A 56,373-nucleotide genomic window follows, 5' to 3' on the forward strand; every position below is an offset into this window, starting at 1 on the left:
CAGACCGAACGCCTCGCCGGCGTGGATGGTGAAGTGGAAGTTCTCCCGCTGGAGGTACTCGAAGGCGTCCAGGTGCCGGGTGGGCGGAAAGCCCGCCTCTGCGCCGGCGATGTCGAAGCCGACCACCCCGGCATCCCGGTGTCGCACGGCCAGCTCGGCGATCTCCTGGGAACGGGCGGCGTGCCGCATCGCGGTGAGCAGGGTGCCCACCCGGATGGTCAGGCCCGCCTCGACCGCCTGGGCGGTGCCCTCGGCGAACCCGGCCAGCACCGCCTCGACCACCTCGTCCAGGCTGAGGTCCCGTTCCAGGTGCTGCTCCGGGGCGAAACGCACCTCGGCGTAGACCACGCCGTCGGCGGCCAGGTCGAGGGCGCACTCGCGGGCCACCCGACGCAGCGCGGGAGCGGTCTGCATGACCGCCACGGTGTGCGCGAACGTCTCGAGGTAGCGCTCCAGGGAACCGGAGTCCGCCGCGTCCGCGAACCAGCGTCCGAGCGCCTCCGGGTCGGTGGTGGGCAGTTCGTGGCCCACCTCGGCGGCCAGGTCGACGATCGTCGCCGGCCTCAGCCCGCCGTCGAGGTGGTCGTGCAGCAGCGCCTTCGGGACCTTGACGATGTCCTCGTACCGGATAGTTGCGACCATGCTCAGACCCTAGTCAGCGGCCTGGGCGGACCGGTACGGGACCGGCCGGGCGTCACGGCCGCCAGCCGTACACCCGGTGCACGTCGAGGCGGATCACGAGCCGTCCGTCGGCGACCATGGCGGCGCGGTAGTCCGCCCAGTCCGGGTGGTCGCCGCGAATCCGGCGGTAGACCTCGACCAGTTCGTCGACCGTCTCGTCGGTGGTGGCCACGGCCGGCTCGCTGAGCGTCACGACCCCCTCCGCCACCGCGTACGCGCCGCCGTCCGGCGTGCTCACGTGGAAGCTGGCCCGGGGATCGCGGCGCAGGTTGCGCACCTTCGCCCGGTCCCCGGTGGTGGAGCAGCGGATCAACCCCGACTCGGCCAGGTAGTCGAGGTTGGACAGCTGGGGCCGCCCGTCCCGGCGCACTGTGACCAGCACTCCGCGCCCCCGCTGACCGAACAGCTCCCACAGTCGATCGCCCGCAGCGTCGGTCGTCGCACTCGGCCGCTGGAGGGAATTGGTTGACATGTCATCGAATCTAGAGCCAGATCGATGACATGTCAACGAAAGCGTTAGACTCGGCTGATGGACGCACCCCGGTGGCTGGACGAACGGGAGGACCGCGCCTGGCGCGGCTACCGCCGGATGCGGCGACTGCTCGACCTGGAGCTGGCCCGGGAGCTGACCCAGGACGCCGGCCTCTCCGAGCCGGACTACGACGTGCTGTCCGACCTCTCCGAGACACCCCAGGGGCGCCTGCGCCTCAGCGAGCTGGCGCACCGGATGCTGTGGTCACGTAGCCGGCTCTCCCACCACCTGAGCCGGATGCAGCAGCGTGGCCTGGTGACCCGCGAGGAGTGCGCCGACGATGCCCGCGGCTCGATCGTCGTGCTCACCCCGGCGGGCCGGCAGGCCATCGAGTCCGCCGCCCCCGGGCACGTGGCCGCCGTCCGCCGGCACCTGATCGACCTGCTCACCCCCGCGGAGGTCGACGCCCTCGGTGCGCTCACCCACCGGGTGGTCGACCACCTCGCCGACCCGGGCCTGCGGGCCACCCGGCCGCAGCCCACAGCGGAGGCCTGACGTGGACCCCCGCATCCTCGACCGGCTGCGCTGCCCGGTCTGCGGCGAGCCGCTGGCCGAGGCGACCGCCGGCACCACCGGTGCGCTGCGCTGCCCGCGCCGGCACAGCTTCGACATCGCCCGGCAGGGGTACGTCAACCTCCTCGCCGGGCGCGCCCCGCACGTCGGCGACAGCGCCGAGATGGTCGCCGCCCGGGCGGACTTCCTCGCCGCCGGGCACTACGACCTCATCTCGGCCGCCCTCTCCGCCGCCGCGGCGGAAGCCGCCAATCGGCTCCACGCGTCGCCGACACCCGACGTCGGGGCGTACCCCCTGGTGGTGGATGCCGGCGCCGGCACCGGCCGGTACCTCGGCGCGGTGCTGGCGGCGCTGCCGGACGCCGTGGGCCTGGCCCTGGACGTGTCCAAGCCGGCGCTGCGCCGCGCGGCCCGCGCGCATCCCCGGGCCGCCGCCGCGCTCGCCGACACCTGGCAGCGACTGCCGCTCGCCGACGCCTCGACCGCCGTGCTGCTGAACGTCTTCGCCCCTCGCAACGGCCCGGAGTTCCACCGGGTACTCGACCCGGCCGGCGCGTTGCTGGTGGTCACGCCCGACACCGACCACCTCGCCGAGCTGGTGGGCGTCCTCGACCTGCTGCGGGTGGACCCGGACAAGGCCGACCGGGTGGCCGCCAGCCTGGGCGGGCACTTCACGTCGGTCAGCTCGGCCGTGCACCGGACCGAGTTGGCATTGACCCGGCCGGAGGTCGCCACCCTGATCGGGATGGGCCCCAGCGCCTGGCACACCGACCCCGCGGCGCTCGCCACCCGGCTGGCCGCGCTGCCCGAACCGGTCCGGGTCACCGTGGCGGTCCGGCTCGACGTCCTGCGACCTCGCTGACCTCAGGTGGAGAGGTCGACCTCTTCCCAGCCGGGCGGCTCGTCGTGGTACGGCCCGCGCAGGATCACCGCCCACTCCAGCGCCCAACGCCGCTGCCCGATCGCGTTCGCGTCGACAAGCCCCGGTGCCCGCCGGCCGCCGCGCTCGGTCTCCAGGTACGCCCAGTCCAGGCAGTAGTGCAGGTCGAGCAGGGCGGCGGCGTCGGCCGGGTGTTGCGGCGCGGTGAGGATCCGGGAGCGCCAGTGCGGGAAGGTCTCCCCCTCGGCGATGTGCGGCAGCCGCTCGACCAGCCGCTCGTCGACGGCCAGCGTCGGGTCGAGCTGTTTGCTCAGCCCGAGCACCCAGGCCAGCGCGAAGAGCGCGTCGTGGTGCAGCACGAACGACCGGTGGTCGCCCTTGCCGCCCATCACGAACTGCCACTCGGGCGGGGTGACCATGTCGACCAGGTGCGAGCCGAGCAGCCAGCTCATCGCCGCCTGTGGGGGCATCCCGAAACAGCGGGCCAGGATCAGGTGCAGCACCGCGATCCGCGCCTCGATCTCCCCGGTCGGGCGCAGGTCGATCTGGTCACCCGGCTCCCAAACGAGGGGAAACTGGGCCGGCGGCAACGGCAGGCCGAGCCGGGACAGCTCGTCCAGGCTCGCCTCGCGCACCTCACGTGGGTCGGGGGCAGCAACGGTCACGGCGGATCTTCCTGTCTGCTCGCGCCGGCGCAAGGCCGGTTGTCCCCCCTTGGCCTGCGACAATAGCGCTCCCAGGTGACCGGCACCACGCCAGGGCGACGCCGAATCGATCAGCCGATGCGTTCGATGACCAACGACGTCGCCGCCGGGGCCGTCGGCGCGATCCGCACCGCGTTGGCGGCCTCGGTCAGCGCTGCCGGAATCCGCGCAGCGTCGTCGGCGCGCAGCTCGTAGAGCGGGTCACCGGCCCGCACCTCGTCACCCGGCCGCTTGTGCAACACCACACCGGCCGGCACGCTGACCGGGTCCTCCTTGCGCGCCCGACCCGCGCCGAGCCGCCACGCCGCAACCCCCATGGCGTACGCGTCGACGGCCGCGACGTACCCGTCCCGCTCGGCGCGGACCACCTCCACCTCGGCCGCCGTCGGCATCGGCGCGTCCGGGTCGCCGCCCTGCGCCCGGATCATCGCCCGCCAGGAGTCCATGGCCCGGCCGTCGCGCAGCGCCGCAGCCGGATCGGCGTCCGGCAGACCGGCGGCGTCGAGCATCTCCCGGGCCAGCGCGAGGGTCAGCTCCACCACGTCGGCCGGTCCACCACCGGCCAGCACCTCGACCGACTCGGTCACCTCGACCGCGTTGCCGATCGCCAGGCCGAGCGGTGTGGACATGTCGGTGAGCAGGGCGACCGTCCGCACCCCGTGCGCACCGCCCAGCTCGACCATGGTGCGCGCCAACTCACGGGCCTGGTCGACGGACTTCATGAAGGCGCCCGAGCCGACCTTGACGTCGAGGACCAGCGCCCCGGTGCCCTCGGCGATCTTCTTGCTCATGATCGAGCTGGCGATCAGCGGGATCGCCTCCACGGTGCCGGTCACGTCGCGCAACGCGTACAGCTTGCGGTCGGCGGGGGCGAGCCCGGCGCCGGCCGCGCAGATCACCGCACCGACCTCGTCCAGCTGGGCGATGAACTCGTCGTTGCTCACCGTGGCCCGCCAGCCCGGGATGGACTCCAACTTGTCCAGCGTGCCGCCGGTGTGCCCGAGACCCCGGCCGCTCAGCTGCGGCACGGCCGCGCCACACGCCGCCACCAGCGGGGTGAGCGGCAGAGTGATCTTGTCGCCGACGCCACCGGTGGAGTGCTTGTCGACCGTCGGCCGGCGTACCGCCGACAGGTCCAACCGCTCACCGCTGGCGATCATCGCGGCGGTCCACCGGGCGATCTCCGGCCCGGTCATGCCGTTGAGCAGGATCGCCATGGCCAGCGCGGACATCTGCTCGTCGGCGACGACCCCCCGGGTGTACGCGTCGACCACCCAGTCGATCTGGGCGTCCGACAGCACACCCCCGTCCCGCTTCACGCGAATAACGTCAACAGCAGCAAAACCACTCATCGAAAGATCTTTCTTAGTCGATTGGAGAAACCGTGCCAGACGGACGGCAGTGCCCAAGACGGGGCCGGGGCCGACCGTGCCCGGCGGAGGGATCAAGCTGACCGCCCGGAGCCGGGCACGGTCGGCCCCGGCCCCAAACAGCAACCACAATCAAGACCAGCGCACCGGAATCTCCGCCGGTGGCTCACCCTCACCGGCCCAGAAGATCGTGCCGGTGGCGTCCACCACGACCACCCGGGGCGTCCGGGCCAGGCCCCAGGTGATCGCCTCGGCCGGGTCGTCCCAGCTCGGCGCCTCCTCCAGCACCCCGGTCTCGGCGCCGGCGTCGTCGCCGGCGGACCGCTCCCAGTACGCCGTCCAGACCTGCTGACCGGCGGACATGTCCGGGTGCACGAAGACGGTGCCGCGCCCGCGCCAGGCGGCGAGCCGCTCCGGGACCACCGGCACCGGCGTCTCCCCGGTAACGGCCTCCAGGTCCTCCACGCCGAAGGCGTGCGGCAGCAGCTCGGCCATCCGCAGTGGCCGGGTCTTGCTCTCGATCAGGCACTCCGGCCCGCCGTGCTCCCAGAGCAGCTGCCGGCAGCGGCCACACGGCATCAACGGCTCACCGGTCGCGTCGACGCAGGAGAGCGCGACGAGCCGGCCGCCACCGGTGGCGTGCAGGCTGGACACGACTCCGCACTCGGCGCAGAGCGTCACCCCGTACGCGGCATTCTCCACGTTGCAGCCGACCACCACACGGCCGTCGTCGACCAGCGCGGCCGCGCCGACCGGGAACGTCGAGTACGGCGCGTACGCGTGCCGCATCGCCTCGATGGCGGCAGCGCGCAACCGTGCCCAGTCAATGTCGGTCATGCCGCCATTCTGCCCAAGCAGCCCAGGTCAGAAGCGGGCAGGGCCGGGTCCACGGGCGGGCGCAGCCGTGCCGGGCGTGAGCCCGACTCATCGGCCGCGCCACCGCAGCGCAGGCAGCGGTCAGTCGTCACCACAGTGGGAGGCAATGCCGAGGATGACGGCTCGGGGTGAAAGGGACGTTCGGCCCTGCATCTTCCGCTCAGGTCAGCCAACCCTGAAGCCGAGGATGGACACGTGCGACCGAGGGGACATGTGATGGCGAAGTTCGGCAGCTGGCCGTTGTCCGAGGACACTCTTCGTCGGATGTACGCGGGGGGCCGCGGTAACGCGGCGGCCCGCCGTTTCGCCCGGCTGTGGGCGGCCGTGTACGGCGCCGGCCTGCACCCGAGGCGGTGGGTGACGCTGGAGGTCGTGGGACGCCGAACCGGTCGGATCACCCGCTTCCCGCTGGGTATGGCCGACTGGCAGGGCGACTGGTATCTGGTCCCGATGCTGGGCGAGAACTGCAACTGGGTCCGAAACGTACGTGCTGCCGACGGCCTGGTGACCATTCGGCACAGGCGTACCCGGCTCTGCCGCCTGGTCGAGGTGCCGGTCGATGAGCGTGCACCGATTCTCAAGCGGTATCTGGCGACGGTCCCCGGAGCCCGGCCGCATCTCCCCGTCGACCGGCACGCGCCCCTGTCCGAGTTTGCGGCAATCGCGGCACATTACCCCGCGTTCCGTATCGAGACGGCACCCGTGAGATGACTGGCGCGGACCGCACTGTGCCCGACGGGAGTCCCGCCGGGCACAGCTCTGGTGTCAGCCCTTGATGTACGGCTTGCCGTCGGCGGCCGGTGCCCGGACCCGGCCGACCAGCCCGGCGACTGCCAGGATGGTCGCCAGGTACGGCAGCATGGCCAGGAACTGGCTGGGAATGACGCTGTTGATCGCCCCCAGGTAGGTGGCGAGCTGGTCGGCGAAACCGAAGAAGAGCGCGGCGAGCAGCGCGCCGGTCGGGTTCCACCGGCCGAAGATCAGCGCGGCAAGGGCGATGAAGCCCTTACCGCCGATCATGTTCTTCGTGAACGAGTAGAGCGCCAGCGTGTAGGACGCCCCGCCGATGCCGGCGACCACGCCGGCCAGCAGCACGTTGCGGTAGCGCACCCGCAGCACCTTGACGCCGAGCGTGTCTGCGGCGATCGGGTGCTCGCCGACCGAGCGGGTCCGCAGCCCCCACCGGGTACGGAACAGCCCGATGTGGATCACCAGGACCAGGAGCAGCCCGAGGTAGAGGAAGATGTTGCCGCGGAACAACGCCGGCCCGAGTACCGGGATGTCCTTCAGCAGCGGGATCTCCCAGTTGCTGAAGCGGGGCGCGCTGTTGTACTTCGCGGCGTCGGTCTGCATCAGCCGCTCGTAGAGGAAGCCGGTGACGCCGACGGCCAGCAGGTTCAGCACGATGCCCATGACGACCTGGTCGACCAGGTAGCGGATGGCGAAGACGGCCAGCAGCAGCGAGATGAACGCACCGCCGATGGCGGCGGCGACCAGGCCCACCCACACGCTGCCGGAGATGCTGCCGAACAGGGCCCCGCTGAACGCGCCCATCAGCAGCTGGCCCTCGATGGCCACGTTGACCACGCCGGACCGCTCACAGAGCACCCCGGCGAGCGCGCCGAAGATCAACGGCAGCGCCAGGATGAACGTGCCCCGGATGACGTTGACCAGCGGCATGAAGTTCTGCCCGGTCGGCGCGGCGGAGACCTGCCAGCAGAGGAACGACAGCACGAAGGCGACCAGCCCGACGCCGAGCACGGGAAGGAACCACCGCTTCGGCACCCCGGCGAGCAGCGCCGCGCCGGCGGCGATCGTGATGATCCCGAACAGGATCGCCCCGATCGTGCCGTTGATCTCCAGTGCGGCGCCGGCCGCGTCGTCGCTGAGCGTGAACCGGGCCTGCTGGTCGGTGGCGAGCGCGCCGAAGAGCACCGCGGACAGCAGGCCGAGCGCCAGCAGCGTGAGACCGACCTTCCGGCTGCGGGTCCAGAAGCCCTCGTCGACCGGGGCGACCGCGATGTCGGGGACAGCCATGGTGGACATGAGTTACCAGCCCTTCGCCAGGCTCGTCTGCAACCGGGCGGCGCGCGCGGCCCGGAGCTGGAAGATCGCCTTCACCAGGGCCGGTGCGGCGATGAAGATGACGATCAGCGCCTGGAGCACGGTCACCAACTCCAGCGAGATCCCGGAGTACGACTGCATCCGGTTACCACCGGCCTGCAGCGCACCGAACAACAGCGCGGCCAGCAGCACCCCCCAGGGCTTCACCCGCCCGAGCAGCGCCACCAGGATGCCGTCGAAGCCGATCTGCGCGACCACCAGCGGGGTCAACGCGCTGGCGGTGGAGCCGAGCACCATGTTCGAGCCGCCGAGGCCGGCCAGGATTCCGGCGAAGACCATGATCAGGATGTACGTCCGGGTGACGCTGATGCCAGCGGTCCGGGCGGCGTCCGGGTTGGCGCCGACCGCGCGCAGCTCGAAGCCGAGCGTCGAGCGGTTGAGCAGCCAGGCGACCGCCCAGGTGGCCAGCACTGCGAGCAGGATGCCGGCATGCACCCGCAGGTTGTCGCCGAGCAGTCGGGGCAGCTGGGCGGAGCTGTCCACACCCTTGCTGATCGCGTCGGTACGGTTCGGGTCCTGCACCCCGTTCTGCACGATCAACCAGGTCAGGAAGTACGTGGCGACGTAGTTGAGCATGATCGTGTTGATCACCTCGTGTGCTCCGGCACGGGCCTTGAGGATGCCGGGGATGAAACCCCAGATCGCTCCGCCCAGCGCGCCGGCCAGCACCGCCACCAGCAGGTGCAGGCCGGGCGGCAGCGGCAGCAGGAAGCCGGCCAGCGCCGCCATGATCACGCCGATGGTGGCCTGGCCCTGGGCGCCGATGTTGAACAGGCCGCCCCGGAACGCCAGCGCCACCGACAGACCGGTGAAGACCAGCGGCGCCGCGTAGGTCAGCGTCTCCGAGATCGGCGCGAGCACCGCCTGCCAGCCGTTGGCGCCGTTCAACCAGCCGGAGAACGCCTCGGGGTCGAAGATCGAGCCCTTGAACAGGTTCGCGTACGCCTCGCTGACGAGCGTCCAGCTGGAGTTGATCGCGTCGGATGGGCGGGAGGTGATGTACGAGTACGTGGAGAGCACGTCGGGATCAGAAATGATCATCAGCACCGCGCCGACCACGATCGCCAGCACCAACGACAGCAGGGTCACCGTGAAGGTGTTGGCCGCCCAGAGGTTGTCCAGGAACAACCGGCCCAGGCTCGGCTTCGGCTCCGGCTCCGGGCCCGGCTTCGCCACCGAGCGGTCCGGCTCGGTCGCCACCTCGGCCCGTTCGGTGTTGCCGAGCGCGTTCTGCGCGGCCTGCGCCTCGCTCGCCGGCTCCTTGTCCGGGGAGCCCGACTGCGGGTTGGGGTTGGTCATGCCTCGTCCTCGCTCGCGGAGCCTGCGTCGCTCGCCGGGCTCCCATCTGCCACGCCGGGACTGTCGGCGGCGGTCGTCGCTCCGGGCTTGTCGGCGGCGGGTGCTGCGATCGTGTCGTGGGCCGCGTCCGGGCTGATGCCGGCCATCAGCAGACCGATCTCCTCACGCGGGGTGTCCGGGCCGACGATGCCGATGATCCGGCCGCGGTACATCACCGCGATCCGGTCGGCCAACCCGATCACCTCGTCGAGTTCGCTGGAGACCACCAGAACGGCGGTGCCGATGTCTCGTTCGCGGATGACCTGGCTGTGGATGAACTCGATCGACCCGACGTCGACGCCACGGGTCGGCTGGGCGGCGATGAAGAGCTTCAGCGGCCGGGACAGCTCCCGGGCCACGATCACCTTCTGCTGATTGCCGCCGGAGAGGGTGCCCACCGCCGCGTCGGCCGATGAGGTACGAACGTCGAACTGCTCGATCCGCTCCTTCGCGGAGGCGGCGATCGCGTCCGGCTTCAGCGCGAGCCCGGCACCGAACGGCGGCCGGTCGTAGATGTCCAGCACCAGGTTCTCCGCGACGCTGAACTCCTTGATCAGGCCGTCCACGCTGCGGTCCTCGGGCACGTAACCGACGCCCGCCCGGAGCACCTTCTTGGGCTTCCAGCCGTTGATCCGGTCGCCGGCCAGGCTGATCGTGCCGGCGAGCGCCGGGCGCAGGCCCATGATCGCCTCGATCAGCTCGGTCTGACCGTTGCCCTGTACGCCCGCCACGCCGAGCACCTCGCCCGCGCGCACGGTCAGGTCGACTCCGTCGACCGCGCGGATCTGCCGATCGTCGTCGACGACCAGCCCGGCCACCTCCAGCACCGGCTCGCCCGGCGTGGCCGGGGTCTTGTCCACGGTGAGCCGGACGTTGCGCCCGACCATCAACGCGGCCAGCTCGTCCCGGCTGGCCTCCGGCGAGGCGGTGCCGACTGTCTTTCCGCGTCGGATCACGGTGATCCGGTCGGCGATGGCCTTGACCTCGCCGAGCTTGTGGGTGATGAAGACGATCGACTTGCCGGCCGCCTTGAGCGACCGCATGACCGTCAGCAACTCCTCGGTCTCCTGAGGGGTGAGCACCGCGGTCGGCTCGTCCAGGATGAGCAGGTCGACGTCACGGGTGAGCGCCTTGACGATCTCGACGCGTTGCTGGATGCCGACCGGCAGGTCCTCGATCACCGCGTCCGGGTCGACCCGCAGGTTGTAGCGCTCGGACACCTCGGTGACCTCGCGCCGGGCCCGCCGCCGGTCCAGGAAGCCGGCGATGCCGCCCCTGATCTGCTCGGCGCCGAGCATGATGTTTTCGGTGACGGTGAAGACCGGCACCAGCATGAAGTGCTGGTGCACCATGCCGATCCCGGCCCCGATCGCGTCGGACGGGCCCTTCAGCTTCAGCGGCTTGCCGTCGACCAGGATCTCGCCCTCGTCGGGCTGGTAGAGCCCGTAGAGCACGTTCATCAGGGTCGACTTGCCCGCACCGTTCTCGCCGAGGAGGGCGTGAATCTCTCCAGGCTCCACCGTCAGGTCGATGTGATCGTTGGCGACCAGATCACCGAACCGCTTGGTGATGCCGCGCAGTTCGAGTCTCAGCGCAACCTCCTGGAGTGCGAGCGATGGTGCAGCCTAGCTGCCGTCGTACCGGCCGGACCGGACCGGCCGCCGTGGTGCGCGATCGGCCGCTCCGACCCCGCGGGGTATCCGCAGAGCCAGAGCGGCCGATCGGGTCGTACCTGTCCCCGCCGACCCCCCGATGATCTCACCGGAGCGGCCGGCCGGTTGTCACTTGGTCGGCTGGGCCTTCGAGGTGACGGTGATGGTGCCAGCGGCGATGTCCGCCTTGATCTTGTCGACCTCGGCCTTCAGCTCGGCCGGAACCTTGCTGTCGAAGTCGTGGTACGGGGCGATCGAGACACCGGTGTTGGCCAGGGTGCCGACGAAGCCCGGCTTGGCCTCCAGCTTCTCGCCACCGGCGGCCTTGACCACGGCCTCCTTGACGGCCTCCGGGATGTTCTTGACCACGGTGGTCACGATCGCGGAGCAGTCCGGGGTGCTCTCGCAGCCGTCGACGTCCACCCAGATGGTGCTGTACTTGCCACCCGACGCCTTGGCGGCGGCGGTGGTGCCGAGGCCGGAGCCGCCGGCGACCGGCATGATGATGTCCGCGCCCTGGGCGACCAGCGCGTCGGAGACCTTCTTGCCCTCGTCCTGCTTGTCGAAGGCGTTGGAGAAGGAGCCCTTCTGGGTCTCCTTGTTCCAGCCCAGGGCCTGGACGTTCTTGCCCTTGGTGGTGTTGAAGTACTTCACACCGTCGACGAAACCGTCCATGAAGATGGTCACCGGCGGGATCGGCACGGCACCGTAGGTGCCGACCTTGCCGCTCTTGCTCATCCCGGCCGCCAGGTAGCCGGCCTGGAACGCGGCCTGGGCGGTGTCGAACTGCATCGGGTAGACGTTGGCGTCACCCGGGTTCGCGTCGACGATGCCGAACTGCTGGTTCGGGTTCGCCTTCGCGATCTTCGAGGTGGCGTCGCCCATCAGGCCACCGACCGCCAGGATGAAGTCGCACTTCTGGTTGACGAACTGCGTCAGGTTCGGCTCGTAGTCGGCCTCGGCCTTCGACGCGACGTACTTGATGTCGATGTTGTCGTTGGCGGCCTTGGCCTCCTGCAGGCCCTTCCAGGCCGAAGCGTTGAACGACTTGTCGTCGATGCCGCCGACGTCGGTCACCATGCAGGCGCTGAACTTCTTGGCGCCACTGCCGGCGTTGTTGTCATCCTTGGGCGCCTCGCCACAAGCGGCGGCGGTGAGCGCGAGCCCACCCACCGCGAAGATCGAGGCGATCCGCATCCCACGCACCGAGCGCAAGACGTCTCCTTCCCATTGCACACCGCGCCTTGTGCGGTGGCAGCCCATCAGCCGACCTGCGGGTGTGCCGCCGGCTGTCCCACGTTACGGACGGGAGCGTACGCCCGCGTCCACCCACCGGCCGACAATCGTGCACGACTGTTGAGCGCCTGTTACCCGGGTGTAACCCTTGCGTGGGGCAAGTCACTCTTCGTGCTGGTAACCGAGCGCCATGGCGTCCGCAACGTCCGTTTTCTGGAGGCGTTTTCCTCCTCGGACGTTACCGCCAAAAGACCGCGACCGCCGCGTTGACCAGGGTCAGGCCGACGATCGCGAGGAAATGACCACGGTTGACCACGTCCCGCTTCCGGGAGAAGAAGACCATGACGAAGATCAGCAGCGCGATCACCAACTTCGTCACAAGTTTTGCCGGCGCCGGCTCGTCGCCGTCGCGCAGCGGCGCGGAGAGGCCGAGCCCGGTCAGCAACTGGATCACCGCGCCCCACAGCATGGCCGGGTTGATCCGCAGACGACCGCTGGCGTACTGGGCGATCGAGCCACCGAGCAGCAGGGCGAACCCGATCAGATGGACGTAGAGAAGGATGAGTCGGAGTGCTTCCACGCCGCCCATCCTCCCCCATCAACGACACTTTGTAGTAGTGGGGTGGGCCGGTCGGCGCGTCCAGGTCGCCCGGCCACCGTCGACGACCTATCCCTTCACGGCGCCGGAGGTGAGGCCGGAGACGATGTACCGCTGGAGGAACTGGAAGACCAGCACCGTCGGGATCGCGGTCAGCAGGGTGCCGGCCGCGAAGATCCCGAAGTTGGTGTTCCGCTCGCCGCCCTGCAACATGCCCCGCATGCCGACCGCGAGGGTCTTGGCGTCCGTGTCGGTGAGGAAGACGCTCGCCATCAGGAACTCGTTGATGGTGTTGATGAAGGCGAGCAGCCCGGTCACCGCGAGGATCGGCGCCACCAACGGCAGCATGATCCGGAAGAAGACCTGGGCGTGTGAGGCGCCGTCCACGGTGGCCGACTCGTCCAGCTCCCGGGGCAGGGTGTCGAAGAAGCCCTTCATCAGCCAGGTGTTCACGCCCAGCGCGCCACCCAGGTAGAGCAGCAACAGACCCCACGGGGTGTTGAAGCCGATGGCCGGCCACAGGTCGGTGATCGTGCCGAAGATCAGGAAGATCGCAACGATCGCCAGGAACTGCGGGAACATCTGGATCAACAGCAGTGACAGCAACCCCACCCGTCGCCCCTGAAACCGCATCCGGGAGAAGGCGTACGCCGCGAGCGCGGAGAGGAAGACCGAGGCGAACGCGGCCCCACCGGCGATGAGCAGCGAGTTCAGAAACCAGTCAGCGAACCCGGTGCGCGCGAACAGATCCCCGAAGTTCTCCAACGACACCCCGCCGGTCGGCACCAACTCGGTGGACGACAGGGTGCCGAGCGGATTGAGCGCCGCAGAGACGACGAACACGAGCGGAAAGAGACTGAACAGCACGCCGAGCAGGCCGACCAGGTGCCGCCAGCCGACCTCGGCGAACCATCGCTTCTTACGCCTGCCCGCGTTGCGGTTGACCGCCGCCGGGCCGTTCGCGCCGCCCGTGACGGCGGCGCCGGTGAGCATGGTCATGCATACACCTCCTCCTGTTGGCGGGTCCGCCGGAAGCTGACCGCCGACACCACCGCGACGATGGCGAAGATGAACAGCGAGATGGCCGCGGCGAAGCCGAACTGTGCGGCCTGTCCACCGAACGCCAGCCGGTAGGTGTAGGTGATCAGCAGGTCGGTGGCACCGTTGCTGGGGTTGTCCGCCGGGAACGGCGCGCCCTCGGTGGTCAGGTAGATCGCGTTGAAGTTGTTGAAGTTGAACGCGAACGACGAGATCAGCAGCGGCGAGAGCGCGACCAGCAGCAGCGGCAGGGTGACCGCCCGGAACGACTGCCAGCGCGACGCCCCGTCGACCGAGGTGGCCTCTGTCAACTCCCGTGGGATGGCCTGTAGTGCGCCGGTGGCCACCAGGAACATGTACGGGTAGCCGAGCCAGAGCTGCACCAGGATCACCGCGGCGCGGGCCGACCAGTCCTGCCCGAACCAGTCGACGCTGAGCCCGAACAGATTGTTGATCAGCCCGAAGTCGGTGTTGAACATGTCCCGCCAGACCAGCAGCATCGCGAAGGACGGCATGGCGTACGGCAGGATCAGCAACATCCGGTAGAGGTTGGTGCCCCGCATTCGGGGCGAGTGCAACGCCAGGGCGATCAACATGCCGAGGATGAACGTGCCGCCGGTGGAGCCGATGGCGAAGGCGAAGTTCCAGATCAGCGTGCCGAGGAACGGCCCGGAGATCCGCTCGTCGGTGAGCACCCGGGTGAAGTTGGACAGCCCGACGTTCACCTTCCAACCCTGGGCCAGCCGCTCGCCGTCGGCGGCGACGAACGCGCCGACCTCGCCGTCCGCGGTCCAGGTCCTGCCGCTGTCGCTGTCCTTGACGCAGTCGCAGCCGGCGTCGTACGCCCGGACGGCCTTGCCCTCGTACGCCCGGGACAGGCCGGAGGAGCGCAGCGCGCCTCCGGCGGTCGGCACCACCAGATCCGTGATGTCCTTGCTGCGGGCGCTGGCCTGGCCGAAGTTCAGCACGGTGTAGCCGTCGGCCGCGGTGACCTTCCCGCCGGGGCCGACGGTGGCCGCGCCGGGATCGAGCGGGCGAAGGCCTTTGGCGTCGCCGACGGAGACCGTGTCGGTTCCTGGCTTGGTGATCAGGAAGACCAGGGCGCCGGTGGCCGGGTCGCCCTTGGTGGCGACCGACAACGGGTACTGGGTGGACCCCGGGACCTGCTTGACCGAGGAGCTCTGGATCGCGACGATCGCGTCGTCCTTGCTGCCCCGGTGGCCGTCGCCGAAGTTGGTGAAGGCAGTGCTCGCGGTGTAGAGCACCGGCACGACCTGGAAGGCGATCAGGAAGAGCGTGCCGGGGATGAGGTACTTCGCCGGGACGTGCCGGCGGCCCAGGTACAGATAGAACAGTGCGGTGGTGGTCAGCACCAGCACCGCCAGCCCGCCCCACATCTCGGCCGCCACGAGCGGGAAGGCCGCCCAGATCGCGATCCCGGCCACCAGGCCGAGCAGGATCACCTTCGCGACGAGGCCAGCCGCGGTGATCGGCGCGTGGTTCCGCGCGGTACGGGAGGTGCGCGGGGACCCGGTGCGGACGGGCCCCCGGCCCGGGGCCTGCTGGACAGACCCCGGGCCGGACAGCGGTGTGCTCATTACTTGATCGAACCGGCGATCGTCTTGCCGGCCGCGGTAACCGTGCTGGTCGGGTCGGCGCCGCCGATGACGGCGGCCTCGGCCTTGCCGAACGGGTCCCAGATCGCGGCCATGGCCGGGATGGCCGGGAGCACCTGGCCGTTCTTGCCGGCCTCGATGAACTTGGCCAGGTCCGGGTCGCTGCTCTTGACCTGGTCCAGCGCGGCGTTCAGCGCCGGCGGGCGCGGGTCGGCCTGGTAGAGCGCCACGGCCAGCTCCGGCGTGGTGACGTAGTTGGCGACGAACTCCTGGGCGAGAGCCTTGTTCTTGCCCTTGGCCGCCACGTAGAAGGACTGGACGCCAACGAACGGCGCGGCCGCCTTGCCGCCGGCGAAGCCGGGAACGGCGGAGACGTCGTACGTGATGCCGGCCTTCTTCACGTCGGCGGTGGCCCACGGCCCGGAGACCAGGAAGGCGCACTTCTTGCCGGTGAAGGTAGCGGTCGAGTTGGTGTCGGCGATCGAGCGCTTCAGCACGCCCTCGCCCTTCTCGCCGAGCGCGGCGATCTTCTTGAACGCGGCGATCGACTCCGGCTTGCCCACGCCCAGGTCCTTCGGGTCGTAGTCGCCGTTCGCGGTGGTGCCGAAGAGGTAACCGCCGGCCGAGGTGTACAGCGGGTAGATGTGGTACGCGTCGCCCTTCTGGCCGACCTGGAGGCAGAGCGTCTCGGTGACCTTCTTCTGCGCCTTGAGCTGCTTGCCGGTGGCGACCAGGTCCTCGATCGTCTTCGGTGCCTCGGGGGCCAGCTCGGTGTTGCGGATCAGCGCCAGGTTCTCCTGGGCGTAGGGCACGCCGTAGAGCTGGCCGTTGAACGTGACGGCCTTGACGGCGGTCTCGTTGAAGGCGGCCTTCTGCTCGTCGGACAGCTGCACCGGGTCGATGGCACCGTTCTGGACCAGGTTGCCGATCCAGTCGTGCGCGCCGATCACCACGTCCGGGCCGCCGCCCTGGCTCGACACGGTCACGAAGTTGTTCTGAAGGTCCTCGTTCGGGACGGCCTGGACCTCGACGGTGACGCCGTTCTCCTGGCCGAACTTCTCGACGAACGGCTTGAGGGCGGCGGTCCGCTTGTCGTCCGCCCAGATCACCAGTTTGCCGCCGGCGGCCTTGGGGGTGTCCTTCGCGGCCGGCTCGTCGCTGTCGCCACCGCAGCCTGAGGCGGCGAGCGCCAGGGCGAAGAGGGCGACCACACCCGCGGTACGGATGCGCATCGGTGCTCCTGTCGTCATGGCGGGTCCGCCGGGGGAAGGGCGGCCCGCCAGTGGAAACTCTGGAAGTTCTTGCCAACCGGCGCATGGATGCTGCGCCGCTGCTCTCGCATGTTGCGGGGACGTTAGCAAGACGTTGCAAGTAATGGAAGGGCTTGCAAGGCACCCCGCAAGAACTTGCCGGTGGGCTAAAGTGCCGCCATGCGCGCTCGACTGTCCGACATCGCCCAGCAGGCCGAAGTCAGCGAGGCCACGGTGTCGCGGGTGCTCAACGACCGCCCCGGCGTGGCCCCGGAGACCCGGCAGGCCGTCCTCACCGCCCTCGACGTGCTCGGGTACGAGCGCCCGGCCCGGCTGCGTAAGCGCAGCGCCGGGCTGGTCGGCCTGGTGGTGCCGGAGCTGGACAACCCGATCTTCCCCGCCTTCGCCCAGGTCATCGAGTCCACTCTGGCGCAGAGCGGGTTCACCCCGGTGCTCTGCACCCAGACCGCCGGCGGCGTGACCGAGGACGAGTACGTGGAGATGCTGCTGGACCGGCAGGTCTCCGGGATCGTCTTCGTCTCCGGCCTGCACGCCGACACGGCCGCCAACCACGACCGCTACCGGGCACTGCTCGCCCGGCCGTTGCCGGTCGTGATGATCAACGGGTACGTGCCCAGCATCGGCGCGCCCTTCGTCTCCTGCGACGACCGGGAGGCGGCCGAACTGGCCGTCGCCCACCTGGTCGCCCTCGGACACCGACGGATCGGCCTGATCACCGGCCCGGACCGGTTCGTCCCGGTGCAGCGCAAGGTGGCCGGCTGGCGCTCCGCGATGACCCGGCTGGCCGGCGTCGCCGAAGCCGACCTGGGCCCGCTCGCCGAGCTGTCACTGTTCGGAGTGGAGGGTGGCGAGGCGGCGGCCGGCCGCCTGCTGGACCGCGGCGTCACCGGTGTGGTCTGCGGCTCCGACCTGATGGCGCTCGGCGCGATCCGGGCCGCCCGCCAACGCGGCCTCGACGTCCCCGAGGGCCTCTCCGTGGTCGGCTACGACGATTCCCCGCTGATGGCCTTCACCGACCCGCCGCTGACCACCATGCGGCAACCGGTCACGGCGATGGCGGTGGCCGCGGTCCGCGCCCTGGTGGACGAGATCAACGGGCACGGTGCCCCGCACTCGGAGTACCTGTTCCGCCCGGAGCTGGTGGTGCGCGGCTCCACAGCTGTCGCGCCGAGTTCCGCACGCCTGTCTTACGCAAGATCTGCTTGACTCTTGCAGAGGCGGGCCGGCATATTGCTCGAATGATCAGCACCGCCATCCCGCTGCACGCCACCGACGACGACTGGTGGCGCTCCGCGGTCGTCTATCAGGTGTACGTCCGCAGCTTCGCCGACAGCGACGGCGACGGCACCGGCGACCTCCAGGGCATCCGGCAGCGCCTGCCGTACCTGCGCGACCTCGGGGTGGACGCGCTCTGGCTGACCCCCTTCTACACCTCGCCGATGATCGACGGCGGGTACGACGTGGCCGACTACCGGGACGTCGACCCGATGTTCGGCACCCTCGCCGACTTCGACGCGATGATCACCGACGCGCACGCCCACGGCCTGCGGATCATCGTCGACCTGGTGCCCAACCACACCTCCAGCGCGCACCACTGGTTCACCGCGGCGCTCGCCGCCGGCCCCGGCTCACCGGAGCGGGCCCGCTACCTCTTCGCCGACGGTCAGGGCGCGCACGGCGAGTTGCCCCCGAACGACTGGGAGAGCATCTTCGGCGGCCCCGCCTGGACCCGGATCGCTGACGGTCAGTGGTATCTGCACCTGTTCGACCCGTCGCAGCCGGACCTGAACTGGCGTCACCCGGAGGTCCGCGCCGAGTTCGAGGACGTGCTGCGGTTCTGGCTGGACCGGGGCGTGGACGGATTCCGCGTCGACGTGGCGCACGGCATGATCAAGGCGGAAGGGCTGCCGGACGTCGGCTTCAGCTCGGCGACCACAGGCCAGCGCCAGGTCGAACTGCTCGGCAAGGGCCGACTGCCGTACTTCGACCAGGACGAGGTGCACGAGATCTACCGGGCCTGGCGGCCCATCCTGGACAGCTACCCGGGCGGTCGGATGGCGGTCGCCGAGGCGTGGGCCGAGACGCCACAGCGCCTGGCCCGCTACATCGGCCCGGACGAGTTGCACCAGGCGTTCAGCTTCGACTTCCTCGACGCCACCTGGTCGGCCGACTCGTTCCGCAAGGTGATCGACACCACGCTGGCCGAGGCGACAGTCGTCGGAGCGCCGACCACCTGGGTGCTGTCCAACCACGACAAGCAGCGGCACGTCACCCGGTACGGCGACGGCGTCGAAGGGCTGCGCCGAGCCCGGGCCGCCAGCCTGCTGATGCTCGCCCTGCCCGGCTGCGCCTACCTCTACCAGGGCGAGGAACTGGGCCTGCCGGAGGTTCTCGACCTCCCCGACGAGCTGCGCCAGGATCCGGCGTTCCTGCGCACCGGCGAGAGCCGCGACGGCTGCCGGGTGCCCATCCCGTGGAGCGGCGAACTGGCCCCGTACGGTTTCGGGCCGGCCGGCAGTGAGCTGAGCTGGCTACCCGCTCCGGCGCTCTGGCAGGCGCTGTCCGTCACGGCGCAGACCGGCGTGCCCGGCTCGACCCTGGAGCTGTATCGGACCGCGCTACGGATCCGCCACGTTCATCCCGCGCTCGCCCTCGACGCCGACGGTGTCACCTGGCGGGAGAGCGAGCCGGGCGTGCTGGCCTTCTCCCGCTCCGCCGGCTCGACCGTGCTGACCTGCGTGGTCAACTTCAGCGGCGCGCCGGTCCTGATCGACGGGTACGGTCAGCCGCTCGTCGCCAGCGACGAGCTCACCGAACAGGGCTCCGGCCAGCTGCTGCCAATTGACGCGGCAGTCTGGTTGGAACGGCGCTGAACGGGTAACTCGTTCTCGACCTGGTCGTTCGTCGTGCCCCGCGCCGACGGGCGACTGGGCTACCGGCCCCTTGTGGTGGGGGGTGAGGTGCCACCGGCGCCACGCGGAGTCCGCTCCGTGTGGCGCCGGTGTCCGTGCCGCCGGTGGTTAGGTCCGCAGATGCCGGGGTACGGAATCGGGCACCATCACTACGGAGGTGACCCCATGGTGGTACGGATCGCCCAGTGCACGCTCGACGTCGAGGACCTGGACCTGATGGTCTCGTTCTGGTCCGCGGCGCTCGGCTACGAGGTCGAGAAGGGCGACGACGGCAGCGCGATGCTCCGGCCGCCGGGGCAGCCGTCCGCCGCCGCGCCCACCGTGTGGTTGCAGGGCTCGGGCACCGCCAAGCGGGGCAAGAACCGGCTGCACCTCGACCTGGTCGCGGACACCGACCCCCAGTCCGAGGTACGGCGGCTGCTGAGCCTCGGTGCGCAGCAGGTCGACGTCGGGCAGACCGGAGCCGAACACTTCACTGTGCTCGCCGACCCCGAGGGCAACGAGTTCTGCGTGCTGGACCGCGCGCCGACCCGCTGACGTCTCACTTCGCGGTGAGCAACGCCGCGATCCGGGTGAAGCCGGCGCGTACCTCTGCCTCGTCCGGCGGTTCGGCGGGCTCACCGTGGCCGGCCTCGTCGGCTGCCGCGTCCAACTCCTCGTCGATCACGTCCTCGAAGTCCCCGTACAGGTCGGCCCCCTCCACCTGGCGGGCCTCGTCCTCGGCGGCAACCTGCGCGGCGGCGATCTCGCTGCGGATCTCGTCGGCGGACAGCGCCGGCAGCAACGGCTCCACCACGGCCATCAACTGCTCCTCGGCCACCACCGCCTCGGCCAGGGCCAACGCGTGCGGTCGCTCGTACGGCCCGCAGACCACCGGCTCCCACTCGTCGAGATCACCGAGCGGACCGAAAGTGATGATCCATGGCAGGCCGAGGAGCGGTGAGTCCGCCGGCAGGTCCAGTGTCATGAGTGCGCCCACTGGCTCATCATGGTCCGCGAACGCGAGCGGCGACGCCGTTCTGCTCAGTTATCGCCCGTCCGACGGTCGATCGGCGGCCGGTCAGCCGGGGCGGACCGCGTCCAGTGCGGCGCGGACCAGGGCGAGCGCGGTGGCCGGCGGTACGCCGAGCCGGGCCGCCTCCGCCGCGTAGCCGGCCGCCGCCCGCTGCAACCGGTCGACGGCGTCGTCCCGCCCGGGGGCGACGAAGGTCCCGTTGCGCCCCCGGGTCTCCAGCAGCCCGGCCGCCTCCAGCTCCCGATAGGCGCGGGCCACCGTGTTCGCGGCCAACCGCAGGTCGGCGGCGAGCTGCCGCACGGTGGGCAGTCGGCTGCCCACCGGCAACCGGCCGTCGCCGATCAGCTCGGCGAGCTGCACGCGCACCTGTTCGTACGGGGGCACCGACGAGTCCGGGTCGACCGAGATCAGCACCTGCGCGCCTTCCGTCATCAGCCCGCACCGCCCGGCGTACCGGGGTCGATGCCCTCGTCGACATCCTTCGGTGGGGCGGGGGTTTCCGCCAGGTCCACCACTCGGCCGTTGTTGCTGGTCGCCAGGAGCGCCGCACCGAACAGCACCAACTGGTTGAGCAGGTAGAGGTAGAGCAGCAGACCGACGGCGCCGGCCACCACGGTGTACGCCGGGTTCCGCTCGGTCCGCACCACGTAGTACCGCCCGACGGTGTTCAGCAGCGTGATGCCGATCGCCACCAGCACCACCACCGGGCGCAGCCGGGAGCGGCTCATCCGCAGCCGGGGCACGGCCAGCAGCAACGCGGTGGCGAGCACGGTGTTGACCAGCACGCTGAGCACCGCGCTGATGGTGGTCAGACCCACCGAACCGGTGCTGCGCAGCAGGAAACGCAGCAGCGACTCCAACGCGTCCACCGCCGCTACCGAGACGCCGAGCAGCACGAAGACGCCGATCATCACGCCCAGGTCGACGAGCCGCCGCACCACCAGATTGCCCGGCTGCTGGTTAAGCGAGTACATCAACCGCTGCGAGGACCGGATGGCCTCGACCCAACCGATTCCGGTGAAGACCAGGATGACCAGGCCGACCACACCGACGGTGCCGCTGGAGTTGGCGATCTGCTCGGCGTCCAGGAACGGCAGATTCTCCTTGAGGAAGTCGGCCGCCGCCGCGCTGACCTCGTCGTTGTCCTCCAGGATCGCCCCGAAGATGGAGAACGCGACCAGGGCGAGGGCGAACACGGCGAAGAAGCCGTAGTAGGCGATGGCGGCGGCCAACCGGCCGGCGAGCACCTCGCCGTACAGCACGCCGGCCCGCCACACATGATCGAAGAGCCCCGACCGGTGGCGCGCGGCGCTCACCCAGCGGTCGATGCCCGCCTCGATCCGGCCGATCACGTTCACGCGATCATCCTCGCCGATCTCCCACCGCTGTAGTGGCAACCGGCTCCCGATGCTCGCCGGCCGGCGCGTCGCCGGTGCTTCAGGTGCTGGCGGTTCGGTTGCCGGCGCTTCAGTTGCCGAGGCAGAAGTCCCGACGCGGCTGCCACCTGGCCTGCCCGCTGTGCGAGAAGAGGGTGAACCCGTCGACCTCGAACATCGCGGAGAAGTCGGCCAGATCCTCGTACACCTTGTCCAGGGCCTCCGGTGCCACGTCCTGAGCCACTGTGACGTGCGGATGGTACGGGAACCGGAGCTCGCGGTGCAGGCCCGGCGCCGCGGCGATGGCCGCGGCCAGCAGCTCGCACTCACTGATCCCGGCGGCCACCGCGACGAACACCACCTGGGTGACCGGACGGAACGTGCCGGTGCCCCGCAGGTGCAGCGTGAACGGCAGGTGCGCGGCGGCGACGGCGGCCAGGTGCCGCTCGACCGCCGGCAGGTTGGCCGTCCGGATCTCGGTGGGCCCGAGCAACGTCACGTGCGCGGGCACCGCCAGCGGATCACCGGCCTCGACCCGCCGCCTGGTGAGCAGGGCACCCCACGGCTCGGGGATGTCCACCGCGATGCCGATCTGGATGGTGTCGCCGGTCGGCGGCATCCCGCCACTGCGATCCACGCTTCGCGCCGCCCCTCCGACCACCGAGCCGTCCACCTGTACCGCGGAGCTACTCGCCGCGCACGGGCGGGAAGAACCCGACCCGCTCGTACGCGGACCGCAGGGTCGTCGCGGCCACCGCACGGGCCTTCTCCGCGCCGGCCGCGAGCAGCTTGTCCAACTGCGCCGGATCGTCAAGGTAGGCGCGGGTGCGCTCCTGGATCGGCCGGACGAAGTCCGTCACCACCTCGGCCAGCTCCTTCTTCAGATCGCCGTAGCCACGGCCCGCGTACGCGGCCACCAGCTCGTCGATGCTGCGGCCGCTGAGCGCCGAGTAGATGGTCAACAGGTTGGACACACCCGGCTTGGTCTCGGCGTCGAAGACGATCTCCCGACCGGTGTCGGTCACCGCCGAACGGATCTTCTTCGCGGACCGGGCCGGATCGTCGAGAAGGTCGATGATGCCGGCCGGCGAGGACGACGACTTCGACATCTTCGCGGTCGGGTCCTGCAGGTCGGTGATCTTGGCAGTGTCCTTGACGATGTGCGGCGCGGGCACCGTGAAAGTCGCGCCGAACAGCGAGTTGAAGCGCTGGGCCAGATCCCGGGAGAGCTCCAGGTGCTGGCGCTGGTCCTCGCCGACCGGGACCGCGTTGGCCTGGTAGAGCAGGATGTCGGCGGCCTGGAGGACCGGATAGGTGAACAGCCCGACGCTGGCCCGCTCGTTGCCCTGCTTCTGCGACTTGTCCTTGAACTGGGTCATCCGGCTGGCCTCGCCGAAGCCGGTGATGCAGCCGAGCACCCAGGCCAGCTGCGGGTGCTCGGGCACCTGCGACTGGACGAACAGGGTGCTGCGTTCCGGGTCGAGCCCGACCGCGAAGAGCTGGGCCGCGGCCACCCGGGTCCGCTGGCGCAGCACCGCCGGATCGTGCCCCGCGGTGATGGCGTGCAGGTCCACCACGCAGTAGAACGCGTCGTGGGTGTCCTGTAGCGCCACCCAGTGCCGCACCGCGCCGAGATAGTTGCCGAGGTGGAACGAGTCGGCTGTCGGCTGGATGCCGGAGAAGACGCGGGGCCGGGCGGGAACGTCGGACATGGCGATAATTCTGTCAGCAAGCAACCCGGTCCGTCATGACGGGCCGGCGGGTCGGCTCCGGCCCGCCGGTGCCGGGGTGCTGACCTCGCGTGGTTCGCCCGCGCCCACCCGGCGCGTCGGCCCGACCGCGACCCGGCGGTGCTGCCCCGCCATCGCCTCCCGGGCAGGCTCGGGGCCGCCCGCCGAGGCCGACTCGGAGTCGTACTGGCGGCGCCGCCCGGTGCCCGGCTCGGTGCTCTGCTCGCGGCCCGGCTCGGTGCTCTGCTCGCGGTGCTGCTCGGTGCGGGCGGCGGAGACGGCGAGTCGGGCCACCCGGCGGCCGTCCAACGTGAGCACCCGCAGCAGCCAGCCGGCCGGCAGCTCGGCCGGATCGGACGCGCCGACCTCGGCGGGCTCACCCGGCACCGGCACCTCGTCGCCGGTCACCGGGAGCCGGCCCAGCGCGGCCATGACGAACCCGCCCACTGTCTCGTACGGTCCGGCGGGTAGTGCCACCCCGGTGCGCTCGGCGAAGTCAGCGAGGTTGAGGCGGCCGTCCACCACGGCGGGCAGGCCGGCGTGCACCGGGTCCGGGGTGGCGTCGTACTCGTCGTGGATCTCGCCGATCAACTCCTCGATGAGGTCCTCCAGGGTGACGATCCCGGCCGTGCCGCCGTACTCGTCGACCACCACCGCGAGGTGCTGACCCTCCCGGCGCATCTCGGTCAGCGCGGCGAGCACCCGTTTGCTGCCCGGGAGCCGCTTCACCTCCCGGGCCAACTCGCCGACGGTGAGGCACGGGTCGGCGTCCGGGCGCAGCAGCACGTCACGGAGGTGCACGAAGCCGACCACGTCGTCGTGCGTGCCGTCGGTGACCGGGTAACGGGTGTGCGTTTCGGCGCGGACCAGTCGGGCGGCTTCGACGATGGTCAGCCGCGCCGGGAGGAAGACCACCTCGGTGCGCGGCATCATCACCTCGCGGATCAGACTGGCACCGGCCACCAGGACCTCGTCGATGATCCGTCGCTCGTCCGGGTCGAGCACCGTGTTCGCCGCGACCAGGTCCCGCAGATCGGCCTCGGAGATGTGCTCCCGGCCGGCCGTCGGACCGGTCCCGAGCAGATCGGTGACGAGTCGGGTGGCGCCATCCGCAGCGCGAACCAGCACCCGGGCGACGGCCCGGGCGAGCGGGCCAGGGTCGCGGCGGGGGTGTGCCCGCGCGTGTCGCTGGAGCCCCGTACGGGCCGCTTCCCGCATGACAGAGATGGTAGACACCGTGGGCCCACCGCACCGGGGATCACGCGGAGCGGCGGACAGATGTTCGGCTCTGTTTAATCGTGAGAGATTATGATGGAATGGGGTTGACGGTGGCGACGGCGAGAGCGCCGGCCACCGCCCTAGTGTGATCACCGAAGGGCCACGTTCCGGGCGGGCCAGGCAGGAGGCAACGACGTGAAACTGCTCGTCACGGGGGGCGCCGGCTTCATCGGGAGCGTGGTGACCCGGATGCTGCTGGACGCGGGTCACCAGGTGGTCATCCTGGATGACCTGCGCACCGGCCACCGCGAGGCCCTCGCCCCGGACGCCACCCACGTGGAGGCGTCCATCCACGACGCCGCCCAGGTCATCACCGCGGACGCCGGGTTCGACGGAGTGCTGCACTTCGCCGCCCTGATCGCCGCCGGTGAGTCGATGGTCAAGCCGGAGCTGTACTGGCACAACAACACCATCGGCACGCTCGCCCTGATCGACGCGGTCCGGGCCGCCGGGGTGCCCCGGATGGTCTTCTCCTCCACCGCCGCCGTCTACGGCAACCCCACCGAGCTGCCCATCACCGAAAACGCGGTCAAGGCACCCACCAACACGTACGGCGCCACCAAACTCGCCGTCGACATGGCACTCACCTCCGAGGCGATCGCGCACGGGCTGGCCGCCGTGTCGCTGCGCTACTTCAACGTGGCCGGCGCCCACCTCGACGGCGACATCACGCTGGGCGAGCGGCACGACCCGGAGACGCACCTGATCCCGATCGCGCTGGACGTCGCCGCCGGCCGGCGGGAAAAGCTCCAGCTCTTCGGGGACGACTACCCCACAGTGGACGGCACCTGCGTCCGCGACTACATCCACGTCGCCGACCTGGCCCGCGCGCATCTGCTGGCGCTGGACGCGGCCACCGGCGGTCAGCACCGCATCTACAACCTGGGCAACGGCAACGGCTTCACCAACCGCCAGGTCGTCGACGTGGTCCGCGAGGTCACCGGGCACCAACTGCCCGTCGAGGTCGCGCCGCGCCGCGAGGGCGACCCGGCCGAGTTGGTCGCGTCGTCCGCGCTGGCCCGCGACGAGCTGGGCTGGGTGCCGCAGAAGCCGACCCTGCACGACATGGTCGGGGATGCCTGGGCGTTCTACCGCACGCACATCCTGGGGCAGTCATGACCCATCCGAGCGGTGATGTCGCCGAGCGGGCTGCGGCCGGTTTCTCCGCGCAGTTCGGTGCCGAGGCTGCCGGCCGCTGGGCGGCCCCTGGGCGGGTCAACCTGATCGGTGAGCACACCGACTACAACGAAGGCTTCGTGCTGCCGTTCGCGCTGCCGATGCGCACCGTCGTCGCGGCCGACCGGCAGGACGGGGAGCACTGGACGGCCTGGTCCGAGCTCTCCGGCGAGGCGATCACCTTCGGCGCGGACGACGTCGCCGAGCCGGGGCGGGTCACCGGCTGGGGCGCGTACGTCGCGGGTGTGGTCTGGGCGCTGCGCGAGGCCGGTCACCCGGTGCCGGGTGCTCGGCTGGCGATCGCTTCCGACGTGCCGCTGGGCGCCGGGCTCTCCTCCTCGGCCGCGCTGGAATCGGCCGTGCTGGCTGCCCTGCTCGACCTCGGCGAGCTGAAGCTCGCCCCGGAACTGCAACCTCGGTTGGCGCAGCGGGCGGAGAACGTCTACGTGGGTGCGCCCACGGGGATCATGGACCAGTCCGCGGCCATCCGTTGCCGCGCTGGGCACGCACTCTTCCTGGACTGTCGCGACGAGTCGGTCGAGCACATCCCGTTCGACCTGGACGCCGACGGGCTGGCCGTGCTGGTCATCGACAGCCGCGCACCGCACCGCCACGCCGACGGGGAGTACGCGGCCCGCCGCCGCTCCTGCGAGGCCGGGGCCAGTGCGCTCGGTGTCACCGCCCTGCGGGACGTGGGCGTCGACCAGCTCGACGCCGCAATGGCGCGGCTCGACGACGAGGAGACCCGGCGACGGGTCCGGCACGTGGTGACCGAGGACCAGCGCGTACTGGACACGGTGGCACTGCTCCGCGCCGCCCGGGTCCGCGACATCGGCCCGCTGCTGACAGCCTCCCACGTCTCGATGCGCGACGACTTCGAGATCACCGTGCCGGAGATCGACACCGCGGTCGAGGCAGCGTTGGCGGCAGGTGCGCTCGGTGCCCGGATGACCGGCGGCGGCTTCGGCGGCTGCGTGCTCGCGCTGATCGAGGCCGACCGTGCCGACGCGGTAGCAACCGCTGTGACCGACGCGTACGCGCAACGAGGTTTCACCGCCCCCGGCACCGTGACGGTCCTCCCCTCCCCCGGCGCGACCCGCCTGCCCTAACCCACCCCACCCCACCCCACCCCGCACCCCCGCTCCACCCACCGCCCACCTCCGCTCCAGCCGGTGATCAAGAGGTTTGCGTCAATTCGAGCCCGAATCCTGACGCAAACCTCTTGATCACCCGCCGCAGGCAGGGGGCAGGCGGGAGGCGGGGATGGAGATCGTGCTTGTTCATGGAAATAGTGGCCTCGCCCAATGGGCGAGGCCACTATTTCCTGGATCGAGCGCGATCTTGCGGGCGTGCGAGCCTGCGGCGGGCGCGGGCGGCCAGCGCGCGGGCAGGGGACGGCGGGCGGGCCGGTGGGTTGGGGTTAGTTGGCTTCGACGATCATGGCGGCGCCTACCGTGCGGTTGGTCGCCTCGTCGATGATGACGAAGCCGCCGGTGGTGCGGTTACGGCGGTACTCGTCGGCCAGCAGCGGCACCGTCGTGCGCAGTCGCACCCGGCCGATCTCGTTGAGCCGTAGTTCGTCGGCGGACTCGTCACGGTGCAGGGAGTTGATGTCCAGCCGATAGTGCAGCCCGCGCACGATCGCCCGTGCCGACCGGGTGGTGTGCTTGATCGCGTACCGGGCGCCGACCCGCAGCGGGGCCGTCTCGTCCATCCAGCAGACCATCGCCTCGATGTCCTGGGCCACCGCCGGCGCGTTGTTCGGCCGGCAGATCAGGTCACCCCGCGAGATGTCGATCTCGTCGGCCAGTCGTACCGTCACGGACATGGGCGGGAACGCCTCCGGGACCGGCCCGTCGGCGGTCTCCACGGCGGCGATCCGGCTGGTGAAGCCGGAGGGCAGCACCATCACCTCGTCACCCGGCTTCAGCACGCCGGAGGCGACCTGGCCGGCGTAGCCGCGGTAGTCGGTGACGGTGGTGGACTGCGGACGGATGACGTACTGCACCGGGAACCGGACGTCGACCAGGTTGCGGTCGCTGGCGATGTGCACCCGCTCCAGGTGGTGCAGCAGCGACGGGCCCTCGTACCAGGGCATGTTGTCCGACCGGGTGACGATGTTGTCGCCGCGCAACGCGGAGACCGGCACCACGGTCAGGTCCGGTACGTCGAGCTTCGCCGCGAACGCGGTGAACTCGTCGGCGATCCGCTCGTAGACCTCCTGCGACCAGTCGACCAGGTCCATCTTGTTGACACAGAGGACCAGGTGCGGCACCCGCAGCAGGGAGCAGAGGAACGCGTGCCGGCGGGACTGCTCGACGAGACCCTTGCGCGCGTCCACCAGGATCAACGCCAGGTCCGCGGTCGACGCTCCGGTGACCATGTTGCGGGTGTACTGGATGTGGCCGGGGGTGTCGGCGATGATGAACTTGCGCCGGGGGGTGGCGAAGTACCGGTACGCCACGTCGATGGTGATGCCCTGCTCCCGCTCGGCACGCAGACCGTCGGTGAGCAACGCCAGGTTGGTGTATTCGTCACCGCGGGCCGCGCTGACCGCCTCCACGGCGGCCAACTGGTCGGTGAAGAGCGACTTGGTGTCGTAGAGCAGCCGCCCGATCAGGGTCGACTTCCCGTCGTCCACGCTGCCGGCGGTGGCGAACCGCAGCAGGTCCATCGCCCGCGCCTCGGGGGCCGGGGCCACGATCTCGGTGCTCATCAGAAGTAGCCCTCCCGCTTGCGGTCCTCCATGGCGGCCTCACTGACCCGGTCGTCACCACGGGTGGCGCCGCGCTCGGTGATCCGGGTGGCCGCCACCTCCTCGATGACCTTCTCCACGGTGTCCGCGTCGGAACGGACCGCGGCGGTGCAGGAGGCGTCGCCGACGGTGCGGTAGCGCACCTGCGCCTTGAACCGCTCCTCACCCGCGCGGGGGCGGAAGAACTCGTTGACGGCGTAGAACATGCCGTCCCGCTCGATCACCTCGCGCTCGTGCGCGTAGTAGATCGACGGCAGCGGGATGCGCTCCCGGGCGATGTAGTGCCAGACGTCCAGCTCGGTCCAGTTGGACAGCGGGAAGACCCGGATCGACTCGCCCGGATGGTGCCGGCCGTTGTACAGCGACCACAGCTCCGGCCGCTGGTTCTTCGGGTCCCACTGACCGAACTCGTCGCGGAAGCTGAACACCCGCTCCTTCGCCCGGGCCTTCTCCTCGTCCCGGCGGGCGCCACCGAACAGCGCGTCGAAGCGGTGCTTCTCCACCGCGTCCAGCAGCACCGGTGTCTGGATCCGGTTGCGCATGCCGTCACCGGACTCCCGGACCATGCCGCTGGCCAGGGCCTCCGGCACGCTCGCCACCACGAGTTGCAACCCCAGCTCGGCGACCCGTTGGTCGCGGTATTCCAGGACCTCGGGGAAGTTGTGCCCGGTGTCGACGTGCATGACCGGGAAGGGGACGTTGGCCGGGGCGAACGCCTTCTGCGCGAGCCGCAGCATGACGATCGAGTCCTTGCCACCGGAGAAGAGCATCACCGGGCGTTCCATCTCGGCGACCACCTCGCGCATCACGAAGATGCTCTCCGCTTCCAAGGCGTCCAGGTGGGAGACCTGGTACGCCGCGGGGGTGGTCATGACACCGGCTCGATTCGCTCGCTCATCCGATTTCCAGACCTTTCCGGTCGGGCATGTCAAGAAAGTTCGCTCAGGCTACCCGGAATGTTTCTGCAGCGCTGCAAGCAACCGGGTGGCGAGATCCTTGCGGCAGACCAGGAGGTCGGGCAGCCGCGGATCCGCCTCGTTGTATTTCAGCGCAGAACCGTCGATCCGGGAAGCGTGCAGTCCGGTGGCCGTCGCCACAGCGATCGGGGCCGCCGAGTCCCACTCGTACTGCCCACCTGCGTGGATGTACGCATCCACCTCGCCGGTGACCACGGCGGCGATTTTCGCTCCGGCCGAGCCCATCGGCACCAGGTGTGCCCCGACGTCCTCGGCCAGATCGGTCAGGAAGACCGGCGGCCGGCTCCGGCTCGCGGCCAGGCGGATCTTCCGCTCGCCGGCCGTCGCCGCCTCCACGGTCATCGGCGGGTACGCCGGCGGGTAGTCGGTGCCCAGCACCCGGTGCTGCGCCGGCAACCCCACCGCCCCGGCGACCAGCCCGTGCGGGCTCGGCGCGTTGCGCGCCCAGAGCGCCACGTGCACCGCCCAGTCCGAGCGGCCCTCCTCGGAGAACTCCCGGGTGCCGTCCAACGGGTCGACGATCCACACCCGGTCCGCGTTCAACCGCGACACCGCTCCGGTGTTCACCTCCGCGGCCCAGGCCAATCGCGACCCCTCGTCCTCCTCGGAGAGCACCGCGTCACCCGGACGCCACTTCGCCAACTCCGTGCGGATCAGGTCGTGCGACACCTTGTCCCCGGCCGACTTCAGCGCGCCGGCGTCGGCGAAACCCATCTCCGTGCGCAGGTCGAGCAGCGCCTGCCCGGCCCGGGACGCCAACCATCGGGCGAACGCGCCATCGATCATCGGAGGACTGCTCATCTGTCCGCTCCCGTCGCCTCGCCGCGCTGCCCGCACGGGCCGATCCGCCGCGACTCGCGTCGCCGGTCGCGGCACGCTGAAAGGCGCAGACTACCGGCCCGCCGTTTCCGATTCGGGTACGCCCCGCCCGGCTCAGCCGCCGTGGTAGAGGTTCTGGGTCGGCTCCACGCCCTTGGTGATCACCGACTCCACCACGTCGGCGGCCCGGTCCACCAGGAAATCCAGCTCCTTGCGCTCGGCCGCGCCAAAATCCGACAGCACGTAATCCGCCGGATCCTGCCGCCCCGGCGGTCGGCCAACGCCGAACCGCACCCGGGTGTAGTCCTTGGTCCCCAACGACTTCGACATCGAACGCAGGCCGTTGTGCCCGCCCTCGCCGCCGCCGAACTTGACCCGCACCTGGCCGAAGCCGATGTCCAGCTCGTCATGCACCGCGATCACCTGCGCGGCCGGCACCTTGTAGAACTGTGCCAACGCCGCGACCGGCCCGCCGGAGAGGTTCATGTACGTCAGTGGCTTGACGAGCACCAGCTTCGGCCCACCGAACCCCAGCCGCGCCTCGGCCACCTCGGCCACCGCCCGCTTGTGCCGGCCGAAACGCGCACCCACCCGCCCGGCCAGCAGCTCGGCCACCATGAACCCGACGTTGTGCCGGTTGCCGGCGTACTCCCGACCCGGGTTGCCCAGGCCGACCACCAGCCACGGCCCCGCCTCGTCCGTCACGACCAGTCCCTTCCGACGCCCATCCCACCGACTCCCGATATGCCGACAGGCGCCCCCGATCATCCGGGGACGCCTGTCGCACAGTACGAACCGATCAGGCCTCGGTGCGCGCCTCGGTCGTCTCGGCGCCCTCGGCCGGGGCGGCGTCCGCGCCCTCGGAGCCCTCGGTGGTCTCGCCGACCTCGGCCTCGGCCTCGTCGGTGGCAGCCTCGACCTCGGGCAGCGTCGCCTCGAGCTGCTCGGCGGTCGGGGCAGCGGTCACCGACGCGACGGTCAGCTCCGAGTCGACGGCCAGCTCGACGCCGGCCGGCAGCTCGACATCGCCGGCGGTCACCAGGGTGCCCGCCTCCAGGCCCTCGATCGACGCCTCGAGGTGGTCCGGAACCTTGGTGGCGTCCGCGGTCACCGAGAGGGTGTCGTGGTCGTGCACGATCAGGGTGTCCCGGGCGGCCTCGCCGGTCAGCTGGACCGGGACCTCGACGGTGACCTTCTCGCCCCGGCGGACCAGGATCAGGTCGACGTGCTCGAAGGTGTCGCGGATCGGGTCACGCTGGATCGCCTTCGGCAGCGCCAGCACCTGGGTGCCGTCGGCGATGTCGATCGCGAAGAGCTGGTTGGCACCGCCCTTGCGGATCGCGGCGGCGAACTCCCGCGATGGCAGCGCGATGTGCTTGGGCTTCTCGCCGTGGCCGTACAGCACGGCGGGCACCTTGCCGGCCCGGCGGGTACGGCGGGCACCACCCTTGCCGAACTCGGTACGGGGCTCGGCGCTGATCTTTACCTCGGACACGGGGAAACTCCTGATGCTTTTCGCTGCGGCGGCTTGTCGTCTAACGGTGCTGGGGCGAGGGGCTCGCTGGGGCTCATGCGTCATGAACGACTGCCCGGAGCACCGCGTCGATGACGGTGCCTCCGTGCGGCGCTTTTCAGCGGCCCGCCGGGCACCCTCGCCGTGGCAACCGCACCAGTCTACCCGAGCTGTTTCCAGGGTTTCCGGCAGTCCCCGATCACGGCTCAAGACCGGCGCGTCGGTGGTGCTCCCACCAGCGTGCCGGCCCCGTTTCCACCAGTTTGCCAGCCCCGTCCCCGCCAGCGTGTCGAGTGGCGGAAACGGGGCTCAGGCTCAGCTCAGGCCACCGAAGAGAGTGGTCACCGAGCCGTCGTCGAAGACCTCGCGGATCGCCCGCGCCAGCAGCGGCGCGATCGACAGCACGGTGAGCTTGTCCAGCTGCTTCTCCGGCGGGAGCGGCAGGGTGTTCGTCACCACGATCTCGCTGATCGAGCTGTTCTTCAGCCGCTCGGTGGCCGGGTCGGACAGCAGCGCGTGGGTGGACGCGACCACGATCTCCGCCGCGCCCGACTCCTTGAGGATGTCGGCGGCCTTGGCGATGGTGCCCCCGGTGTCGATCATGTCGTCGACGATCAGGCAGACCCGGCCCTCCACCTCGCCGACCACCCGGTTCGCCACGACCTGGTTCGGCTTCATCGGGTCACGGGTCTTGTGGATGAACGCCAGCGGGCAGCCGCCCAACCGGTCGGTCCACCGCTCGGCCACCCGCACCCGGCCCGAATCCGGTGCCACCACGGTCATCGGCCGGCCGGCGTACTTGTGCTCCACGTACTCGGCCAGGATGTCCATCGCGAAGAGGTGGTCCACCGGGCCGTCGAAGAAGCCCTGGATCTGCGCGGTGTGCAGGTCGACGGTGAGGATGCGGTTCGCGCCGGCGGTCTTGAGCAGGTCCGCCACCAGGCGGGCCGAGATCGGCTCCCGACCACGGTGCTTCTTGTCCTGGCGGGCGTACGGGTAGAACGGCAGCACCACGGTGATCCGCTTGGCCGACCCCCGCTTCAGCGCGTCCACCATGATCAGGGTCTCCATGACCCAGGTGTTCACCCCGTGCGTGACGGACTGCACCACGAAGGCGTCCGAACCACGTACCGAGTCCTTGAACCGTACGAAGAGCTCACCGTTGGCGAACTCGTACGCGTCGGCCGGCGTCGGCGCGACGCCGAGCACCTCGCCGATCTCCTTGGCCAACTCCGGAAAGCCACGTCCGGAAAAGAGCATCAGGCTTTTGCGGTTTTCGGCGACGATGCTGCCCATGGGCCCGTCTGCTCCCGTTATGTCGGCGGTACCCGACCCGGTGGTGGTGGGTCAGGGACTATTCGGTTGCAGTATCTCCCGCGCCGGATGCGCCGCCCACCGTCTCGGTCGCCCCGTGGATTGCCTCACTGTGGCTTGCGGCACCGGTCGTACCGGACGCACCCTTCGCGTCGCCGGCCGGCTGCCCGTCCTTCGCGTCGTGGGCCCGCTGCGCCGCCTCCGCCGCGGCGGTGCCTGCACGCCGCATGACCACCCAGCCCTCGATGTTGCGCTGGCGCGCCCGGGCGACGCCCATCGCCCCGGCCGGCACGTCGTCGACGATCACCGAACCGGCCGCCGTGTACGCCCCGTCGCCCACCTCGACCGGTGCCACGAACATGTTGTCCGCACCGGTCCGCGCGTGGCTGCCGATCACCGTGCGGTGCTTGTTGACCCCGTCGTAGTTCACGAAGACCGACGCGGCGCCGATGTTGGTCTGCTCGCCGATCGTCGCGTCGCCGACGTACGTCAGGTGCGGCACCTTCGCGCCAGCGCCGATCTGCGAGTTCTTCACCTCGACGAACGTGCCGACCTTCGCCTTCTCGGCCAACTGGGCGGCCGGCCGCAGGTACGCGTACGGCCCGACGGTCGCGCCCGCGCCCACCTCGGCGCCGACGGCGTGGCTGCGGATCACCGACGCGGCGGGGCCGACGATCGTGTCGATCAGGGTGACGTCCGGCCCGATCAGCGCGCCCGCGCCGACCACCGTGGCGCCGCGCAACTGGGTGTTCTGGTCGACCACCGCGTCCCGGTCCAGCGCGACCGTCACGTCGATCCAGGTGGTGACGGGGTCGAGCAGGCTCACCCCGGTGCGCATCCACGCCTCGTTGATCCGGTCGCGCAGCAGCCGACGCAGCGTGGCCAGCTCCACCCGGTCGTTGCAGCCCAACGTCTCGACATGGTCCACGGCGACGTGCACCGCCACCGGCTCACCGGCGGAACGGAGCAGACCGAAGACGTCGGTCAAGTACTCCTCGCCCTGGTCGTTGTCGGTGGAGAGCTTGCCCAGCGCCTCGCGCAGCCGCACCGCGTCGAACGCGTAGATGCCGGCGTTGATCTCCCGGATCGCGCGCTGCGTCGTGTCGGCGTCGCGTTCCTCGACGATCTGCTCCAGGCGGCCGTCGGCGTCCCGCACGATCCGCCCGAGGCCGGTCGGGTCGGGCACCTCGGCGGCCAGCACGGTGGCCGCCGCGGCGGCCTCCTCGTGCGCGGTCACCAGCGCGCCCACCGTCTCGGGTCGCAGCAGGGGCACGTCACCGTTGATCACCACGACAGTGCCGGCACCGTCCGGTACGGCCTCCAGCGCGATCCGTACGGCATGCCCGGTGCCGAGCTGCTCGGCCTGGAGCACCGGAGTGGCGTCCGGGGCGACCTCGGACAGGTGCGCCCGCACCTGGTCGGCGCCGTGCCCCACCACGACGACGGTGCGGTCCGCGCCCAACGGGGCGGCGGCGCTCAGCACGTGACCGAGGAGCGTCCGACCGAGCAGGGGGTGCAGCACCTTGGGCAGTGTCGACTTCATCCGCTTGCCCTCACCGGCGGCAAGTACGACGACGGTGCGGAGGTGGGGCTGGGGCACGACGTGGCTCCCGTCGGGACGGCGGACACTCTCGCGGCCATGCTAGCCGCGGGGCCCGGCACGTTCCCCTCTTACCCCCACCGGACCCTAAAACGGGCGTAGGTGGGCAGCTCGGCCGCCAGGGTTCGAACCTGAAATACGGGTACCAAAGACCCGGGTGTTGCCAATTACACCACGGCCGATCAGCGACGTGAGCACGTCGCGCGAGGGATGGACATCCCGCCGGTACACCTTAGCGCCCCGGCCGTCTGATGCCAGCGCTCATCCCGCCGCACGGCGAGCGGTCGATGCCGGCGACCTTCCGGGGGTGGTCGGCCCGCACCTCGGCCGCTCACTTCCCAGGTCGGTCAGGCCCCTGCCACCGGGCCGGCTGACCTGCGGCTTCGAACAGTTACACGAAGGCTATTCGAAACTTCCCCGTGCGATCTACGGTGCCGTAAGTTACGGTGACGTAGGCGTAGCTTCGTGATCGTTACCATCCCCCTGCGAGGTCCCATGTCCACTGCTCTGCTCGATTCCAACACCGCCGGCCCCGGCCCCAAGCCACTCACCGACGGCAGCCAGTCCCCCGGCATCCTGGCCGCCCTCTGGGCTTTCGTGGTGATCCCCTTCGTCGCCCTGCTGGTCGCCGTGCCGGTGGCGTGGGGCGGCTGGCTGGGCTGGACCGACGTGATCATCGGCCTGGTCTGGTACGTCGTATCCGGGCTCGGCATCACCGTCGGCTTCCACCGCTACTTCACGCACGGCTCGTTCAAGGCCAAGCGGTGGCTGCGGGTGACTCTGGCGGTCGCGGGTTCGCTGGCGGTGCAGGGCGAGATCATTCAGTGGGTCGCCGACCACCGGCGCCACCACGCGTTCTCCGACCTGGAGGGCGACCCGCACTCGCCGTGGCGCTTCGGCACCAGCTTCTGGGCGTTGACCCGGGGCCTGTTCCACGCACACGTGGGCTGGCTGTTCCGCCGGGAGCTGTCCAACCGCGGGCGTTTCGCACCGGACCTCATCGCCGACCGGGACATCAGCCGGGTCGACCGACTCTTCCCCGCGCTGGTGGCCATCTCGCTGCTCGGCCCGGCGCTGATCGGCGGCCTGGTGACCTGGTCCTGGCAGGGCGCGCTGACCGCGTTCTTCTGGGCCGGGCTGGTCCGGATCGGCCTTCTGCACCACGTCACCTGGGCGATCAACTCGGTGTGCCACGTCTACGGTGAGCGTCCGTTCGCGATGCGCCAGGGCGACCGCGCGTCGAACTTCTGGCCGCTGGCGATCCTGTCGTTCGGCGAGAGCTGGCACAACCTGCACCACGCCGACCCGACCAGTGCCCGGCACGGCGTGCTGCGCGGTCAGGTGGACATCTCCGCGCGGGTGATCTGGTTGTTCGAGAAGACCGGCGCGGCGACGCAGGTGCGCTGGCCAAAGCCCGAGCGCCTCGCCGCCAAGCTGGTGAAGCCGGTCGCACCCCGCTGAAACCGGGCGGTGCCCGACGATGCCGCCTGGCAGGATGGCCGGATGACCGAGCCATGCGGGGGGACCGGGCGGCTCGGCGGACGGGGGGCCGAGCCCGATCCGGGTACGGTCGAACGGCGCGTCAGGGCGGTCGAACCGCCCGACAGTGAGGCGACGACGTGAACGGGCACAGCGGAGGAACCATTCCACGGCAGGGCGTCACCGAGCGCCAGCGAGGCGGCGACATGCCTGAGGTCAGCGACGAGGCGGCGGCAGCCGTCGGCGGCCGACGGGCGACGCCGACGGCGGCACCGAAAGCCAAAGCTCCCTCCCGGGTCCGCATGTCGGCGGCCCAACGCCGGGAGCAGTTGATCGCGACCGGCCGGCAACTTTTCGCCGAGCGTGGTTTCGACGCCACCTCCATCGAGGAGGTGGCGGCCCGCGCCAAGGTCTCCAAGCCGGTGGTCTACGAGCACTTCGGTGGCAAGGAAGGCCTCTACGCGGTGGTGGTGGACCGGGAGGTCCGGGCCCTGTTGGACCGGATCACCACGGCGTTGACCGCCGGGCACCCGCGGGAGCTGCTGGAACAGGCGGCGCTCGCCCTGCTGACCTACATCGAGGAGGAGACCAGCGGTTTCCGGGTGCTGGTCCGCGAGTCACCGCTGATGGCCGGCACGGCCACCTTCAGCAGCGTCATGAACGACGTGGCGCACCAGGTCGAGCACATCCTGGGCGCCGAGTACAAGAGCCGCGGGTACGACCCGAAGCTCGCCGAGCTGTACTCGCAGGCGCTGGTCGGCATGGTGGCGTTGACCGGTCGCTGGTGGTTGGAGGTGCGTAAGCCGCGCAAGGAGACGGTGGCGGCGCACCTCGTCAACCTGGCCTGGAACGGGTTGTCGCACCTGGAGGCCAAGCCGACGCTGATCACCGCGCGGCGTAGCTGACCCCGATCAGCGGCGGTGCACGTCGGCCACCGGGTGCTTGCGGTGCTCCAGCTCCGCCTCGGCGGATTCCGGTGGGCCGACCTTGTCGTAGAGGCCGGTGCCCAGCAGGATCAGGCCGAACAGCATCGACACGACCACTGTCGACATCGAGAAGTTGAGGAAGTTCGCGCCGGTCTGCAGCACCGACATCATCAGGATGCTGGTCACCAGGAACACCACGCCCGCGGTGAGGTTCATGTAGTGGCCGAGGTTGGTACGCCGCGAGGCCCCGATGATCAGGACGACCCCGAAGACCACCGAGGCGAGCGAGAAGGCCAGGTTGGTCCGGAGCCCGAGGGCCCAGGTGCTGGTGCGGGCGAAGAGTGGGTCGCCGATCGTCTCGGCGACGCCCCAGACGCCGAAGACCAGGATGTAGACCCCGATCAGCCCGGAGAGGACCCGGTAGAGCGGCCGTGCCGGATGGTTGACCGGAAAATGCGGCATACCCAGACCCCCTGATGTGACCGTTTCAGGGGAATTGTCGCCCAAGGCAGAACCAACTGTCCGAAGAACCACAAAGCCGGAAGGTCCGCCGAAGGCTGGACCGAGTCAGGTTTTCGCCGGAGCCCGAGCTGCGCAGGGATCAAGCCTGACCGCCCGGAGCAGCTCGGGCTCCGGCGAAAACCACCGCCGCAACCAACGATCAGAGAACCAGGCGAGCCTTCTGGAACGCCTCCGCCTCGTCCTCCGTGCCGACCTTGCCGTACATGCCGACCATGAGCAGCACCAGGGCGGCCGTCATCACCACGACCACGGTGGTGATGCTGAAGTTGAAGATGTTGGCGTCGGTCCGGATGAACGCGAGACCGGCCAGGCTGACCACCATGAGGCTGTACGCCAGCCACTGGTTGATCGCCACGTCGATGTTGCGGCCGAGCGCGGTGCCGACCAGCACGACGATCCCGAGCAGCACGCTGAGCAGCGAGAAGCCGAGGTTGGTGCCCTGACCGAGGACCCGGGTGTCGTCCTGGGCGAGGATCTCGTTGCCGGTGCTCGCGATGATGCCGAGCACACCGAAGACGACCAGGTACAGACCGGTCAGCCCGCCGATCGCCCGGTAGATCGGCCGCGCGGGGTGGTTGACGGGGGTGTGTGCCATGTCTGTGTCTCCAACGCCGTGGGGTAGGTGTCGCCGACGATTGTCTCGCATGTGGTGGTGTGACGCCGCACACGGGGCCCGGGCCGGCGCGCCCGGCCGGTCAGCTCTCGGGCAGGTCCTCGGCGAGGGTCATCCAGCTCTCCTCGATCCGCTCCCGTTCGGCGCGCAGATCCTTGAGCTGGGTGTCCAACTCGGCGACCCGGGCGTAGTCGGTGGCGTCCGCCGCGAGCTGATCGAGCAGCGTGGTCTCGCGCTGGTCGAGCTTGCTGAGCTGCCGCTCCAGCCGGGTCAGCTCCTTGCGGGCCTGACGGACCTCGGCGGCGGACATGCCACCGCCCGAGGGGGCAGCGGGCGTGGAGGTCGAGGTGACGCCCACCCGAGGAGCGCCGGCCCGCTCGGCGGTCCGTGCGAGGTATTCGTCCACGCCGCCCGGCAGGTGCACCAGCCGACCGTCGCCGAACATCCCGTACGCCGTGTCGGTGACCCGCTCGATCAGGTACCGGTCATGGCTGGCCACGATGATCGTGCCGGGCCACGAGTCGAGCAGGTCCTCCAGCGAGGCGAGGGTGTCCGTGTCCAGGTCGTTGGTGGGCTCGTCGAAGAGCAGCACGTTGGGCTCGCCGGCCAGCAGCCGCAGCATCTGCAACCGGCGGCGTTCCCCACCGGAGAGGTCACTGACCGGGGTCCAGAGGCGGCGGTCGTCGAAGCCGAACACCTCGGCGAGCTGCGCGGCGGAGACCTCCCGGTCGCCGAGCTGAACCCGGCGGGCGACCTCCTCCACCGCCTCCAGCACCCGCAGGTGCCCGGGCAGCTCGGTGAGCTCCTGGGAGAGGAACGCGGGCCGCACGGTGGAGCCGGTGCCGAGGCGACCGCCATCGGGGCGGGTGATGCCAGCGAGCATCCGCAGCAGCGTGGTCTTGCCGGCGCCGTTGGCACCGAGGATGGCGATCCGGTCGCCGGGGCCGACCAGCCAGGTGACGTCGCGAAGGATCTCCTTCGGGCCGGCGTGCAGCTCGACGTTCTCCAGGTCGTACACCTGCTTGCCCAGCCGCGAGGTGGCCATGCGCTGCAACGACATGGTGTCGCGCGCCGGCGGCACGTCGGCGATCAACGCGTTCGCGGCGTCGATGCGGAACTGCGGCTTGGAGGTCCGCGCCGGCGGGCCACGACGCAGCCAGGCGATCTCCTTGCGGAGCAGGTTCTGCCGGCGGGCCTCGGTGGCGGCGGCTACCCGCTCGCGCTCGGCGCGGGCGAGGGTCCAGGCGGCGAAGCCACCCTCGTAGGCGCGGACGGTCTGGTCGGCGACCTCCCAGGTGTTGGTGCAGACCGCGTCCAGGAACCACCGGTCGTGGGTGACCACGACCAGGGCGCCCTTGCGGCCGACCAGGTGCCGGGCCAGCCAGTCGACCCCGCCGACGTCCAGGTGGTTGGTGGGCTCGTCGAGGATGAGCAGGTCGGAGTCGCGCACGAGCAGCGCCGCGAGCGCCACCCGGCGGCGTTCGCCACCTGACATCGGGCCGACCGGCTGGTCGAGGCCGAGGTGCGGCATGCCGAGGCCGTCGAGGATGGCCCGGACCCCGGAGTCGCCGGCCCACTCGTGCTCAGCCCCCATACCCTCGGCGAGCCAGGCGGTGCCGAGCACCACGTCCCGGACGGTGGCCTCGGGGGCGAGGGTGAGCTGCTGCGGCAGCCAGAGCACACGCAGGTCACGGCGGTGGGTCACCCGACCGTCGTCGGGGTCCTCCTGCTTGGTGAGCAGCCGCAGCAGGGTGGACTTGCCGGCGCCGTTGAGGCCGACCACGCCGATCCGGTCGGCGTCGTCCAGGCCGAGCGAGACGTCCGTGAGCAGCCGCCCGGCGGCGCCGTACCCCTTGGACACCCGGTCCAGATTGACGATGTTCGCCACGTTCCACCCTTCATGATCAAGGCGTCCCGATGCCGGCGGGCACCTGGACGCCTGTCCCAAGGGTACGCGGGAGCCCCGGACGTCCGCGCCGCGCGCCAGCAGCTCCGGTGGAACGCGTCGTCAGCCGACGCGGGCGCCGGCTACCGGACCGTGCGCGACCCGCGCCTCCCGGCAGACGCCGGCGGCGGTCAGCTCGGCGGCGATCCGCTCCGCGTCGGCAGCGTTGGCGGCGAGAAACACGCAGGTCGGGCCGGAGCCGGAGACGATGCCGGTGAGCGCGCCGGCCGCCTCGCCGGCCTTCAGGGTGTCGGCCAGCGCCGGCCGCATGGCCAGCGCGGCGTCCTGGAGGTCGTTGCCGAGCGTACGGGCGAGCACCCGGGGGTCGCGCTGGCGCAGCGCGCCCAGCAGGGCGTCGGTGCTGCCCAGCGGGGCGCCGGCGGCACCGGAGTCGCGGAGCCGATCCAGCTCCCGGTAGGCGGTCGGGGTGGACAGGCCGACGTCGGCGATCGCCACCACCCAGTGCCAGGAGGTGGGGCGGACCAGCACCGGGCTGATCGCCTCACCCCGGCCGGTGCCCAGCGCGGTGCCACCGTAGATCAGGAACGGCACGTCGGAGCCGAGGTCGGCGGCGATGCCGGCCAACTCGTCGCGGGACAGCCCGGTGCCCCAGAGCGCGTCGCAGGCCACCAGCGCGGCGGCCGCGTCGGCGCTGCCCCCGGCCAACCCACCGGCGAGCGGGATCTGCTTGCGCAGGTGCAGTCGGGCGTGCGGCAGCACCCCCGCGTACCCGGCGAGGGCGTGCGCGGCGCGGATCACCAGGTTGGTGTCGTCCAGGGCCAGCTCGCCGGTGCCCTCACCCTCCATGGTCAGGGCGAGGGTGTCGCCCCGGCGGGCCGTCAGCTCGTCGTAGATCGAGATGGCGTGGTAGACCGTGTTCAGCTCGTGGTAGCCGTCCCGCCGCAGCGGGCCCACCCCGAGATGCAGGTTGATCTTCGCCGGCACCCGCACCCGCACCGGGCCGATGGCCCCGCGTCGCTCGTCGTCGTCCGGTCGCCAGGCCTCGGTCACGGGGTGATGTCCCGAAGGTGCAGGCGGATGTCGAACGGCTTGGCCACGATCAGCTCCTCGGCGTCCTCGGCGGGCACGGCGTCAGCCTACTTCCCGGCCTGCGTACCGACCGGAGCCGACGCGGCGATGGCCGCGAACTGCTCGACGGTCAGTGACTCCCCGCGGGCGCCGGGGTCGACGCCAGCGGCGGTGAGCGCCTCGGCGGCGCGGTCCGCGCCACCGGCCCAACCGGCCAACGCGGCGCGCAGCGTCTTGCGCCGCTGCGCGAACGCCGCGTCCACCACGGCGAAGACCCGCTCCCGCGGTACGTCGGTGCGGGGCGGCTCGTGGCAGGTGAAGGAGACCAGGCCGGAGTCGACGTTGGGCACCGGCCAGAACACGTTCGGCGGCACCTTGCCGGCGCCCCGGGCGTGGGCGTACCAGGCCAGCTTCACCGACGGAATGCCGTACACCTTGGAGCCGGGACCGGCGACGAGCCGGTCGGCGACCTCCTTCTGCACCATCACCAGGCCGTGTCGCAGGGTGGGCAGCACGGCGAGCAGGTGCAGCACCACTGGCACGGCGACGTTGTAGGGCAGGTTCGCCACCAGCGCGGTCGGTGCCGGGTCGGCCAGCTCGGCGGCGGCGATGCGCAGCGCGTCCGCGCGATGCACGGTGAGTCGGGCGGCATCGGCCCCGGCGTGCCGCGCGACGGTCTCCGGTAGCGCCCCGGCGAGCACCGGGTCGATCTCCACGGCGTGCACGTGCCCGGCAACCGGCAGCAGCCCCAGGGTCAGCGAGCCGAGCCCGGGCCCCACCTCCAGGGCCACGTCGTCGGGGGTGAGGCCGGCGGCGGTCACGATCCGGCGCACGGTGTTCGGGTCGTGCACGAAGTTCTGGCCCAGCTTCTTGGTGGGCGCGACGCCCAGCCGGGCGGCGAGTTCCCGGATCTCCGCCGGGCCGAGGAGACCGGTCATGGCTGGCAGCGTAGCGACGGGGTCGGTGCCGACCGTCGGGCCGGGCTCACCACGGGCCGAAGGCCCGGTCGCCGGTGGCGGAGATGGCCGCGCACAGCTCGTCCAGGTCGCTGCCGGTGGTCGCGGCGAGCGCGCGGACGGTGAGCGGAATCAGGTACGACGCGTTCGGCCGGCCGCGGTACGGCATCGGGGTGAGGTACGGGGCGTCGGTCTCCACCAGCATCTGATCCACCGGGGTGAGCGCGGCGGCCTCGCGCAGCGCCGTCGCGCTGCCGAAGGTGACGGTGCCGGCGAAGCTCAGCAGGTAGCCGCGCCGGACGCACTCGCGGGCGAAGTCGGCGTCGCCGGAGAAGCAGTGCAGCACCACCCGGTCGGGAGCGCCCTCGTCGTCGAGGATCCGCAACACGTCGGCGTGCGCGTCGCGGTCGTGGATGACCAGCGTCTTGCCGTACCGCTTGGCGATGGCGATGTGTGCCCGGAAACTGTGCTCCTGTGCGGCACGCCCCTCGTCGCCGGTCCGGAAGAAGTCCATCCCGGTCTCGCCGATCCCGCGGACCCGGTCGCGGGCGGCGAGTGACTCGATCTCCCGCAACGCCTCGTCGAGGTCGCTGAGCCGGGGCGCCTCGTTGGGGTGCAACGCCACGGTGGCCAGCACGGCGGGGTACCGGTCGGCGGTGTCCGCGCCCCAGCGGGAGGAGGCGACGTCCACGCCCACCTGGACCAGCCGGTCCACGCCGACCTTCGTGGCCAACGCGATGGCCACGGCAACCGGGTCGTCGGCCGGCCCGCCGCCGGGCACACCGGCCTCGCTGACCGTGATGTCCAGGTGGGTGTGGCTGTCCAGCACCGCCCGGGGCAACGACTCGGGGGCGGGCGGAAACTCTCCGGCCCGCCGGGCGGCACGCTCGCGGCGGGATTCAGTGGGCTCGCTCATCAGCGACAGCATCACACACCGGGCCTGTCCATCTGCCCGCCACCCGACGTTCACCCCGACTACGCCGCGCGACTCTACGGTCGCTCACGAGCGGACGCGACAGCGTGCGGACCTCATCCCACCGAGCAGCGAGGCGACGGCATGAGCGTCACCCCCCAGGCCGGTGGCAGCGCCGGTGAACGGACCGGACTGCACGTCGCGTTCGGTGGCGGCGTGTACCCGGCCGAGGAGGTCGCCCGAGGCGCCGCGTACGAGTTGTTCAGCGCCGACGAGGTGGCCGGCTTCGAGTGGGCGCCCCGCCCGGGTAGCGCCCTTCCGTGGCACCGGTTCGTCCACGTCACCGAGGTGACCGCCGTGCACGGGGCGACGGAGCCGGCCGACGAGCCGGAGACGCCGCTGCTGATGCCCGCTCACCGCGAGCGGGGCTGGGCCTACCTGCACCAGCTCAGCCAGCAGCCGGCGGCGGCGGGCGACCCGATGCTGGCGGCCGCGCGCGCGTCGGCGGTGGTCCGGCGGGGCACCCGGATGATGAAGGTGCTCTCGGCCCAGCAGCTCGCCGGCTACGTACGGGGTTGGCTGCCGCACGGCTTCTGCTACCGCGAGCACGACGTGGCGCACCTGCGTACGCCGGGGACGACGACTGTGCTGCGTACCGATGGTGACGTTGGCCGGGACGGCCCGGACGTGGCGTACGCGCTGCGCTGGCGCGCGTCCGACCCGGGTGACTACGACGTGCCGGTGGGCCCGGCACACCGCGGTCTGACCGCGCTGGCCTCCCGGGACCGGCTCGGCGCCCCGGTGCTCGGCACCGGCTTCGTGCCCAGCAACGGTCAGCTCATCCCGGAGTTCATCACCCGGGACTTCGCCGACCTGCCGATGCCGGCGAACGCCGCCCTCATCGCGTACCCGGCGGAGGGGATGGAGGTGGTGCTGTACACCTACCAGGCCGAGCAGCGCGGGTGGCTGCGGATGGTGGGCCCACAGTGGCGGCACCTGCTGGCCGCGGTGCCGGGCCTCTCCCCGGACCAGGAGTACGTGCCGAACGCCGACGCCCCCCGCTCCACCCAGCTGGTCGGCATGTACGGCGACAGCGAGTACGAGGCGGTCGCCGACCTACCCGGTGGGTTCCGGGTGCTGGCGATGACCCGGGCGGCCCGTTACCCGGTGGACGCGGTGGCCCGCCGGGTCCGGTTCGCCCAATGGCGGGGGGTGCCGTGCCTGGTGCTGCGGGAGGAGGCCGGCTGGCTGCGGGTGCGCCTGCGCTACCCGAACCCGGACACCGTGGTCGCGACCGGCGCGCAGTGCCAGGAACGCGGCGTCTACGAGGCCTGGGCGCCGGGCGCCGAGGTGACCGACGACCAGGTGATGGACACCCGGTACGCGATGTGACAGCGCGCGGCGGCGGGGCGCCCGCCGCCGCGCGTCGTGTGCTCAGTCGGCGAGCCGGGCCAGTTCCTCGTCGACGATCGACGGGTCGAGCTTGCGGAACACCGGCTTCGGCGCGGCCAGCGGGCGACCTGCCTCGATCGACACCGACTCCCAGCGCGCGCCGACTGTGTAGTCCCCGGTGAGCACCGGGTACGCCGGGCCGCCGTCCAGGTCGTCGACCTGCTCGATCACCGGCATCGGCGCGTGCACGCCGGTGCCCCCGAGCAGCTCGTGCACCTGCTGCGCGGAGTGCGGCAGGAACGGGGTGAGCAGCGTGTTGGCATCGCTGATCACCTGAAGGGCGACGTGCAGGATGGTCCCCATCCGGGGCTTGTCCGCCTCGTCCTTGAGCTTCCAGGGCGCCTGCTCGGAGAGGTACCTGTTGGCCTCGGCGACCACCTTCATGGCCTCACCGATCGCCTGCTTCTGCCGGTGCCGGCCGATCAGGTCGCCGACCGTGGTGAACCCGGTCCGGGCAACGGCGAGCAGCGCCTCGTCAGCCTCGGTGAGCCCGGCCGGGTCGACCGGCGGGATCACCCCGAAGTTCTTCGCGGCCATCGAGACGCACCGGTTGACCAGGTTGCCCCAACCGGCGACCAACTCGTCGTTGTTGCGGCGCAGGAACTCGGCCCAGGTGAAGTCGGTGTCGTTGCTCTCCGGGCCGGCGGCGGCGATGAAGTAGCGCAGCGCGTCGGCGTCGTAGCGCTCCAGGAAGTCGCGAACGTAGATGACCACCTTGCGGGACGAGGAGAACTTGCGCCCCTCCATGGTCAGGTACTCGCTCGAGACCACCTCGGTGGGCAGGTTGAGCCGACCCAGCTCGCCCGGCTCACCGTCGCGGGAACCCTCGCCGGAGTAGCCGGAGAGCAGCGCCGGCCAGATCACCGAGTGGAAGACGATGTTGTCCTTGCCCATGAAGTAGTAGGACTGGGCGTCCTTCCCCGCGCCGTCGGCGGACCAGTACTTCCGCCACGCGTCCGGGTCGCCGGAGCGGCGGGCCCATTCGATCGAGGCGGACAGGTAGCCGATCACGGCGTCGAACCACACGTAGATGCGCTTGTCCGGCCGGTCGCGCCAGCCGTCGAGCGGGATCGGCACGCCCCACTCCAGGTCACGGGTGATCGCCCGGGGCTGGAGGTCGTCGAGCAGGTTGCGGGAGAACCGCAGCACGTTGGGCCGCCACCCCTCACGGGTGTCCAGCCACTGCCGCAGCACCTCGGCCAGGGCCGGCAGGTCCAGGAAGAAGTGCTCGGTCTCGACGAACTTCGGAGTCTCTCCGTTGATCCGCGACTTCGGGTTGATCAGGTCGATCGGGTCGAGCTGGTTGCCGCAGTTGTCGCACTGGTCACCGCGGGCGCTGTCGTACCCGCAGATCGGGCAGGTGCCCTCGATGTAGCGGTCGGGCAGGGTGCGCCCGGTGGACGGGGAGATCGCGCCCATGGTGGTCTTCGGCACGATGTAGCCGTTGCGGTACATCCCCTCGAACAACTCCTGCACCACCGCGTAGTGGTTGCGGGTGGTGGTGCGGGTGAACAGGTCGTAGGAGAGACCGAGGCCGTGCAGGTCCTCGACGATCACCCTGTTGTACCGGTCGGCCAGCTCGCGTGGGGTCACCCCGTCGGCGTCGGCCTGCACCTGGATCGGGGTGCCGTGCTCGTCGGTGCCGGAGACCATGAGCACGTCGTGGCCGGCCATCCGCATGTACCGGGCGAAGACGTCGGAGGGAACGCCGAAACCGGAGACGTGGCCGATGTGGCGGGGGCCGTTGGCGTACGGCCAGGCCACTGCCGCGAGAACGTGACTCATGAGCAGTGAGCCTAGTGACCCGTCCGGGGCGTTCGCGAACCAATGGGGGGTGCCGGACCGGCGGACCGGGCCGACCACGTCGCCCGTTGGTCCGATTTGTCGTCGACACGCGGCTCACCTGCCCGTTTCATCTCCTGGCGCGGTGTGCAATGAACGTCGTGACGGGCAGAGGAGCGGCACGGGACCACGAGGACCGTCCCACCGGGCCGGCGGTCGGTGACGACCCGGGGTCCCAGCCCGCCGCGTCCCGGGTCGCCGGGGTCGCGCCGCAGCCCCGACTCGTGCCCAGCGCCGACCCGGGTGCGCAGCGGCCCACCCCGGCGGGGAGGTCCGCTCCGGCCCGCCCCACGCCGACGGCGCCGTCACCCACACCGACCCGTCCGACCCCGGGAGCACCCGTACCCAGCCCGGTCCGGCCCGGCTCGTCGGGCCCGCCGGCCGGCGCGGCACCGGCCGGCGCGGAGACCGTCGAGGTGGAGCCGACCACCGGCGCGCCGGTGGACGCGGTGCCGCGTCGGGTGCCGGTCCGGCAGCAGGGCCGGCAGCGCGACCATGGGCCCGACGGCGACCCGCGCGACGACGACGGCGGCGCTTTCTGGGCGCCGATCGAGCAGGTGCACTGGGACGGCACCCCGGTCCGCAAGGAAGCGGCACCGGCGCGGCTTCGCGGCTTCCGGCTGGCGCTGCGCCGGGCACCCAGCCGCACGCCCCCACCGCCGGATCCGCTGCCCGGGCTCGCCGCGCTGGTGGTGCTGAGCCTGGTTGCGGCCTTCTTCGCCTGGGTCAGCGCCGGCCCGTTCTGGCTCGCTGTCGGGCACGCCCGGACGGGCACTGTGGTGATCGACGACTGCTCCGGCGGCGGGCTCACCCTGCGGTGCCGGGGGATCTTCACGGCCGAGGACGGGCGGTTCATCGCCCATGGCGTCCGGGTCAGCGGCGTGCCCGTCGAGGAGAGCACGGCCGGCACCGCGCTACAGGCGCGGATGACCGGCCCGGACAGCGGCACCGCGTACGCGGACGTCGGCGTGGCCCGGCACCTGCGGTGGCTGCCCGGTCTGCTGGTGGTGCTGGCCTGCACCGGCGGCATCGTCCGGTGGACCGGGTCGGCCCGGCTGCCCGGTCGCCGGCACCGCCGCTGGGCCGTGGCCGCCGCCATCGCCGGCCCCACGCTGATCACCGTCGGCTTCCTGGCCGCCGCGTGGTGAACCCGCCGTCCGGCGGACCGGACCAGCTCGGTCAGCTGTGCACGATCGTGTAGACGTCCCGGCGGCGCAGCGCGTACTCGGTGGCGACGTCGGTGATGGCGTCCCGGCGGGACCGGCCGGCGGCCTCCCGCTCGGCGACGGCGGCGCGCAGGGTGTCGTCGTCGGGGCGTTCGGCCGCGGTCACCGGGGCTCCGGCCACCACCAGGGTGATCTCTCCGCGCGGGTCCCCCTCGGTGGCCCACCGGGCCAGCTCGCCGAGGGGGCGGCGGAGCACCTCCTCGTAGGTCTTGGTGAGTTCCCGGCAGAGCGCGGCCGGCCGGTCCGCCCCGAACGTGTCGGCCAGGTCGGTGAGCGTCGCCCCGATCCGGTGCGGCGCCTCGAAGAAGACCAGGGTGCGCTCCTCGGCGGCGAGCGCGCGCAGCCGGGATCGACGGCCGCCGCCGGTGCGGGGCAGGAAGCCCTCGAAGCAGAACCGGTCGCAGGGCAGCCCGGAGACGGCCAGCGCGGTGGTGACCGCGCTGGGCCCGGGGGCGACGGTGACGGGCGCTCCGACATCCAACGTGGCCCGGACCAGCCGGTAGCCGGGGTCGGAGACGCTCGGCATCCCGCCGTCGGTGACCAGCGCCACCACGTACCCGGCGAGGATGGCCTCGACCAGCTCGGGGGTGCGCCGCTCCTCGTTGCCCTCGAAGTAGGAGACGATTCGACCGCCGACGGTGAGGTCGAGATCGCGCGCCAACCGGGTGAGCCGGCGGGTGTCCTCGGCGGCGACCACGTCGGCGCTGATCAGCACCTCCCGGAGTCGGGCCGAGGCGTCGGCGGGGTTGCCGAGCGGGGCACCGAGCAGAATCAGGCGCCCAACTTCGGACATTTCACCCACGGATTCGTCTCCTTCATTGCTGGGAATACCGGTATCAGGGACGACGGACGCCACCGGACACCTTGGCAGCCTACGATCGCCGGGTGACGAGTGCGTCGACAGCGCAGAGCCCGAGCGCCGATCCGGACAAGATGATCCAGGTGACGGGCGAGCCCAGTGCCACCCAGGAGCCGACGACACCGAGCGCCGAGGGCGGCGGGGTGGCCGCGGTGGTCCGGCGACGGTTCGCCACCGTCGACACCCAGGTCGACCGGTTCTCCTGGCTGGCCACGGCAGTGGTGGTGGCCATCGCGGCGATCGTGCGCTTCGTCGGGCTGTCCAGCCCGAAGGGCAAGATCTTCGACGAGACGTACTACGCCAAGGACGCCTACGGGCTGATCTCGCGTGGCGTGGAGTGGAACTACAAGGACAACGTCCCGTCGTACGTGGTGCACCCGCCGCTGGGCAAGTGGTTGATCGGCGTCGGCGAGTGGGCGTTCGGCTATCAGGACGCCGATTCCAAGGTCTCCGTCCCCGGGCACCTGATGACCACGGCGCCGGAGTTCGGCTGGCGCTTCTCGGCGGCGGTGATCGGCACGCTGTCGGTGCTGCTACTGGTCCGCATCGGTCGGCGGATGTTCCGCTCGACGGTGCTCGGCTGCGCGGCCGGCCTGCTGCTCGCCCTGGACGGCTTCCACCTGGTGCTGTCCCGCGCGGCCCTGCTCGACATCTTCCTGCTCTTCTTCGTGCTGGCGGCGTTCGGCGCACTGGTGCTCGATCGGGACGCCCGCCGTCGACGCTGGGCGCGGGCCCTGGACGACGGGCTCGATCCGAGTCAGCCGGGCCGGGCCGGCCGTCCGCCGACCGGTTGGCGCACCTGGCCGTGGTGGCGGCTGGCCGCCGGGGTGCTGATCGGCTGCGCCTGTGCGGTGAAGTGGAGCGCCCTGTACTTCGTGCCGGCCTTCGCGCTGCTGGTGCTCTTCTGGGAGGTCGGCGTCCGCCGCTCGGCGGGCGCCCGCAGGCCCTGGCGGGACACGCTCGTCGACGAGCTGCCCTGGCTGGTGCTCGCCGGCGTGCTCATGCTGGGCACCTACCTCGCCACCTGGTCGGGCTGGCTGCTCACCGACGACGGTTACTACCGGCTCGCGTCGTCCTACCCGGGCTCCCGGCTCAGCGACCGGCCGGTGATCGGCCCGCTGATCAATCTCTTCGAATACCACCGCGCGGCGTACGGCTTCCACGCCCAGCTTGATGACGCGCACAAGTACCAGTCGTGGCCGTGGCAGTGGCTGCTGTTGGGTCGGCCGGTGGCGTTCCACTACGCCGGCGACGGCGTCTGCGGCGCGGCGAGCTGCGCCTCCGAGATTCTGCTGCTCGGCACCCCGCTGCTCTGGTGGTCGTTCCTGCCGGCTCTGGTGGCGCTGGTCTGGTTGGGTGTGGCCCGTCGGGACTGGCGGGCCGGCGCGATCCTGCTCACCGTGGCCGCCGGGCTGCTGCCGTGGTTCTGGTTCGCCCTCGACGGCCGGACGATGTTCTCGTTCTACGCCGCGCCGGCGGTGCCGTTCCTGGTGCTGGCCGTGGTGTACGTGCTGGGCGCGCTGATCGCGCCTGCCGGAGGTGACGTGGGTGCGGTGGCGCCGCTGGTGCCCGGTGACCCGAGTTATGAGCGCCGACTGGTGGGCAGCATCGCGGCGGGGGCGTACGTGCTGCTGGTGGCGCTCTGCTTCGCGTACTTCTATCCGATCTTCGTGGGTCGGGTGATTCCGTACTCGGACTGGCTGTCCCGGATGTGGCTCGACGGCCGGTGGATATAAGCATCGACACGCGACGCGCCGCACAGCGCGACGGAAGAAGGGCCCGCACGCCGAAGCGTGCGGGCCCTTCTTGACAAAGACGCGCGCCCCGATCGCCTGCCACGGGGGAAGCGGGCGATTGGGGCGCGCAAGAAGAGCTTAACCACCGCGCACCACCGGCACAACGGGTCGACTTGGGTCAGATTTCCGACGGATGCTGGCCGAGCCGACAGCTTCCCTCGCACAGTTGACCGAGGGTGACCCGGCGTGGACCCTGAGCGCGGGCGCGGCCGGTCAGAGGCGATCCCCGGCCCAGCCGGAGTCGTCGGTTCCGTACGCCTCCACCCAAACGATCATCCAAAGTGGATCTCACTACACTGCGGATCGTGATCAACTTCAGACGATCGACGGCGGTCCTTCTCGGACTGTTGGCGACCACCGCCCTGACCGGGCCGGCGCAGGCCGACGAGGAGCCGGCTCCCGAGCCGCCCCGGGTCGAGCTGGTGCTGGATGTCAGCGGGTCGATGCGCGCCGCCGACATCGACGGACGCACCCGGATCTCGGTCGCCCAGCAGGCCTTCAACGAGGTGGTTGACGCGCTGCCCGAGGAGACACAGCTCGGCATCCGGGTGCTCGGCGCGACCTACCGCGGCAAGGACAAGAAGGTCGGTTGCCAGGACACCCAGCAGATCGTGCCGGTCGGGCCGGTGGACCGGTCCGCTGCCAAGGCGGCGGTGGCGACACTTCGGCCGACCGGGTTCACTCCGGTCGGGCTGGCGCTGCGCTCCGCCGCGCAGGACCTGGGCACCGGGGCCACCACCCGGCGGATCGTGCTGATCACCGACGGCGAGGACACCTGCGCTCCGCCGGACCCGTGCGAGGTCGCCCGGGAACTGGCCGCCCAGGGCACCAGCCTGGTCGTCGACACCCTCGGTCTGGCCCCCGACGAGAAGGTTCGCCGGCAACTGCTCTGCATCGCCAGCGCGACCGGCGGGACCTACACCGCCGCGCAGAGCGCCGAGGAGCTGACCGACCGGATCAAACAGCTCGTCGAGCGGGCCGCGGACACGCACACCCGGGCCCCGACCGTGGTCGGCGGCACGAGCGCGTGCGACTCGGCGCCACTGCTCGCCCCCGGTGTCTACGCCGACCGGGAGGCGTTCTCCGAGCATCGCTACTACCGGGTGCCGATCCGCCCCGGGCAGGAGCTGCGGGCCTCGGTGAGCATGGCGTTGGACCGGGCCGTCAACCGGGACTACGGGGTGCTGCTGCGGGCCACCGCGGCCGACGGCCGGGAACTCGTCCGGGGCGCGGACGCCGGCAGCGGGCGGGCCGACGTGCTCTCCGCCGGGCTGCGCTGGTCGGCCACCGCCGACGACGAGGATGCCGCCGAGACCGAGCAGAGCTCGGCGCCGGTCATCGAACCCACCACCGTCTGCCTGGTGGTCAGCAACTCGTTCGCCCCGCGTCCCGGCACCGCGGCCACCCCGGGCATGCCGGTGGAGTTGACCATCGACGTGGTCGCCGCCGCACCCGCACCGGACGGGCCGGACCTCGGCCGGGGCTGGGTGCTGCTCGCCCTGCTCACCATCGCCGGGCTGATCACCGGTCTGCTCGCCGGTCTGCTCACCCGTTGGTGGGTCGCCACCTGGAGGGAGAACTGATGCGTACCGCACTGTTCCGGTCGACGGCGACGCTGCTCGCCGCCGGCGTGGCCACTCTGCTCCCCGCTGCGGCCGTGGCCGCACCGACCCCCTCCCCGGGTGCCACGCCGGTGAACCGTGCCGGCACGTCGTTCCTCACCGCCACCCCGATCACCGCCGGTCAACCGGTACGGGTGGACGCCTCGATCGGCGACCACCTCTACTGGTCGTTCCCGGCGACGGCCGGCCAGGTGCACGAGATCAACGCCACCGTCACCTTCCCGAAGGGACGCAGCGGCGCCTCCACCTGGACGGTGGACGTCTTCGACGGGCTGCGCCGACGCCAGGCGTGCACGGCGGGGGCCCAGACCCCGACAGTGGACGCGAAGGCGTCGAACGTGGTGCTGGGCTGCACGCTGCGCGAGGTGCGGTCGTGGGCGGAGCCCTGGTCGGCCGACCCGCTGCCCGGCACGTACGTCGTCCGACTCTCCGTGATCGAGCTGCCGGAGCCGGATCTGGGTGCGCCGATCGACGTCGATCTGCTGGTCGGCACCATCGCCGACCGGGGCGCCTCGGCTGACGACGGCGAGTTGGCCGCCCCGCTGGTGCCGAACACCAAGGCCGGCACGGTGCTCAACGCCGTACCCCCGGTGGACGCGGACGCCGACGACGAGAGCGGCTCGCTGGCGGCCTGGTTGCCGGATCTCGGCTCGCGCTGGGTCTGGACCGGCATCGGCGGCGTGCTCGCCGCGGTGGCCGGCGTGGTCGGCTTCGCGGTGACCCGACGCCCTCGACGTCCCTGAGACGCCACCTCTGGTGGCCCCGCCCCAGCAGCGGGGCCACCAGAGACTCAGCTACGCCGGGAGCCGCGCGGCAACCAGCCGATGAACCGGTCCTGGAGCGACATCACCGGGGCCGCGCGCAGATCCTCGGTGGCGGCGGCGAGGCAGGAGCCCAGATAGACGCTGAGCATGGCGCGATCATCCCCGTACTCCGCCAGCAGCCGGGTGCGCTTCGTCGCGCACGGCCACTCGTCACCGCAGGAGCCGCAGCTCCAGCAGGGGGTCTTCGGGGCGTGTTCGTCAGCCCGCACCCCCGGCCGTTCCAGGCCATCGGTCATCGCACGTCCTTCCAGATGTCCACGGGACTGGCGGCTGCCGCGCCGGCCAGCATTGATGGTGGTCCCCCCGGAGCCATCAGGGAGGGCGCTGCGCGTCCCTCCGGTGTTACATCTTTGCGGTACCTTCGGCGGTCGTGGGAGTCGGAAATTTGACGGTTAATTCGTTGCGTCATTCCTACCGACCAGTAGGTCACCGGAATGCGTGACCTGCTGCCATCGACGGTCGCCGTCGCCGTCGCCGGGCCCGAGGACTGGACGGGCGCGTTGCTCCCCGCTGAGCAGGCATGTCTCGGCGAGCGGGCGGTGCAGACCCGTCGGCGGGACTTCGCCGCGGGGAGGATTTGCGCCCGCAAGGCATTGCGCGACCTCGGCCTGCCGACGACCGCCGTGCCGGCCGCCGCCGACCGCGCGCCGGTCTGGCCGGTCGGGGTGGTCGGCAGCATCACCCACACCGCCGGCTACTGCGCCGCCGCGGCGGCGCGCACCACCGACATCCGGTCCGTCGGAATGGACGCCGAGCAGCACCGCGAGGTCAATCCGGGAGTACGCCGGCTCGTGCTGCTGCCCGAGGAGGAGGCCACCTGCGCCCGGCTACCCAGCGGCACCTACTGGCCGGTCGTGCTGTTCAGCGCGAAGGAGACCGTCTACAAGGTGTGGCATCCGGTCGTGCGCGGCTGGTTGGACTTCCACGACGCCCGACTCGACATCGATCCGGATGCCGGTACGTTCACTGCCCGGATCGCACCGGCCCGGGTGGACGCGGCGGGGGTCGACGACCCGCCGACATCGATCAGCGGCCGCTTCGTGATCGCCGACGGGCTGGTCCGCACCGCCGCCGTGCTTTCAGCGCGTTGACCTCGCCCGGTTACTCATAGCGATGGATGGGATACCGATCCACATTGGCGTTCGGTGACCGATTGAACACTGTCCACGCTGGCCTGAGCGGTTTCGCAACCTCGCGGTGGGAAGCCCTCTGGCGTGGCCACTGGACGCCCCGCCACCCACGGTAACGTCGAAGAGTTCCCGCACCGCACGTACCGAAGCGTCAAGGAGTACGGTGACCCACCCCCAGCCCCGTGTCAGGCCGCACGACCCCCAGCAACCGAACCCGCAGCAGCCGACCCGCTCGTTCGCGGCGACACCGCAGCCGCCGTTCTCGGGGGCTGCGTACCCGGCGGCCAGCGGGCACACGGGCGCTGGCGGCGGATATCGGGCACCCGGTGGCCCCGGCTACCCGATCATCGCACCACCCCTGGCGCAGACGGACCGCGCCAAGAAGTCCGTCGTGCTCGTCGCGGTCACCGCAGCCGTACTCACCCTGCTCACCTGCGCCGGCGGCATCGTGGCGGTCGTCATCGGCACCAAGGGCACCTCGACCACGGTGAGCGAGGCACAGGCCACCCCGCCGACCCCACCGCCGGCGAACGGCGACACCCGCGACCTGTCGCCGGGCGACACCCTGGTCGTCAACAGCGAGGCAGGCACCGTCGAGATCACCGTGACGAAGTTCAGCAGCGCCACCAAACCCTGCAAGTCCCACGGACTGAAGCCCGGCGAGGGCATGTACGTGATCGCCGACGTGACAGTGGCTGTCACCAAGGGCACCGCGTCGACGAACCCGCTCTACTTTCAGTGGGTCGCTGCCGACGGCACCAAGACCACCGCGATCGGTGGAGCCTTCTCCGGCTGCGGCAAACCGATGCCGGCCGTGGACGACCTGACCGCTGGCACCAGACGCACCGGCAGCGTGGTGTTCGACGTGCACGACACCTCGGGCGCGTTGGAGTACCAGGACCAGTTCCAGACCGCCGGTTCCTGGAAGCCGTGACGCGCTGACGCGACGTGGGGCCGACCCCGTCCGGGCCGGCCCCACGCGGTGGGAGAGCGGTGGGTCAGCAGCCCGTCCAGCGCACCGGAGTCACCCGGTCGGCGAGGACGTTGCGGAACCCGACGACGGTGCCCGAGTCGGAGATGGACCGGGCACCGACGACCACCCTTTCGCCGCCACCCGGCAGGACCCGGGAGGTGGTGCCCCTGGCAACGCGGTCACCACCCACCACGACGCCCTTGGCGTTGACACCGGTCAGTGCCGGCATCTCGTTGTCGAGCAACGTGTGCGAGCCGTTCCGAAGGTCCCACCGCACCCTGGTCGAGCTGGTGCCGCCGCTCAGCCATACCTGGCCGATCGCCCAGCGGCCCGCCGCCGCGTTGGCCGTGCTCCACTCGGCACCGGGGATCGTGAGCGCGTCGATCCGGCCGTTTGGCCGGCGGACCCAGCTGTTCCAGTCTCCGAAGGGTCCGGCGCTGCCGACGATCGTCCCGTTGTCCGTGATCCCACCCGCCTGGGCGTCGACCGGGGCGTCGAGCACCTCGACAGTGCCCGGACGGGCGGCCGGCCAGCGCAGCGCGACCAGTTCCCCGGGGACGATGTCGGAGCCGTAGCCGACGATGTCGCCGGCATCGTTGATGGCGCTGACGAAGATGCCGGTGGACGGCAGCACCGGCAACTGCTCGAGCTTGCCGTCGCGGTACCTCCACGGCTGCCCGTAGCCGGTCCCCGCCGATCCGTTGCCGATCACGACGCCGTCGGCGTTGATGTCGACGGGGGTGGCCGAGGCCTCCGACTCCAGCTCGGTGACCCGCTGCCCGTCCCAGAACAGCAGCAGGTACTGGTTCTCGGTCTCACCGACCCGCAGCGCGGTGCCCGCGACGTAGCGACCCGTCGGGTCGACCGCGTTCGCGTCGGCGCGATAGGTGTCGGTCGGGTACGGCAGCGTACTGATCTTGCAGGTGCGGAGCGCCGCCCCGCCGGGCGCGGCGGTCGCCGTCGCGGAGACAGCGACGCCGAGAGAGGTGGCCAGCAGACCGGTTGCGGTGGCTGCGAGCATCCGGCGCCGAGTGCTTCGATTCATCCTTGCTCCCCGTGTGGGGCCCGGGTACTCCCGGGCATTCGGTTGATACTCGGCTCCACAGGTGAGCTGGCTTCTCGGTTGCGTACTGTCAGCCAAGGGACAGAAGTAGATCGGCCGGAGCTACCGTCCCCATGCCTCGGTGGCGGTGACGACCGGCTGCCCGGTGCGTATCGATTCTTCGATCGCGAGGCTGATCAGGTGGTCCTGGCATGCCTCGGCGAGGGGATACGGAGCCGGGCCCTCGTCCCGCGCCCACGCCCCGGCGCGGGCGACGATGTCGGCCACCGCGATGTCGTCGTCGGACATCCCGCTGCCGACGAACGGATT

General features: G+C 71.1%; 53 protein-coding genes, 1 tRNA gene and 1 pseudogene (2 of these 55 only partly in view). 17 read left to right on the forward strand and 38 right to left on the reverse strand.

What is annotated here, in order from left to right:
• A protein-coding gene (locus GA0070561_RS02925) for an adenosine deaminase (RefSeq protein WP_091394545.1) crosses the window boundary here: on the reverse strand, positions 1-642 show its 5' portion. 432 nt of this gene lie to the left of the window's left edge; only the first 642 of its 1,074 coding nucleotides appear in the window; its start codon is at positions 640-642; the stop codon falls past the left edge of the window.
• A 52-nt stretch (positions 643-694) separates the two neighbouring features.
• Positions 695-1,153 (reverse strand): PPOX class F420-dependent oxidoreductase, encoded by a 459-nt coding sequence (locus GA0070561_RS02930; RefSeq protein ID WP_091394548.1) that lies wholly within the window; start codon positions 1,151-1,153, stop codon positions 695-697.
• A 57-nt stretch (positions 1,154-1,210) separates the two neighbouring features.
• Here GA0070561_RS02930 and GA0070561_RS02935 point away from each other — a divergent pair, with 57 nt between their 5' ends.
• Together GA0070561_RS02935 and GA0070561_RS02940 are read left to right on the forward strand one after the other, a co-directional pair.
• Positions 1,211-1,708, forward strand: coding sequence for a MarR family winged helix-turn-helix transcriptional regulator (locus GA0070561_RS02935; protein ID WP_091394551.1), 498 nt, complete (start codon positions 1,211-1,213; stop codon positions 1,706-1,708).
• 1 nt (position 1,709) lies between these two features.
• Positions 1,710-2,588: a putative RNA methyltransferase gene (locus GA0070561_RS02940; protein ID WP_091394555.1), complete on the forward strand. Its 879-nt coding sequence runs from the start codon at positions 1,710-1,712 to the stop codon at positions 2,586-2,588.
• 2 nt (positions 2,589-2,590) lie between these two features.
• On the opposite strand, the gene GA0070561_RS02945 is transcribed toward GA0070561_RS02940, so the two are convergent.
• The 3 genes from GA0070561_RS02945 to GA0070561_RS02955 form a co-directional block, all read right to left on the reverse strand.
• Positions 2,591-3,271 carry a DUF4272 domain-containing protein gene (locus GA0070561_RS02945; protein ID WP_091394559.1) on the reverse strand — a complete coding sequence of 227 codons (681 nt, stop codon included), beginning with the start codon at positions 3,269-3,271 and terminating at the stop codon, positions 2,591-2,593.
• Between the two features lie 110 nt (positions 3,272-3,381).
• Entirely contained in the window at positions 3,382-4,662 is a 1,281-nt protein-coding gene (locus GA0070561_RS02950; RefSeq protein ID WP_091394562.1) for a thymidine phosphorylase, read from the reverse strand.
• Between the two features lie 150 nt (positions 4,663-4,812).
• The gene (locus tag GA0070561_RS02955) at positions 4,813-5,517 is read right to left on the reverse strand and encodes a cytidine deaminase (RefSeq protein WP_091394566.1); all 705 of its coding nucleotides are present in this window, start codon (positions 5,515-5,517) and stop codon (positions 4,813-4,815) included.
• A gap of 396 nt (positions 5,518-5,913) precedes the next feature.
• On the opposite strand from GA0070561_RS02955, the gene GA0070561_RS02960 reads away from it, so the two are divergent.
• A complete protein-coding gene (locus tag GA0070561_RS02960; RefSeq protein WP_244166037.1) occupies positions 5,914-6,267 on the forward strand; it encodes a nitroreductase/quinone reductase family protein in 354 nt (117 codons plus the stop codon).
• Between the two features lie 54 nt (positions 6,268-6,321).
• On the opposite strand, the gene GA0070561_RS02965 is transcribed toward GA0070561_RS02960, so the two are convergent.
• The 8 genes from GA0070561_RS02965 to GA0070561_RS03000 form a co-directional block, all read right to left on the reverse strand.
• On the reverse strand, positions 6,322-7,602 hold the full coding sequence (locus GA0070561_RS02965; RefSeq protein ID WP_091394568.1) for an ABC transporter permease: 1,281 nt from the start codon (positions 7,600-7,602) through the stop codon (positions 6,322-6,324).
• A 3-nt stretch (positions 7,603-7,605) separates the two neighbouring features.
• Positions 7,606-8,979: an ABC transporter permease gene (locus GA0070561_RS02970; RefSeq protein WP_091394571.1), complete on the reverse strand. Its 1,374-nt coding sequence runs from the start codon at positions 8,977-8,979 to the stop codon at positions 7,606-7,608.
• Positions 8,976-10,610: an ABC transporter ATP-binding protein gene (locus GA0070561_RS02975; protein ID WP_112638886.1), complete on the reverse strand. Its 1,635-nt coding sequence runs from the start codon at positions 10,608-10,610 to the stop codon at positions 8,976-8,978. The genes GA0070561_RS02970 and GA0070561_RS02975 overlap by 4 nt, the downstream gene beginning before the upstream one ends.
• Positions 10,611-10,799: 189 nt before the next feature.
• Positions 10,800-11,867, reverse strand: coding sequence for a BMP family lipoprotein (locus tag GA0070561_RS02980; RefSeq protein ID WP_091394574.1), 1,068 nt, complete (start codon positions 11,865-11,867; stop codon positions 10,800-10,802).
• A gap of 277 nt (positions 11,868-12,144) precedes the next feature.
• On the reverse strand, positions 12,145-12,486 hold the full coding sequence (locus GA0070561_RS02985) for a hypothetical protein (protein WP_091397247.1): 342 nt from the start codon (positions 12,484-12,486) through the stop codon (positions 12,145-12,147).
• A gap of 87 nt (positions 12,487-12,573) precedes the next feature.
• Positions 12,574-13,503, reverse strand: coding sequence for a sugar ABC transporter permease (locus GA0070561_RS02990; protein ID WP_091394576.1), 930 nt, complete (start codon positions 13,501-13,503; stop codon positions 12,574-12,576).
• Positions 13,500-15,140, reverse strand: a complete 1,641-nt coding sequence (locus GA0070561_RS02995; protein ID WP_091394579.1) for an ABC transporter permease subunit — start codon at positions 15,138-15,140, stop codon at positions 13,500-13,502. The genes GA0070561_RS02990 and GA0070561_RS02995 overlap by 4 nt, the downstream gene beginning before the upstream one ends.
• Positions 15,140-16,390, reverse strand: coding sequence for a sugar ABC transporter substrate-binding protein (locus GA0070561_RS03000; RefSeq protein WP_091394582.1), 1,251 nt, complete (start codon positions 16,388-16,390; stop codon positions 15,140-15,142). The genes GA0070561_RS02995 and GA0070561_RS03000 overlap by 1 nt, the downstream gene beginning before the upstream one ends.
• Positions 16,391-16,588: 198 nt before the next feature.
• Here GA0070561_RS03000 and GA0070561_RS03005 point away from each other — a divergent pair, with 198 nt between their 5' ends.
• The 3 genes from GA0070561_RS03005 to GA0070561_RS03015 all read left to right on the forward strand — a co-directional run bounded on the left by GA0070561_RS03005 (position 16,589) and on the right by GA0070561_RS03015 (position 19,878).
• Positions 16,589-17,635 carry a LacI family DNA-binding transcriptional regulator gene (locus tag GA0070561_RS03005; RefSeq protein ID WP_091394585.1) on the forward strand — a complete coding sequence of 349 codons (1,047 nt, stop codon included), beginning with the start codon at positions 16,589-16,591 and terminating at the stop codon, positions 17,633-17,635.
• 32 nt (positions 17,636-17,667) lie between these two features.
• A complete protein-coding gene (locus tag GA0070561_RS03010; protein ID WP_091394587.1) occupies positions 17,668-19,302 on the forward strand; it encodes a glycoside hydrolase family 13 protein in 1,635 nt (544 codons plus the stop codon).
• Between the two features lie 204 nt (positions 19,303-19,506).
• Positions 19,507-19,878: a VOC family protein gene (locus GA0070561_RS03015; protein WP_091394590.1), complete on the forward strand. Its 372-nt coding sequence runs from the start codon at positions 19,507-19,509 to the stop codon at positions 19,876-19,878.
• 4 nt (positions 19,879-19,882) lie between these two features.
• Here GA0070561_RS03015 and GA0070561_RS03020 read toward each other — a convergent pair whose 3' ends face one another.
• From GA0070561_RS03020 to GA0070561_RS03045, 6 genes and pseudogenes are all read right to left on the reverse strand, one after another.
• Positions 19,883-20,320, reverse strand: a complete 438-nt coding sequence (locus GA0070561_RS03020; RefSeq protein ID WP_091394593.1) for a hypothetical protein — start codon at positions 20,318-20,320, stop codon at positions 19,883-19,885.
• A gap of 81 nt (positions 20,321-20,401) precedes the next feature.
• Positions 20,402-20,788, reverse strand: coding sequence for a GntR family transcriptional regulator (locus GA0070561_RS03025; RefSeq protein WP_091394595.1), 387 nt, complete (start codon positions 20,786-20,788; stop codon positions 20,402-20,404).
• Positions 20,788-21,714, reverse strand: a complete 927-nt coding sequence (locus GA0070561_RS03030; protein ID WP_091394598.1) for a YihY/virulence factor BrkB family protein — start codon at positions 21,712-21,714, stop codon at positions 20,788-20,790. Before GA0070561_RS03030 ends, GA0070561_RS03025 begins: the two co-directional genes overlap by 1 nt.
• Before the next feature lie 109 nt (positions 21,715-21,823).
• Entirely contained in the window at positions 21,824-22,351 is a 528-nt protein-coding gene (locus GA0070561_RS03035) for a 2'-5' RNA ligase family protein (RefSeq protein ID WP_091394601.1), read from the reverse strand.
• 67 nt (positions 22,352-22,418) lie between these two features.
• Positions 22,419-23,444 (reverse strand): tryptophan--tRNA ligase, encoded by a 1,026-nt coding sequence (gene trpS / locus GA0070561_RS03040; protein ID WP_091394605.1) that lies wholly within the window; start codon positions 23,442-23,444, stop codon positions 22,419-22,421.
• A 225-nt stretch (positions 23,445-23,669) separates the two neighbouring features.
• A pseudogene (locus GA0070561_RS03045) lies at positions 23,670-24,680 on the reverse strand (hemolysin family protein); the annotation flags it as partial.
• Positions 24,681-24,875: 195 nt separating this feature from the next.
• Here GA0070561_RS03045 and galE point away from each other — a divergent pair.
• Positions 24,876-25,859: a UDP-glucose 4-epimerase GalE gene (galE, locus tag GA0070561_RS03050; RefSeq protein ID WP_091394608.1), complete on the forward strand. Its 984-nt coding sequence runs from the start codon at positions 24,876-24,878 to the stop codon at positions 25,857-25,859.
• Positions 25,856-27,025, forward strand: a complete 1,170-nt coding sequence (gene galK / locus GA0070561_RS03055; RefSeq protein WP_091394611.1) for a galactokinase — start codon at positions 25,856-25,858, stop codon at positions 27,023-27,025. Before galE ends, galK begins: the two co-directional genes overlap by 4 nt.
• Before the next feature lie 311 nt (positions 27,026-27,336).
• On the opposite strand, the gene GA0070561_RS03060 is transcribed toward galK, so the two are convergent.
• From GA0070561_RS03060 to GA0070561_RS03095, 8 genes are all read right to left on the reverse strand, one after another.
• Positions 27,337-28,632 (reverse strand): sulfate adenylyltransferase subunit 1, encoded by a 1,296-nt coding sequence (locus GA0070561_RS03060; RefSeq protein ID WP_091394614.1) that lies wholly within the window; start codon positions 28,630-28,632, stop codon positions 27,337-27,339.
• The gene (gene cysD, locus GA0070561_RS03065) at positions 28,632-29,543 is read right to left on the reverse strand and encodes a sulfate adenylyltransferase subunit CysD (RefSeq protein WP_091394617.1); all 912 of its coding nucleotides are present in this window, start codon (positions 29,541-29,543) and stop codon (positions 28,632-28,634) included. Before cysD ends, GA0070561_RS03060 begins: the two co-directional genes overlap by 1 nt.
• Positions 29,544-29,618: 75 nt before the next feature.
• Positions 29,619-30,449 carry a 3'(2'),5'-bisphosphate nucleotidase CysQ gene (locus GA0070561_RS03070; protein ID WP_091394622.1) on the reverse strand — a complete coding sequence of 277 codons (831 nt, stop codon included), beginning with the start codon at positions 30,447-30,449 and terminating at the stop codon, positions 29,619-29,621.
• Positions 30,450-30,581: 132 nt separating this feature from the next.
• Complete coding sequence (gene pth, locus GA0070561_RS03075) at positions 30,582-31,172, reverse strand: aminoacyl-tRNA hydrolase (RefSeq protein ID WP_091394626.1); 591 nt, start codon at positions 31,170-31,172, stop codon at positions 30,582-30,584.
• A 94-nt stretch (positions 31,173-31,266) separates the two neighbouring features.
• A complete protein-coding gene (locus GA0070561_RS03080; protein ID WP_091394629.1) occupies positions 31,267-31,962 on the reverse strand; it encodes a 50S ribosomal protein L25/general stress protein Ctc in 696 nt (231 codons plus the stop codon).
• Between the two features lie 333 nt (positions 31,963-32,295).
• Positions 32,296-33,276, reverse strand: coding sequence for a ribose-phosphate diphosphokinase (locus tag GA0070561_RS03085; protein WP_091394633.1), 981 nt, complete (start codon positions 33,274-33,276; stop codon positions 32,296-32,298).
• 58 nt (positions 33,277-33,334) lie between these two features.
• Positions 33,335-34,894: a bifunctional UDP-N-acetylglucosamine diphosphorylase/glucosamine-1-phosphate N-acetyltransferase GlmU gene (glmU, locus tag GA0070561_RS03090; RefSeq protein WP_091394636.1), complete on the reverse strand. Its 1,560-nt coding sequence runs from the start codon at positions 34,892-34,894 to the stop codon at positions 33,335-33,337.
• Between the two features lie 110 nt (positions 34,895-35,004).
• Positions 35,005-35,076, reverse strand: a tRNA-Gln gene (locus GA0070561_RS03095).
• A gap of 313 nt (positions 35,077-35,389) precedes the next feature.
• Between GA0070561_RS03095 and GA0070561_RS03100 the strand changes: the two genes are divergently transcribed.
• Entirely contained in the window at positions 35,390-36,355 is a 966-nt protein-coding gene (locus tag GA0070561_RS03100) for an acyl-CoA desaturase (RefSeq protein ID WP_091394639.1), read from the forward strand.
• A 224-nt stretch (positions 36,356-36,579) separates the two neighbouring features.
• Complete coding sequence (locus GA0070561_RS03105) at positions 36,580-37,278, forward strand: TetR/AcrR family transcriptional regulator (RefSeq protein ID WP_091394642.1); 699 nt, start codon at positions 36,580-36,582, stop codon at positions 37,276-37,278.
• Between the two features lie 6 nt (positions 37,279-37,284).
• Here GA0070561_RS03105 and GA0070561_RS03110 read toward each other — a convergent pair whose 3' ends face one another.
• The 6 genes from GA0070561_RS03110 to GA0070561_RS03135 form a co-directional block, all read right to left on the reverse strand.
• Positions 37,285-37,761, reverse strand: coding sequence for a DUF4383 domain-containing protein (locus GA0070561_RS03110; protein WP_091394644.1), 477 nt, complete (start codon positions 37,759-37,761; stop codon positions 37,285-37,287).
• Positions 37,762-37,960: 199 nt separating this feature from the next.
• Positions 37,961-38,416 carry a DUF4383 domain-containing protein gene (locus tag GA0070561_RS03115; RefSeq protein WP_091394646.1) on the reverse strand — a complete coding sequence of 152 codons (456 nt, stop codon included), beginning with the start codon at positions 38,414-38,416 and terminating at the stop codon, positions 37,961-37,963.
• Between the two features lie 100 nt (positions 38,417-38,516).
• On the reverse strand, positions 38,517-40,322 hold the full coding sequence (locus GA0070561_RS03120) for an ABC-F family ATP-binding cassette domain-containing protein (protein ID WP_091394649.1): 1,806 nt from the start codon (positions 40,320-40,322) through the stop codon (positions 38,517-38,519).
• A gap of 120 nt (positions 40,323-40,442) precedes the next feature.
• Complete coding sequence (locus GA0070561_RS03125) at positions 40,443-41,390, reverse strand: 4-(cytidine 5'-diphospho)-2-C-methyl-D-erythritol kinase (protein ID WP_091394652.1); 948 nt, start codon at positions 41,388-41,390, stop codon at positions 40,443-40,445.
• Between the two features lie 86 nt (positions 41,391-41,476).
• Positions 41,477-42,346, reverse strand: coding sequence for a 16S rRNA (adenine(1518)-N(6)/adenine(1519)-N(6))-dimethyltransferase RsmA (rsmA, locus tag GA0070561_RS03130; protein WP_091394655.1), 870 nt, complete (start codon positions 42,344-42,346; stop codon positions 41,477-41,479).
• A gap of 46 nt (positions 42,347-42,392) precedes the next feature.
• Positions 42,393-43,292 (reverse strand): TatD family hydrolase, encoded by a 900-nt coding sequence (locus GA0070561_RS03135; RefSeq protein ID WP_091397253.1) that lies wholly within the window; start codon positions 43,290-43,292, stop codon positions 42,393-42,395.
• Between the two features lie 129 nt (positions 43,293-43,421).
• On the opposite strand from GA0070561_RS03135, the gene GA0070561_RS03140 reads away from it, so the two are divergent.
• Positions 43,422-44,669: a hypothetical protein gene (locus GA0070561_RS03140; protein WP_091394658.1), complete on the forward strand. Its 1,248-nt coding sequence runs from the start codon at positions 43,422-43,424 to the stop codon at positions 44,667-44,669.
• A gap of 42 nt (positions 44,670-44,711) precedes the next feature.
• On the opposite strand, the gene metG is transcribed toward GA0070561_RS03140, so the two are convergent.
• Positions 44,712-46,514, reverse strand: coding sequence for a methionine--tRNA ligase (gene metG / locus GA0070561_RS03145; RefSeq protein ID WP_091394661.1), 1,803 nt, complete (start codon positions 46,512-46,514; stop codon positions 44,712-44,714).
• A gap of 158 nt (positions 46,515-46,672) precedes the next feature.
• On the opposite strand from metG, the gene GA0070561_RS03150 reads away from it, so the two are divergent.
• A complete protein-coding gene (locus tag GA0070561_RS03150) occupies positions 46,673-47,719 on the forward strand; it encodes a hypothetical protein (RefSeq protein ID WP_244166038.1) in 1,047 nt (348 codons plus the stop codon).
• 31 nt (positions 47,720-47,750) lie between these two features.
• On the opposite strand, the gene rsmI is transcribed toward GA0070561_RS03150, so the two are convergent.
• Positions 47,751-48,590, reverse strand: a complete 840-nt coding sequence (rsmI, locus tag GA0070561_RS03155) for a 16S rRNA (cytidine(1402)-2'-O)-methyltransferase (RefSeq protein WP_373861709.1) — start codon at positions 48,588-48,590, stop codon at positions 47,751-47,753.
• Positions 48,591-48,730: 140 nt separating this feature from the next.
• Here rsmI and GA0070561_RS03160 point away from each other — a divergent pair, with 140 nt between their 5' ends.
• From GA0070561_RS03160 to GA0070561_RS03170, 3 genes are all read left to right on the forward strand, one after another.
• Positions 48,731-50,392, forward strand: coding sequence for a dolichyl-phosphate-mannose--protein mannosyltransferase (locus GA0070561_RS03160; RefSeq protein ID WP_244166097.1), 1,662 nt, complete (start codon positions 48,731-48,733; stop codon positions 50,390-50,392).
• A gap of 365 nt (positions 50,393-50,757) precedes the next feature.
• Positions 50,758-52,035: a VWA domain-containing protein gene (locus tag GA0070561_RS03165; RefSeq protein WP_091397261.1), complete on the forward strand. Its 1,278-nt coding sequence runs from the start codon at positions 50,758-50,760 to the stop codon at positions 52,033-52,035.
• Positions 52,035-52,817, forward strand: coding sequence for a peptidase (locus GA0070561_RS03170; RefSeq protein ID WP_091394671.1), 783 nt, complete (start codon positions 52,035-52,037; stop codon positions 52,815-52,817). Before GA0070561_RS03165 ends, GA0070561_RS03170 begins: the two co-directional genes overlap by 1 nt.
• 47 nt (positions 52,818-52,864) lie before the next feature.
• Here GA0070561_RS03170 and GA0070561_RS03175 read toward each other — a convergent pair whose 3' ends face one another.
• The gene (locus GA0070561_RS03175; RefSeq protein WP_091394675.1) at positions 52,865-53,134 is read right to left on the reverse strand and encodes a hypothetical protein; all 270 of its coding nucleotides are present in this window, start codon (positions 53,132-53,134) and stop codon (positions 52,865-52,867) included.
• Between the two features lie 198 nt (positions 53,135-53,332).
• Between GA0070561_RS03175 and GA0070561_RS03180 the strand changes: the two genes are divergently transcribed.
• Both GA0070561_RS03180 and GA0070561_RS03185 read left to right on the forward strand, forming a co-directional pair.
• On the forward strand, positions 53,333-53,989 hold the full coding sequence (locus tag GA0070561_RS03180; protein ID WP_091394679.1) for a 4'-phosphopantetheinyl transferase family protein: 657 nt from the start codon (positions 53,333-53,335) through the stop codon (positions 53,987-53,989).
• Between the two features lie 202 nt (positions 53,990-54,191).
• A complete protein-coding gene (locus GA0070561_RS03185; protein ID WP_091394683.1) occupies positions 54,192-54,962 on the forward strand; it encodes a DUF4352 domain-containing protein in 771 nt (256 codons plus the stop codon).
• 64 nt (positions 54,963-55,026) lie between these two features.
• Here the strand turns inward: GA0070561_RS03185 and GA0070561_RS03190 are convergent, their stop codons facing one another.
• Both GA0070561_RS03190 and GA0070561_RS03195 read right to left on the reverse strand, forming a co-directional pair.
• The gene (locus GA0070561_RS03190; RefSeq protein ID WP_141710306.1) at positions 55,027-56,046 is read right to left on the reverse strand and encodes a hypothetical protein; all 1,020 of its coding nucleotides are present in this window, start codon (positions 56,044-56,046) and stop codon (positions 55,027-55,029) included.
• Between the two features lie 120 nt (positions 56,047-56,166).
• Positions 56,167-56,373, reverse strand: the 3' portion of a protein-coding gene (locus tag GA0070561_RS03195) for a Gfo/Idh/MocA family protein (RefSeq protein ID WP_091394690.1). 879 nt of this gene lie beyond the right edge of the window; only the last 207 of its 1,086 coding nucleotides appear in the window; the start codon falls outside the window, past its right edge; it ends in the stop codon at positions 56,167-56,169.

Source organism: Micromonospora saelicesensis (genome assembly GCF_900091575.1).
In the GTDB taxonomy this organism is placed as follows: domain Bacteria; phylum Actinomycetota; class Actinomycetes; order Mycobacteriales; family Micromonosporaceae; genus Micromonospora; species Micromonospora saelicesensis.

Bases quoted from the DNA above. Each gene is read 5' to 3' on its own strand.
- GA0070561_RS03180 (WP_091394679.1), top strand. From the start codon at position 53,333: ATGCGTGACCTGCTGCCATCGACGGTCGCCGTCGCCGTCGCCGGGCCC.
- galK (WP_091394611.1), top strand. From the start codon at position 25,856: ATGACCCATCCGAGCGGTGATGTCGCCGAGCGGGCTGCGGCCGGTTTC.
- GA0070561_RS02950 (WP_091394562.1), bottom strand. From the start codon at position 4,662: ATGAGTGGTTTTGCTGCTGTTGACGTTATTCGCGTGAAGCGGGACGGG.
- GA0070561_RS03110 (WP_091394644.1), bottom strand. From the start codon at position 37,761: ATGCCGCATTTTCCGGTCAACCATCCGGCACGGCCGCTCTACCGGGTC.
- GA0070561_RS03175 (WP_091394675.1), bottom strand. From the start codon at position 53,134: ATGACCGATGGCCTGGAACGGCCGGGGGTGCGGGCTGACGAACACGCC.
- GA0070561_RS02980 (WP_091394574.1), bottom strand. From the start codon at position 11,867: ATGCGGATCGCCTCGATCTTCGCGGTGGGTGGGCTCGCGCTCACCGCC.
- GA0070561_RS03085 (WP_091394633.1), bottom strand. From the start codon at position 33,276: ATGGGCAGCATCGTCGCCGAAAACCGCAAAAGCCTGATGCTCTTTTCC.
- GA0070561_RS02955 (WP_091394566.1), bottom strand. From the start codon at position 5,517: ATGACCGACATTGACTGGGCACGGTTGCGCGCTGCCGCCATCGAGGCG.
- GA0070561_RS03005 (WP_091394585.1), top strand. From the start codon at position 16,589: ATGCGCGCTCGACTGTCCGACATCGCCCAGCAGGCCGAAGTCAGCGAG.
- GA0070561_RS03115 (WP_091394646.1), bottom strand. From the start codon at position 38,416: ATGGCACACACCCCCGTCAACCACCCCGCGCGGCCGATCTACCGGGCG.
- GA0070561_RS03170 (WP_091394671.1), top strand. From the start codon at position 52,035: ATGCGTACCGCACTGTTCCGGTCGACGGCGACGCTGCTCGCCGCCGGC.
- GA0070561_RS03060 (WP_091394614.1), bottom strand. From the start codon at position 28,632: ATGAGCACCGAGATCGTGGCCCCGGCCCCCGAGGCGCGGGCGATGGAC.
- GA0070561_RS03010 (WP_091394587.1), top strand. From the start codon at position 17,668: ATGATCAGCACCGCCATCCCGCTGCACGCCACCGACGACGACTGGTGG.
- GA0070561_RS03015 (WP_091394590.1), top strand. From the start codon at position 19,507: ATGGTGGTACGGATCGCCCAGTGCACGCTCGACGTCGAGGACCTGGAC.
- rsmI (WP_373861709.1), bottom strand. From the start codon at position 48,590: ATGTCCGAAGTTGGGCGCCTGATTCTGCTCGGTGCCCCGCTCGGCAAC.
- GA0070561_RS02965 (WP_091394568.1), bottom strand. From the start codon at position 7,602: ATGTCCACCATGGCTGTCCCCGACATCGCGGTCGCCCCGGTCGACGAG.
- GA0070561_RS03000 (WP_091394582.1), bottom strand. From the start codon at position 16,390: ATGCGCATCCGTACCGCGGGTGTGGTCGCCCTCTTCGCCCTGGCGCTC.
- rsmA (WP_091394655.1), bottom strand. From the start codon at position 42,346: ATGACCGGTCTCCTCGGCCCGGCGGAGATCCGGGAACTCGCCGCCCGG.
- GA0070561_RS03025 (WP_091394595.1), bottom strand. From the start codon at position 20,788: ATGACGGAAGGCGCGCAGGTGCTGATCTCGGTCGACCCGGACTCGTCG.
- GA0070561_RS03035 (WP_091394601.1), bottom strand. From the start codon at position 22,351: ATGCCGCCGACCGGCGACACCATCCAGATCGGCATCGCGGTGGACATC.
- GA0070561_RS03160 (WP_244166097.1), top strand. From the start codon at position 48,731: ATGATCCAGGTGACGGGCGAGCCCAGTGCCACCCAGGAGCCGACGACA.
- GA0070561_RS03100 (WP_091394639.1), top strand. From the start codon at position 35,390: ATGTCCACTGCTCTGCTCGATTCCAACACCGCCGGCCCCGGCCCCAAG.
- GA0070561_RS02930 (WP_091394548.1), bottom strand. From the start codon at position 1,153: ATGTCAACCAATTCCCTCCAGCGGCCGAGTGCGACGACCGACGCTGCG.
- GA0070561_RS03105 (WP_091394642.1), top strand. From the start codon at position 36,580: ATGCCTGAGGTCAGCGACGAGGCGGCGGCAGCCGTCGGCGGCCGACGG.
- trpS (WP_091394605.1), bottom strand. From the start codon at position 23,444: ATGTCCGACGTTCCCGCCCGGCCCCGCGTCTTCTCCGGCATCCAGCCG.
- GA0070561_RS03140 (WP_091394658.1), top strand. From the start codon at position 43,422: ATGAGCGTCACCCCCCAGGCCGGTGGCAGCGCCGGTGAACGGACCGGA.
- GA0070561_RS02970 (WP_091394571.1), bottom strand. From the start codon at position 8,979: ATGACCAACCCCAACCCGCAGTCGGGCTCCCCGGACAAGGAGCCGGCG.
- GA0070561_RS03135 (WP_091397253.1), bottom strand. From the start codon at position 43,292: ATGCTGTCGCTGATGAGCGAGCCCACTGAATCCCGCCGCGAGCGTGCC.
- GA0070561_RS02995 (WP_091394579.1), bottom strand. From the start codon at position 15,140: ATGAGCACACCGCTGTCCGGCCCGGGGTCTGTCCAGCAGGCCCCGGGC.
- cysD (WP_091394617.1), bottom strand. From the start codon at position 29,543: ATGACCACCCCCGCGGCGTACCAGGTCTCCCACCTGGACGCCTTGGAA.
- metG (WP_091394661.1), bottom strand. From the start codon at position 46,514: ATGAGTCACGTTCTCGCGGCAGTGGCCTGGCCGTACGCCAACGGCCCC.
- GA0070561_RS02935 (WP_091394551.1), top strand. From the start codon at position 1,211: ATGGACGCACCCCGGTGGCTGGACGAACGGGAGGACCGCGCCTGGCGC.
- GA0070561_RS02990 (WP_091394576.1), bottom strand. From the start codon at position 13,503: ATGACCATGCTCACCGGCGCCGCCGTCACGGGCGGCGCGAACGGCCCG.
- GA0070561_RS03190 (WP_141710306.1), bottom strand. From the start codon at position 56,046: ATGAATCGAAGCACTCGGCGCCGGATGCTCGCAGCCACCGCAACCGGT.
- GA0070561_RS03070 (WP_091394622.1), bottom strand. From the start codon at position 30,449: ATGAGCAGTCCTCCGATGATCGATGGCGCGTTCGCCCGATGGTTGGCG.